Here is a 55,693-nt window from a genome sequence, read left to right as displayed (position 1 = left end):
TCAAGTGACCGACAGGGAACGCAACTTCGCCGAATTGACGCGGGAACCTCAACCATTGAATAAGTGGGGTTCCCTCAAGGCCGCCCCCGGCGAAGACTCCCCATCGTTTGAGAAGATCGATGCCGTGATGCAGTACCCGGACGACGACAACAAGTACTGCGTCTTCTCGGGAGAGAGCTTCCTTCGCCTCAACGTGGCCGATAAATGGCCCCATATGGATACCAGGATCGATGAGAATCCGAGTCCGTTGAGTGACTGGGGATCTCTCGACAAAACCTCTCCCCCATTCGAGAAGATCGACGCCGCGACAAGGGCATTGGACAGCAAAAACGAGTACTGGGTCTTCTCGGGTTCACATTTCCTTCGCCTCAGCGTGGGCAACGAACCAAACCATGACGCCAAGGTGGTGAAGAAGCCGAAATCGTTGAGCGACTGGGGCGGACTCGCCCGCTACCCGAGCTTCGCGTCGGGAATCGACGCCATCATGCAGATGCCGGACAACCCGAAGGAATACGTGGTCTTCTCGGGCCGACAATACCTCCGCACGGCATGGACGGGCTCGACGTGGTCGGTCAAATAGATCAAGCGCCGCATAACGAGCGCCTCGCCCGTGACACCGCCTCCGACACAGGCGTCACGACGATCTTTCACCGCACCCCGGCCAGGGCTTGATCAAGTTCCGGAGTCGTGTGGCTGGTCCGGACATGACCGGTCGGGGTGCATAGCAGAGCAGGCACGGGCTTCTGGATCATTGGGGTGTCGAAGCTCAACGATCATGAGGTGGCCCGTGCCTGCCGCTGTATCCTCCCCCATCCCCGCGGTGCGGGTGAAGCTGGGGCCGCTCGATCCAGGCCGGGTCGCCGACCTGCGTCCTTACCTGGATCTGGTACCTCATCCGCGTGGGCGGCGGGGCCGCTGGTACTCGCTGACCGCCGTCCTGCTCGTCTGTGCCTGCGCCGCTGTTTCGGGAGCCAGGAGTCTCGACGAACTCGCCGAGTGGGCGGAACGTGCCCCGGACACACTCCTGGCGGCCGTCGGCATCCGTCGTCACCCACTTCGTTGGCGGCGTACTCCCTCGCGGACCACGATCGGGCGGGTTCTGGGGGCCGTTGACGGTGACGCCCTGGACCGGGCGGTGGGCGCCTACCTCGCCGGTCTTCATGACGCTTTCCCGCGCGCCGCGTCCGGACAGCGGCGCGTGATCGCCATCGACGGCAAGGCGCTGAAGGGCTCCGCCCACCTGACCGCCGCCCGCCGGCACCTGCTCTCCGCGGTCACCCACCACCGGGCCGTGACCCTCGCCCAGGCGGAGGTCGGCGCGAAGACGAACGAGACCGCACACTTCCAGCCCCTGCTGGAGCCACTGGACCTGGACGGAGCCCTCGTCACCTTCGACGCGCTGCACTCGGTCCAGGCGAACGTCACCTGGCTGGTCGAGACCAAGAACGCCCACTACCTCGCGGTGATCAAAGCCAACCAGCCGACCGCACACCGCCAGCTCGCGGCCCTGCCCTGGCGGGACATCCCGATCCAGCACACCACGACCTCCACCGGCCACGGCCGCCGCGAGTCCCGCTCGATCAAGACCTGCGGCATCGCGGACGAACTCGGCGGGATCGCCTTCCCCTATGCCTGCCTGGCCATCCGCGTCCACCGTCGCCGCAGGCAGACCGGCCGACGCGAGAGCCGCGAGACCGTCTACGCCGTCACCAGCCTCGACGCCCACCAGACCACCCCCGCCGACCTGGCCACCGCGATCCGCGGCCACTGGACGGTGGAGACCCTGCACCATGTGAGAGACGTGACCTTCGCCGAGGACGCATCCACCGTCCACACCGGGACCGCACCCCGCGCGATGGCGACCCTCCGCAACCTCGCCATCGGCCTGCTGAAAACCCTCGGAGCCGACAACATCGCCAAGACCACCCGGGCGATCCGCGACCAACCGGAGCGAGCACTCCCGCTCCTGGGCATCACCAACAACCTCGACACCTACGGAACTTGATCAAGCCCTGCAGCACCTCTTCATCTGGTCTGACGTTTCCCACACTAGTGTTGGGTTCGCGTTGAGACGCGGCTGGCTTCCGGGCGACGCTCCGACGGTGCCGGACCACATCCACACCATCTGGCTGGGCAGCTTCTTTTCCTTGGAGAACGTCTACACGTGGCGTTGCGCAGAAGGATGGCGTGTGCACCGCGTTGCCGAGGTTGTTGATTCGGTGGAGCCACCGGTCTGATCCGGCCAGTTCCACGCAACCTTCGATCCTGTTGCCCCGTGGGCAGTCCGCACACGGTCCGCAGGACACCCGATCAGGACCGTCACATCCCATCGCTGACCAACGGCAAAAGGCCAGGTCAGCGGCCCGCAGAGAGAATCCCTGCAGGTCGCAGACCCGGCCCGTTACTTGGAGACCAAGAAGGCCTGATCTCCCCGGCCAAGCCGGAAGGGGTACGACCGCTCGCTCGTCGGTCGTACCCTTCCGGTGTTTTGGGAGCCGGGCGGGAGGTCAGCCGGGGCGCCGGGCGGTCGCCCGCAGGTGCTCACGGGAGTACGGATCGTCGAGGCGCGGGTCGGTGACTCGGTCGCGTACGTCGGTGAGGAGCCAGCCCAGCAGTTCGGGGGTGGCATGGTACTCCTCGTAGAAGCCCAGGTGCAGGTCGGTGATCTCGCCCTCGAACATCACGTCGTCGACGAGGTCGGCCAGCTGGGCGTCGGCGGCAGGGGTGCGGGTCGCGGCCCAGGTGTCCAGCCAGGGGCGCATGCTGCCGGTGGTCACGGTGATGAGACTCAGGGTGTCCCTGATGGACACGGGCCCGCCGGGGTGGGTGTCCAGCGTGCTTCGCCACCAGGTGACCCACACGTCCCGCAGGGCCTCGGTCAGGGGCGGCTCCCAGGTGGTCCACCCCGCCTGCACCAGCCGGGAGGCGATCAGCTCCTCGTCGACGTGGAGCCGGCCGGTGACGAGCAGGCGGACGATACGCGGGGCGAGACGGCGGTAGAGCCGGGGAAAGTCGTCCCAGTGGTCAGGCACCTCCGCGGCGACCGAGGCGACCAGGTCCTCGGATATGAGGCGCAGTGGCCCGGAGAGTTCGGCGAGGTCCTGCTCGGCGTAGCAGTACGTGCACCCTGTGACGGGGAAGGGGCTTTCCGCGGCGAAGGCACGGTCCAGGGCGTCGAGAGCCGTCATGAGCTGCTCGGAGCAAGACATGAAGTCCTACCGGGGGGACTCCGCCGGGGCGGCCGGCGAAGAGCGCAGGCTATCAAGGTGTCCGGAGCCGCTGAACGGCTGAGGGGGCGGCCCCCTGTCGGGACCGCCCCCTCCTGTCGTACGTCACTTCTGTAGGCGCTCCTTGAGGAAGACGCCGGTGAGTACGGCTCCGGCCAGGACCAGGGCCGAGTTGACCAGGACGGCGACGGACACCCCGGACAGGACGCCGGCCGGGCCGGTGTCGTCGAGCGCGGTCATCCGGGCGGTGGCGATCGCGCTCATGACCGGGATGCCGAGGGTGATACCGACCTGCTGGGTCATCGTGGCGAGGCCGGTGGCCAGGCCCTGTTCCTCGTCGGGGAGGCCGGAGGTGGCGGCGGCCATGAAGCCGACGATCATCAGCATGTTCCCGATGCCGCCGGCGAACGTGGCGGCCAGCAGGAGCCAGATCCAGGCGCCCGAGGTGCCGAGCGCCACCAGCGAGAGCGTGGCGAGGGACTGGACGACTCCCCCGGCGACGATGGTCGTCCGGTTGCCGTAGCGGCCCACTGCCCGGCCGCCGAGGGTGCCGCCGATCACGGTGCCGACGCCCAGGACGCCGAAGGCCAGTCCGGTGGCGAGGGGCGAGTAGCCAAGGACCTCCTGGAGGTAGAGCGTCAGCAGGAAGACCAGGGACGTCTCGGTGACGAAGGCGATGAGCGGCGGGGCGTGTACGGGGAGGGCCGGGGCGCCCGCCGAACCGGACCGCCGCGGCCTCAGTCCGCCAGGAGCGCCCGGAGCCGGACCGCCCACGGGTGGTCCGCGCCCTCGGTCAGGGTGATCGTCTCGGCCAGCCAGGCGCGTCCCTGGTCGTCGAGGACGGGCAGCGCCGCCTCGAAGTCCTGCTCGTCCTTGGGCCGCCGGGACCTGGACTTGTAGAGGAGCTGGACCTCGGGGGCGAGGTACGGGATACCCTCGCCGGAGACCCGGCCCAGCCGCTTCAGCGGGAGGCGGACCCGGGGGTCGCGGCGGAACACCCAGTCCTCGCCGTCCGCGTCGTCCAGCATGAACTGCAGGCGCCACGGCTCGCCCGCCCCCGGCCGGCACCAGATGTCGTGGACACCGGTGGGCAGGATCTCGCCGGCGCGCCAGGGCCGCAGCGTGCCCGGCGGATCGGCGGCCCACCACTCCCAGCGGGGCAGCACGCGCTGGGCCTCCAGCTGGTCGCGGCGCAGCAGGAGCACATCGATGTCGGCGTGCTCCCGGTGGACGCGGCCGTGGGCGCGGCCCACCGCCAGCTCGACCGCGTACCCGCCGGCGATCCACCACGGGGCGCGCAGCGGGGCGAGCAGGCGGACGGCCTCGGCGAGCGGCGGCGGGTCCCAGGGGACCCAGGGGGCCTCCGTCCGCACCGGGGTCAGCTCTGCTTCAGGAGGTGGTGGTAGCTGTCGGGGTGTGCGCGCAGGTAGCCGGCCAGGTCCATGGCGGGGCGGCCGGTCAGGGCCGGTACGGCGTCCGAGACGGTGGCCATCTCCCCGGCCGCGATGGCCTCGTACGAGGTGACCCAGCCGGCCACCTCCCAGTCCGCGGCACCGTACCCCGCCCGTGAGGCGTACGCCGCCTCGCGGCTCTCCGGCTCGTAGGTGACGGTCCGTCCGGTGACCCGGCTCAGCTCCTCGGCCGCCTGGGCGAGGGTGAACGCCTCGGGGCCGGTCAGGTCATAGGTGCGCCCGTCGTGCGAGGGGCCGGTCGCGTCGGTGTCCGCGAGGAGCACGGCGGTCGCCGCGTCGGCGATGTCCTCGTGCGCCACGGCCGCCACCCGGCCGTCCCCGGCGGGGCCACGCAGCACGCCGTCGGCACCGGTCATGGCCGGGAGCCCGGCGAGATACCAGCTGTCGCGCAGGAAGGTGTACCGGACGTCGGTGGTCCGGATGTGCGCCTCGGTGTGCCAGTGGTCGCGGGCGAAGGTGAACGTGGCGTCGGGGGCGGCGCCCAGGAAGGAGACGTAGACGATCCGTTCGACGCCGGCCGCGACCGCCGCGTCCACCGCCGTGGTGTGCTCGCGGACCCGGTCGGGGCTCTCGTGCGCCGAGACGAGGAACAGGGTGTGCGCCCCGGCCAGGGCGCGGCGCATGGCCTCACCGTCGCCGTAGGGGGCGGGCGGCGCGGGGTCGGCGCCGGGGAGATCGGGCAGCCGGGAGGGGTCGCGGCCCAGCAGCCGGACGGGGACGCCGGCCCGGGCCAGCCGGGTGGCGACCCGGCCGCCGAGCGCGCCGCTCGCACCGGTGACGGCGGTGACCGGTCCGCCGGTGACGGTCTCGGAGGCGGATGCGGGGTCGGTGGTGGGGCTCATGCGGGGGCACCTTCCTCGGTCGGCCAGGGGCGCACCTCGACGACGGCGTCGACCGGGAGCGGGCCGTAGATGTGCGGGAACTCCTCGCCGCCGGGCGCGACGGCCTCGTACCTCACGGGGGCGGGGAGCCGGCCGGTGTCGATGACGAGCACCACGAGGTCCTGGTCGGCGGCTCCGGCCCGGCTCCCGGCGCCGTACAGCATCTCGGCGACCCCGGCGAGCTGGTGGGGCAGCGAGCAGTGGATGAAGCCCTCTTCGTGCAGGGTGCGGCCGCGGGTGGACATCTCGTACGTCCCGATTCCGCGGGCCGCCTCCCAGAGCGGGCCTTCGGTGAGGTGCAGCAGTTCGGCCATGGGCCGAGGCTAACGCCGCGACGGGCCACAGGCCGGACCCTGTGGATAACCCCTCGCCGCGTCGGCGCGCCCCGCTCACTCCGCCAGCAGCTTCGCCTCCGTCTCCGGGGCGAGGCCCACGGTGGGGCGGTCGGGGCGCTGGGGAGCGGTGCCGCCCAGCTCGCGCAGCCAGGTCCAGGTGTCCGCGACGGTCTCCTCGACCGGGCGGCAGCGCAGCCCCGCCGCGTGCGCGAGGCCGACGTCTCCCTGGTGCAGGGTGTCGTACAGCTCCCCCGGCGGCAGCCACACCGGCAGGTCGGTCCACGGCTCGACGCCCGCCGCGAGGATCTTCTCCGCCGGGGTCCAGCGCGGTTCGGCGTCGGAACCGGTGGCGCGCACGCAGGCGTCGAGCAGCCCGCCCATGGTGGTGTGCCCCGGCCGGCTCACCAGGTTGTACGGGCCGTGCAGCCCGTGCTCCGCCGCGTGGAGCACCCAGTCGGCGAGGTCGCGCACGTCGATGTACTGGATGTCGGTGTCCGGGGTGCCGGGCGCGAGGACGGGGCCGCCACGCGCGATCCGGTTCAGCCACCAGGGCAGTCGGCCGATGTTCTCCCAGGGGCCGAGGATCAGGCCGGCCCGGGCCAGCAGGGCACGGTCCCCGAAGGCGTCCAGCGCGGCCAGTTCGCCGCCGCGCTTGGCCAGTGCGTACGACTGGTCGTCACCGGCGTCCGGCGAGGCGCCCGCCACCAGGGGACCGTCCTCGGTGAGGCCCGCCGGGGCCGGGTAGTCGTAGACGGAGCGGCTGGATATGTACGTGTAGCGGGCGGCCCGCTCGGACAGCAGCCGGGCCGCGTCGCGCACCGCGGAGGGCGCGCCGCTCCAGGTGTCGACGACGAGGTCCCAGGTGTGGCCGTCGGCGGCGGCGAGCGCGGCGAGGCCGCCTTCGGCGGTGCGGTCACCGATCAGTTCTGCCACGCCGGGCGGGGGCGCGTGGTGGCCCCGGTGGAAGACGGTGACCTCCCAGCCCCGGGCGAGGGCCGCCTCGGTGACGGCCCGGCCGACGAACTGCGTACCACCCAGCATCAGAAGCCTCATGACAGTGACTCTGCCCTGGGGCGCGCCGAAGGGAAACCGTCCACGCTCTCGGCTGAATCGGCCGGAACCGGGAACTCCTCCGGCGGCACGCCGGTGTCCGGAAGGGCGAGCGGGCTGCGGTGGCGCAGCAGCCACTGGTGGTATCCGGCCGCCCGCCGGGCCGCCTCCCGGTAGGCGGCCTCCAGTTCCCCGTAGACCGCGGTCGTGTCCGCGCCGGGCCGGGAGACCAGGAGCAGCCGGACGGCGAGGGGGTCGTCGCGCAGCGGGCGGATGGCCATGTCGTCGCGGGGGCCGGAGGTCGGCTGGCAGGGGGCGACCGCCTCGCCGAGGACGACGAGGGAGGCGGCGGTGAGGTAGTCGCCGTGCAGCACGGCGGGCGCCACACCGGCCTCGGCGAACACCCGCCGCAGCCCGTCCCATTCACCGTCCACCGTCGGGTCGACCATCCACCGGTCGGCGGCCAGGTCGGCGAGGTCGACGACGGGCAGCGCGGCGGCCGGGTGGTCGCGGGCCATGGAGATGAACTGCGGTTCGCGGTCCACGAGGACCCGCTGCTCCAGCCCGTCCGGGACGGCGAGCGGGCAGCCCTCCACCTCGTGCACGAAGGCGACGTCGAGCCCGCCCGCGTCGACGGCGCGGAGCAGGGCGTGGGCGGAGACGTCCACCCGGAGCGAGATGTCCGTCCCGGGCAGCCGGAGCCGCAGGCGGCGCAGCCAGCCGCCGATGACCCGGCTGGCGGTGCAGCCGATGCGCAGCCGGGACCCTCCGGCGCGGGCCGCTTCGGCCTCGGCTCTGGCCTCGCTGACGAGGGCGCTCATGCCGTCGACGAGGGGGCGGGCGCGGCTGAGGACGGCCCGGCCGAGGAGCGTGGGACGGCAGCCGGTGCGTCCGCGGCTGAACAGTTCGGCGCCGAGCGCGTTCTCGATCCGGCGCAGCTGGGTGGTGAGCGCGGGCTGGCTCACGCCGAGGGTGCGGGCCGCCCGGTGCAGGCTGCCGGTGTCGGCGATGGCGCACAGCGCCCTGAGGTGTCTCACCTCAAGCTCCATGCCGCCGAGGTTAGGGCGGCCCGCCCGGCCGCACCATGGGCCGTAACCCTGCCAAAGGCGGGCGATTCACCGGGCGTTGGGCGTGCGGACCGCAGGTGTGCACGGGATGTCCACACGAGGGCGATAGGGCCGCGTTATCACCGGCTGACATCATCCGCGCGGGCTCCGCTTCCTCCACACTCGCTGCGTATCTCGCCCGTCCGAGTCCGATCATCGGACGGGTTCCTCTGACAGGTGACTGGTAGGAGACCCCCCACATGAGACACCCCAGGACCGTGATGTCGGCCGTGCTCGGACTCGGCCTCTCGCTCGCCGCCGCGCTGGGCACCGCCCCCGCGATCGCCGCCCCCGAGGCCGCCGCACCGGCCCCGCACCTGGCGTACACCGCCGGTTCCGCTTCGCCCGAGAGCGCCGCCGGCAACAAGGCGTTCTTCGAGGCGGTCGCGAAGTCGGTGGCCGAGAAGCGGGCGGCCAACCCGGGCGCCCAGTCCGTCACCATCGTCTACAGCACCGCCAACGCCCCGAGCTTCCGCACCCAGATAGCCAACAGCGCGTCCATCTGGAACAGGTCGGTCTCCAACGTCCGGCTCCAGGAGGGCTCGAACGCCGACTTCGCGTACTACGAGGGCAACGACTCCCGCGGCTCGTACGCGAGCACCGACGGGCACGGCAACGGCTACATCCTCCTGGACTACGCGCAGAACCGGCAGTACAACTCGACCCGGGTCACCGCCCACGAGACCGGGCACGTGCTCGGCCTGCCGGACCACTACTCGGGTCCGTGCAGCGAGCTGATGTCGGGCGGCGGTCCCGGCACGTCCTGCACCAACCCGTACCCGAACGCCAGTGAGCGCAATCAGGTGAACTACCTCTGGCAGTACGGCTTCGCGGCCGCGCTGACGCACGCCGGTTCCTGACCGGCACCGCTTGCACCGGCGGGCCGCCTCGCAGGACGGGGCGGCCCTTCGCCGTATGCGGTACGCACGCCGTATGCGGTACGCACGCCGTATGCGGTACGCACGCCGTATGCGGTACGCACGCCGTCAGCCGGCGCCGTATTCGGTACGCACCAGGGCCAGGAGTTCGTCGCTCGTCAGGCCGAGCCCCCGGGCCTCGCCGACCGTCTCGCGGATCCGTTCGAGGAGGCGGGCGCGGTGCGGGGAGGCGCCGTCCGCGATGGCGGCGCCCCGGCCCCGGCGCAGTTCGATCAGGCCCTCCTCGCGCAGCCGCTGGTAGCCGCGCAGCACCGTGTGCACGTTGACGCCGAGCGATTCGGCCAGGACCCGGGCGGCTGGCAGCCGTTCGCCGGGGGCCGCCGCGCCGTCGGCCACGGCGCGGCGCACGCAGGCCGCGATCTGGTCGCCGAGCGGCACGGTGGAGGTCGGGTCGACCCGGAAGAGCATGGTCAGTGGTCCGTTCGGCGCTGGTCGATCAGGGTGTTGAGGAGCGCGGCACCGGTCGCCGAGTCGTCCACGGTCACCGCGAAGTCCCGGCCGCTCGCCAGCCGCGCCACGATGCCCTCACCGGAGCGAATCATGACACCGGTGCGCCCGGGCCGGATGCGGTAGCCCCAGCCGCCGTACTCGGTGAGGGGGCTGATGTCCCGGCTGGACGCGGCCTCGATCCGGTCCAGCGGGACCCGGACGCGCGGCCAGGGCAGCAGCCCGGAGACGGTGATCCCGCGCCGGTCCACGGTGACGTACGGGCGGGCGAAGGTCGCCATGAGGAGCCCGAGGACGAGGGCCGGCAGGGCGGCGGGCCAGGTCGCCGTGAACAGCAGGAGGACGCCGCCGCCGAGGACCAGGAGCGCGGTGAGCGGCAGCCACCAGGACCCGGCGCTGCGGGCCCATCCGGCGACCTCCCCGGCACGCAGCGAGATCCGCTCGCCCTTTCCGGCCGGCCCGTCGTCCTCGACCGGCTCGGGGGCGGGGCCCAGTGCGGCCGCCAGGTGCCCGAGGCCGTAGGCGACCGCGCCCACGCCGAGGGCCACGGCCATGTGCCACATGGGGAAGGAGACGTCCTGCCCCCGGCCCTGCGCGTCCTCGGGCGCGTCCACGTTGATGAGCAGCGTGACCGTCAGGAGGTAGCCGAGGAAGGCGGCGACGGCGTACCCGAAGGCGAGGGTCATGCGGTAGGCCCGGCCGGTGAACTTTCCGATCCACGCCATCACCGCCCACAGGAGGCCGGTGCCGAGCAGGACGACCGTGGTGACGACGAGGTACGAGCCCTGGCCGGCGTAGTCGTCGGCCCGGCCGTTGCCCACGAAGTGGCTGGCCACCTGGTCGGGCAGCCGGTCACGGCGGTCGGCGAAGAGCAGCAGGCAGACGGCGAGCGCGAGCAGGAACGGCAGGGCGGCGAGAGACGCGCGGGCGACGGATTTGCGGTTCATGAAAACCTCCATTGTTTGCATGCTAGTAGAACAATGGAGGTGACGGCAACGGTGGAGGCGGGTCGGGACAGGGTGGCGGGCCTGTCGGCGCCGGTTGAGGGCGGCCGGGCCGGTCAGGCCGTTTCGAGCGGGAACGCTCCCCGGTGGCCCGTGCCGGCGCCCTCCGTCGGCCGGGGCTCGAACTCCCGGCAGCTCCAGACCTCCTGGACGAATCCGGTCCGCCGCTCCCACAGCCCGAGCACGTCCCGCTCACCGGCCGTGCCCCGGTACTCCTCCTTGGCGCCCCGGAAGCAGGCGAGCCCGCCGGAGAGGCCGCGGCCGGGTGCCGGGTCGGGGGCCGGGAAGTAGTCGGAGAACGCGCAGGCTATGCAGGTCCGCAGGGTGACGCCGGGCGGCAGCTCCCGCTGGATCGTGGCCAGCGCGGACCCGAAGTCGCTCTCCGCCCGCTGCGAGCCGAAGGCCGCCCCGCCGAACCGCAGTTCCAGATAGAGATACGGGTCGGGTTTACGCAGGGCCAGCAGGCAGCTGAGGGTCGCCTGCCGCTCCACCCCCTCCGCCATGACGGGGAACGGCAGGTCCCACTCCAGGACGCAGTCGCCCAGCACGCCGTCCGCCAGCGCGAACATCCCGCTCTCCGCCGGACCGGACGCCACCGGACGCAGGGCGTCGAAGCTGCCACCCTCGAAGTCCACACCCCGCACGCGCAGGCGGAGTTGCTGCCCGTCGGTGGTGAGGACGACGGCGTCGGAGCCCTGCCGGTCCCGGTACCACCCTGCCCACGACTCATCTGTCATGAGCAGGGACTGTAGCTCCCGCCTCCGACAACGCCCCTACCGCCCTCCGCTTGGCCGATGCTCCTCTCCGATACCTCCTCCCACCTGGGGACTTGTCAGTGCGTGCGGCGCGTGACGAACTCCGCCAATGCGAGCAGATCGCCCGCCGCCGAGAGGTCCGGGACCGCCCGGGACAGATGGTGCACGGCACGCGCCATCCGGTCCCCGGCGCAGCTCTGCGCCCAGTCCCGGCCACCGGCCCTGTCCACCGCCTCCGAGGCCCGGACCACATCCGCGCGGGTGTTCATCGCGCCCCGGTAGAGGGCGGCGAGCTCCGCCGCGGCCGGGCCGCCCGCGGTGAGCGCGGCCACCACGGGCAGCGACTTCTTGTGGGCGCTGAGATCCGCGCCGACCGGTTTCCCGGTCTGGGCCGGGTCCCCCCAGATGCCGATCAGGTCGTCGATCAGCTGGAAGGCGAGCCCCGCCTCCCGGCCGAAGCCGTCCATGGCCCCGACGGCCCGCTCGTCGGCGCCCGCGTACAGCGCGCCCAACGCGCAGGCGCAGCCGAGCAGCGCGCCCGTCTTCGCCGTCGCCATGGTGAGGCACTCGTCGAGCGAGACCTGCTCCGGGTCGCGGTCCTCGAAGGCGCAGTCCGCCTGCTGGCCCGCGCACAGCTCGATGACGCACGTGGAGAGTCTGGCCGAGGCGCGCGGCGACATCGTTCTGCCGTCCTCGGCCAGCAGCCGCTGGGCGAGGGCCAGCATGGCGTCGCCGGCGATGACGGCGTCCGGGACGCCGAACACCGTCCAGGCGGTGGCCCGGTGGCGGCGGGTGTGGTCCTCGTCGATGACGTCGTCGTGCAGCAGGGTGAAGTTGTGGACGAGCTCCACGGCAACGGCCGCCCGCACGGCCTGTTCCGGGTCGCCGCCCAGCGCGCGGGCGGCCGCGAGGACGAGCGCCGGTCTGATCGCCTTGCCCGCGCCGCCCGCGGCCGGGCTGCCGTCGGCGTCCTGCCAGCCGAAGTGGTACATCGCGACGCGCCGGATCGAGCCGGGCAGGGAGGCGACCGCCGCCCGCAGGTGCGGGTCGACGAGGGTCCGGGTGTACTCAAGGAGCGCCGCGGCCTCGTTGCCCTCGGTCGCGGCGTCTGTTCGGGTCATGGTCAATCGGTCACCCCTGTCGTTGCCGTCCCGCCTCGGCCGCTGTCGCGCCGGGGGCCGGGGACGTGGGTGGTTGCTGTGGTTGCGCACGGGCGCGGCCGGGGGCCCGGACCCTCGCGGGTCCGGGCCCGGTGGCTCACCGCCAGCGGCTGACCTCGACGTTCTCCAGGACACCGAGGGCGTCCGGGACGAGGACCGCCGCGGAGTAGTAGGCCGTCACGAGGTAGGAGATGATCGCCTGCTCGTCGATGCCCATGAAGCGGACCGACAGGCTGGGCTCGATCTCGTCGGGGATGCCCGTCTGCTGGAGGCCGATGACGCCCTGCTCGGCCTCACCGGTCCTCATGCAGATGATCGACGTGGTGCGGGCGTCGCTGACCGGGATCTTGTTGGAGGGGAAGATCGGCACGCCGCGCCAGGCCGGCACGTGGTGGCCGCCGATGTCGACGCTCTCCGGCACGAGGCCGCGCCTGTTGCACTCGCGGCCGAAGGCGGCGATGGCGCGCGGGTGGGCGAGGAAGAGCTTGGATCCGCGCCGGCGCGAGAGCAGTTCGTCCATGTCGTCGGGGCTGGGCACGCCGTCGTGCGGCTGGAGCCGCTGGCCGTAGTCGCAGTTGTTGAGCAGGCCGAACTCCCGGTTGTTGATCAGCTCGTGCTCCTGGCGCTCGCGCAGCGCCTCGACCGTGAGCCGCAACTGCTGCTCGGTCTGGTTCATCGGCTGGTTGTAGAGGTCCGCAACACGGCTGTGGACCTTCAGGACGGTCTGGGCGACGCTCAGTTCGTACTCGCGGGGCGCGGCGTCGTAGTCCACGTACGTGTGTGGGACGACGGCCTCGCCGACGTGGCCCGCGGACAGGTCGATCTCCGCTTCGCCGTACTTGTTGGTGCGCTGCTGCGGGAGGGCCAGCAGCCCGGCGAGATGGCTGCGCAGCGAGTCGGCCCGCTCGGCGAGGTTGAGCACGTCGGCGCGCGAGAGCGCCAGCACCGTGCACGCGGTGACCGCGCGGGCGGTGTACTCCCAGACGGCGTCGCCCTCGACGAGGGAGTGGTCCCCGAAGTAGGCCCCGTCCGCGTGGACTCCGAGCACCGTCTCGTCCCCGTAGGGGCCGGTGCCGACCTTCTCGACCTTGCCGTGCGCCAGCAGGTAGACCCGGTCGGCCGCCTCGCCCTCCGTCGCCAGGAGCTGCCCGGCCGGGATGTCGCGCTGCTCGCACCTCCGGGCCAGCTCGGCGAGCACCTCCTCGTCCCCGAAGCCCCTCAGGGCGGGGAGCTCTCCCAGCTCCGCGGGGATGACCGTCACCCGGTCCCCGGTCTGGACGAACGTCACTCGGCCGTCGCCGACCGAGTAGCTCAGCCGGCGGTTCACCCGGTACGTACCGCCCTGCACCTGGACCCACGGCAGCATCTTCAGCAGCCACCGTGAGGTGATCTCCTGCATCTGCGGAGCGGACTTGGTGGTCGTCGCGAGGTTCCGCGCGGCCGCCGTGCCGAGACTCTGCTGCGGCGGCACCTGCACGTTCTGAACCTCTTCACCAACGGACATCTGTCGTCCTCTCGATCTATCGGCTGACCTGCGGGAAGAACACTTGCAGCACGAGGACGGGGCACGCCATTACACAAAAGAGTGTGACTATTCGGTCTTTGGGCGGGGCACAACGCTGCGCGATGGCCCGATCAGGCTTTAATTTGCATACAGGATGCCAATTAACCTAGCCTGGCCGTCATGCGGCTGACCAGATTCACCGACGTGGCGCTGCGCGTACTGATGCGCCTCGCCGTCGTGAAGCACGAGGACCCGCCGACCACCCGCGAGGTGGCGGCGACCATGGAGGTGCCGTACTCGCACGCCGCCAAGGTCGTGGCCCGCCTCCAGCACCTCGGCCTGGTCGAGGCGCGACGGGGCCGCGGCGGCGGGCTCACCCTCACCGAGGCCGGCCGCACCGCCTCGGTCGGCGGACTCGCCCGCGAGCTGGAGGAGTCCGGCGACGTCGTCGACTGCGAGGGCTCCACGCCCTGTCCGCTGCGGGCCGCCTGCCGGCTGCGCGGGGCACTGCGCGAGGCCCAGGAGGCGTTCTACGCCTCACTGGACGCGCTGACGATCGCCGAGCTGACCGCGGCACCCACCGGCCCCCTGCTGATCGGCATCAGCAGTGGCCCGCCGCCCCTGAACTGACCCCCGCCGCAACGGGCCGCCGGCCCTGTTCCTACACTGTCCTTAAATACGCATCTCAGATGCCAATTCAACATCCGAGGAGTCACCGATGCTCTCCGAGTCATCCACCGCCACCGTCCGCGCGACCCTCCCCGCCGTCGGCGCGGCCATCGGGGACATCGCCGATCTCTTCTACCGCAAGCTCTTCGACGCCCACCCGGAACTGCTGCGCGACCTGTTCAACCGCGGCAACCAGGCCTCCGGCGCCCAGCGCCAGGCGCTCGCCGGCTCCATCGCCGCGTTCGCGACCCAGCTGGTCGAGCAGCCCGACACCCGCCCGGACGTGATGCTCAGCCGCATCGCGCACAAGCACGCCTCGCTCGGCATCACCCCGGCCCAGTACCAGGTCGTCCACACCCACCTGTTCGCCGCGATAGCCGAGGTCCTCGGCGACGCGGTGACCCCCGAGGTCGCCGCCGCCTGGGACGAGGTCTACTGGCTGATGGCCAACGCCCTGATCGCCATCGAGGAGCGGCTGTACGCGGAGCAGGGCGTCGTCGCCGGTGACGTCTGGCGCGAGTGGGAGGTCGTCTCGCGCACCGAGGAGACCGACGACGTCGCCCGGTTCCGCATCCGCCCCGCCGACGGCTCCCCGGCCCCCGCCTTCCGCCCCGGCCAGTACGTCTCCGTACAGGTCGAACTCCCGGACGGCGCCCGCCAGATCCGCCAGTACAGCCTCTCCAGCGCCCCCGGCTCGGCACTCCGCTCGATCACCGTCAAGCGGGTGCACGGCGGCGGCACCCCGGACGGCGAGGTCTCCCGGCACCTGCACGCCCACGTCCGCGCCGGTGACCGGCTCCGGGTCTCCGCCCCGTACGGCGACCTCGTGCTCGCCTCCGATGAGGCGCCCCTGCTGCTGGCCTCCGCGGGCATCGGCTGCACCCCGATCCTGTCGATGCTGGAGCACCTCGCCGAGGCCGGGCACCGCGCCCCGGTCACCGTCGTGCACGGCGACCGATCCCCGGCCGACCACGCTCTGCGCACCGACCACACGGCGCTCACCGCCAAGCTCCCCGACGCGGCCGCCCACTTCTGGTACGAGAACCCGGCCGACGGCCACCCCGCCAACCGCGCCGGGCTCGTCGACCTGAGCGGTCTCGTCATCGCCTCGGGCACCCACGCCTACCTCTGCGGCCCGCTGCCCTTCATGCGGTCGGTGCGCACCCAGCTGCTCGCCAAGGGCGTCCCGGCCTCCGACATCCACTACGAGGTGTTCGGCCCCGACCTGTGGCTCGCCTCCTGACCGAGAAGCACACCGCGAGTTGACCGAATCCGCTCGCACAGCATCCGAACAGGGCCCCGCCGTCGCTCCGCGACCGGTCGGGGCCCTTCCGGCCGGGTAGAACCGCTCCCACACGCACAAAAGGAGCCGGCCATGTCCTCACCCATGTCCGCGAGCGCATTCCTCGCCGCACTCAAGAAGGAAGGGCTCACCGTCGTCGAGGTCGGCGACTGGCGCAGCCACAACCGGAACCACAAGGGCCACTGGGGCCCTGTCAACGGGGTGATGATCCATCACTCCGTCACCAAGGGGACCGATGCCACCGTGAAGATGTGCCGCGACGGCCACCCCGACCTGCCGGGCCCTCTGTGCCACGGCGTCATCGCCAAGGACGGCCGGGTCCACCTGGTCGGCTACGGGCGGACCAACCACGCGGGCATGGGCGACGACGACGTCCTGCGCGCCGTCGTCGCGGAGAAGAAGCACCTGCCCCACGACAACGAGACCAACACCGACGGCAACCGGCACTTCTACGGCTTCGAGTGCGAGAACCTCGGCGACGGCAAGGACCCCTGGCCGGACGCCCAGCTCGAAGCCGTCGAGAAGGTCTCGGCGGCCATCTGCCGCCACCACGGCTGGACCGCCCGTTCGGTCATCGGGCACCGCGAGTGGCAGCCCGGCAAGGTGGACCCGAAGGGCTTCGCGATGGGCGACATGCGCGACCGTATCCACGACCGCCTCAAATGAACCCGGGCGGCACCCGCCGCCACAATGGAGCACATGTCCGCCCCCTCTCCCGGATCCCGGCTGCGCCCGGTGCTCCCGTCGCCCGTGCAGCCGGCCGATGACGAGCGCTTCGCCCGGCACGGGGTGACGCTGCTGCTCAAGCGCGACGACCTGATCCACCCGGATCTGCCGGGCAACAAATGGCGCAAACTCGCGCCCAATCTGGCGGCCGCCGCCGGGCGCCCCGTGCTGACCTTCGGCGGCGCCTACTCCAACCACCTGCGCGCCACCGCCGCCGCGGGCCGCCTCCTCGGATTCCGCACCATCGGCGTCGTACGCGGCGACGAGCTGGCCCACCGGCCCCTCAACCCCTCGCTCGCCCGGTGCGCCGCCGACGGCATGCGGCTGCACTTCGTGGACCGGGCGACGTACCGCGCCAAGGCCGACCCGGCGGTCCTGGCCGGGCTGCTGGAGCTGTACGGGGACTGCGAGGTCGTCCCGGAGGGCGGCAGCAACGCCCTCGCGGCCCGGGGCTGCGCCGCGCTCGGCCGGGAACTGCGGGGCGTGGCCGGCGTGGCGGCGGTGGCCTGCGGCACCGGCGGCACGCTGGCCGGGCTGGCCGCCGGGCTCGGGCCCGGACAGCGCGCCCTCGGCGTCCCGGTCCTGCGCGGCGGCTTCCTGGGCGAGGCGGTACGGGAGCTCCAGCGCGAGGCGTTCGGCGGCCCGGCGGGCGACTGGTGGCTGGACGAGCGGTTCCACTTCGGCGGGTACGCCCGTACGACACCCGCCCTGCACGCCTTCGCAAGGGATTTCGAGGACCGCCACGGGCTGCCCGTGGAGCGACTGTATGTGGCCAAAATGCTGCACGCCCTCACGGTGCTGGCCGAGGAGGGCGCCTTCCCCGCCGGGACCGCGGTCGCGGCCGTGATCACCGGCCGCCCCGACGAGACGGACGACGTCTAGGACGACTCCTCCCGGTAGGCCGCCGCTTCCTCCAGGTCCAGCCGGCGCAGCAGGGTCCGCATCATCTCGTCGTCGATCCTGCGCTCGTCCCGGAGCCGTACGAAGACCTCGCGCTCGGTCTCGATCATCTCGCCGGCCAGCCGCCGGTAGGTGTCGTCCGCCGACTCGCCGGTGACCGGATTGGCCGCGCCGAGCCGTTCCCACACGGCGTTGCGGCGGCGTTCCAGGACGGTGCGCAGGCGGTCGGCGAGCGGCTGGGGCAGCCGGTTGCGCTCGTCGGTGAGCAGGTCGTTCAGGCGGGCATCGGCGGCCGTGGACGCCTCGTTCTGGGCCTGCGCCTCGGCCAGGGTCTCGGCCTGCCGGTCCCGGCCCGGGAGCTTCAGCACGCGCACCAGGAGCGGCAGCGTGAGCCCCTGGACCACCAGCGTGCCGATGACGGTGGTGAACGTCAGGAACAGCACCAGGTTGCGGGCCGGGAACGCCGCGCCGTCGGCCGTGACGAGCGGGACGGAGAACGCGACGGCGAGCGAGACGACCCCGCGCATCCCGGCCCAGCCGACGATGAGCGGCGAGGTCCAGTCCGTACCGGTTTCCCGCTCCCTGATGCGCCGCGACAGCCACCGGGGCAGGTAGGTCGCCGGGTAGACCCAGACGAAGCGCACCACCACGACCGCGAGGAAGACCAGCACCGCGTAACCGAAGGCGTCCGCCACGGAGTACGTGCCGAGCCCCTTGAGCACGAACGGCAGCTGGAGGCCGATCAGCGCGAACACCGCGGACTCCAGGACGAAGGCGACCATCTTCCAGACGGCGGCCTCCTGGAGCCGGGTGGCGAAGTCGACCTGCCAGGAGCGGTGGCCCAGGTACAGCGCGACGACGACCACGGCGAGCACCCCGGAGGCGTGCACGCGCTCGGCCGCCGCGTACGCCACGAACGGGATCAGCAGGGAAAGGGTGTTCTGGAGGAGCGGCTCCCTGAGACGGGTGCGCAGCCAGTGCAGCGGGACCATCAGCAGCAGGCCGGCCCCCACACCACCGACCGAGGCCAGCAGGAATTCCCGGACCCCCGCGCCCCAGCTGATGCCCTCGCCCACCGCGGCGGCGAGCGCCACCTTGTACGCGGTGATCGCGGTGGCGTCGTTGACCAGGGACTCGCCCTGCAGGATCGTCGTGACGCGCGCGGGCAGCCCCACCCGGCGGGCGATGGCCGCGGCGGTGACGGCGTCCGGCGGGGCGATCACGGCTCCCAGCACCAGCGCGGCGGTCAGCGGCAGGTCGGGCACCAGCAGATGCGCCAGCCACCCCACCGCGACCGTCGCGAACAGCACGTACCCCACCGAGAGCAGCGCCACGGGCCGCAGGTTGGCCCGCAGATCGAGGTAGGAGCTGTCCACGGCGGCCGTGTGGAGCAGGGGCGGCAGCAGCAGCGGGAGCACGATGTGCGCGTCCAGGGTGTACGTCGGCACCCCGGGCACGTACGAGGCGATCAGGCCGACGGCCACCAGCAGAAGGGGGGCCGGCACCGGTGCGCGGCGGGCGAGGCCGGCCGTCGCGGCGCTGCCGGCGACCAGCGCCACCAGGGGCAATGCGTCCATCTCATGATCCTCGCATCCGTCGTAACCTGGCCATCATGAGTGTGTGCACGCATGTACCGGACCTGCCGCGCCCCGAACCCGCGCCCCTCGGGGAGACCTGCCCCGAGTGCCTGGCGGCCGGCACCCACCCCGTACAGCTGCGCCTGTGCCTGAGCTGCGGCCATGTCGGCTGCTGCGACTCCTCGCCCGGACGGCACGCCACGGGACACTTCGAGCAGACCGGCCACCCGGTGATGCGGAGCTTCGAACCGGGCGAGAACTGGCGTTGGTGCTTTGTCGACGGTTCGATCGTCTGACGCACGGGTACGTCAAACCGGCGCCCGTTGTTCGTAATTGACCGACGCAGACCCCTAGCCACTGTGCGTACGCATGGGCCTACCATGAGTGACAGCCACGGGAAGGGGTTCCGGCGACACGGCATCATGGATCGCGATAGCGTCGCCGGACCGAGAACCGAAGACGTACCGCATGGCTCCGGGCGTTCTTCCCGGAACCTCGAATGAGTTTGTGCCACCTTGGAGGTGAGGGTGTCCCAGATCGCAGGCGAGCCCGGGAATCAGGACTTCGTAGAGGTCCGGCTGCCCGCTGCGGGTGCCTACCTGTCGGTGCTGCGCACGGCCACGGCCGGTCTCGCAGCACGCTTGGACTTCACTCTCGACGAGATCGAGGACCTTCGCATCGCGGTCGACGAGGCCTGCGCGATCCTGCTCCAGCAGGCCGTGCCCGGCTCCGTCCTCAGCTGCGTGTTCCGTCTCATCGACGATTCACTCGAGGTGACGGTCGCGGCCCCGACCACCGACGGCCGCGCCCCGGAGCGCGACACCTTCGCCTGGACGGTGCTCTCCGCGCTGGCCGGGAAGGTCGACTCCTCGGTCGCCGACGACCGTACGGTCAGCATCAGCCTGTACAAACAGCGCGGCGCGGGACCCGGGCCGGCGTGAGCAACGGGAACGGGGACGGTCCTGTGCGGGACGAGACGATCCGACCGGGGGCGGTGCGCGCGGCAGGCGTCCCGGAGCAGCAGGCCCTGCCTCATCCGGTGGACGGGGCCGACCTGCCCCGTGCGGTGGACGGGGCGAACGGGCCTGCCGGCATTACGGTCGCGGTGGAGCAGTCGCAGGCGGAGCGGGCAGGCCAGATGAGCGAGCACGGACACCACGATCCAAACGACCGCAGCGGGGCGCGGGCACTCTTCATCGAGCTGCGCGAGCTCCCCGACGGGTCGCCGGAGCGCGCCGAGCTGCGCAACCGGCTGGTGCGGATGCATCTGCCGCTGGTCGAGCACCTGGCCCGGCGCTTCCGCAACCGCGGGGAGCCGCTGGACGACCTGACCCAGGTCGCCACGATCGGGCTGATCAAGTCCGTCGACCGGTTCGACCCGGACCGCGGCGTCGAGTTCTCGACGTACGCGACGCCGACGGTCGTCGGGGAGATCAAGCGGCACTTCCGCGACAAGGGCTGGGCGGTGCGGGTGCCGCGCCGCCTCCAGGAGCTGCGGCTCTCGCTGACCTCGGCGACCGCGGAGCTCTCCCAGCTGCACGGCCGCTCGCCGACGGTGCACGAGCTGGCGGAGCGGCTGGGGATCTCCGAGGAGGAGGTCCTGGAGGGCCTGGAGTCGGCCAACGCGTACAGCACGCTCTCGCTGGACGTGCCGGACACCGACGACGAGTCGCCGGCCGTCGCGGACACGCTGGGCTCCGAGGACGAGGCGCTGGAGGGCGTCGAGTACCGGGAGTCGCTGAAGCCGCTCCTGGAGGACCTGCCGCCGAGGGAGAAGCGGATTCTGCTGCTGCGGTTCTTCGGCAACATGACCCAGTCGCAGATCGCGCAGGAGGTCGGCATCTCGCAGATGCACGTCTCGCGGCTGCTGGCCCGCACGCTGGCGCAGCTGCGCGAGCGGCTGCTCGTCGAGGAGTAGGCGCCGCGGTACGCGAGGAGGCCGCCGGGGACGTCCCCGGCGGCCTCCTCGCGCGTCGGCGGGCGGTCAGGCGTCGCCGGTGTCCGCGTCGGGCGCCGCGCCCGGCCCCCGGATGCCCAGGGCCTCGATGGTGGCGGGCCTGACCAGCTGGCAGAGCGCGGTCAGCGCCACCGCCGCGAGCACGATCCCGGCCGGGATGAGCACGCCGTGGGAGCGCAGCAGCGTCCAGGCCACCGGCAGCGCGATGATCTGGGTGATGAGCGCGGGGCCGCGGCTCCAGCTGCGGCGGCGCAGCAGGCCGCGGGCGGCGAAGAGCGGGATGAGGCCGAGCGCGATCACCGTCAGACCGCCCATCTCGGCCTGCTCGGGGCTGTCGGGGCGGCCCAGCAGCCCCATCACCAGCATGTAGATCCCGCCGATGACGAGGGCGGCGCCTTCGAGGGCGTTCAGCCCGGCCACCAGGGTGATCCTGGCGGGCTTCGCCGGGCCGGCCGAGGGGGCCGGCGAGGGCGCGTTCTGCTGAGTACTCACCCTTGCAGGTTGGCATCCCGGCCGCCGGAATGGAAAGCCGGGGTCGACGCGCCGCCTCCCGCCGCCGTCTCGTCACCGAGCGTGAGGGCCGGCGGGCAGGACTTCAGGCCGGTACCCCGTGGTAGGTAGGCTGGCAGACATGCGCGCACTTCTTGTGGTCAATCCAGCCGCCACCACCACCAGTGCGCGGACCCGTGACGTGCTGATCCACGCGCTGGCCAGCGAGATGAAGCTGGAGGCCGTCACCACGGAGTACCGCGGGCACGCCCGCGACCTGGCCCGGCGGGCCGCCGACGGCGACGACATCGACCTCGTGGTGGCGCTCGGCGGCGACGGCACGGTCAACGAGGTCGTGAACGGGCTGCTGCACCGGGGCCCGGACCTCGACAGCCTGCCGAAGCTGGCCGTGGTGCCCGGCGGCTCCACCAACGTCTTCGCGCGCGCCCTCGGTCTGCCGAACGACGCGGTGGAGGCGACCGGCGCCATTCTGGACGCGCTGGCGAACCGGACCGAACGCACGGTGGGCCTGGGCCTCGCGGCCGGGACGCCGGGCACGGAGGACGAGGCGGTGCCGGAGCGCTGGTTCACCTTCTGCGCCGGCCTCGGATTCGACGCCGGGGTGGTCGGCCGGGTCGAACAGCAGCGGGAGCGCGGCAAGCGTTCGACCCATGCCCTGTACGTGCGCCAGGTGCTCCGGCAGTTCCTGGACGAGCCGCACCGGAGGCAGGGTGTGATAACGCTCGACGTGCCCGGCGAGGAGCCGGTCACCGATCTCGCGCTCTCCATAATCTGCAACACGGCGCCCTGGACGTACCTGGGGAACCGGCCGGTGTACGCGGCCCCGAAGGCCTCATTCGACACCGCCCTGGACGTGCTGGGCCTGCGGAAACTGTCGACGGCGGCGGTCGGCCGGTATGCCACCCAGCTGCTCATGTCGAGCCCGGACAAGGGCCCCCGGGGCAAGCACGCGGTTTCACGGCACGACCTCACGGACTTCACCTTGCATTCAAAGGTTCCACTGCCCTTCCAGATGGACGGTGACCACCTCGGGGTGCGTACGAGTGTGACGTTCACAGGCGTACGCCGTGCACTGCGTGTGATTGTGTGAGTGGAAGGGACCAAAGTCCTTTAACTCGAACGTTTGGACTGGCTTCCACCCTCTAGAAGTACGGCTGTGACCTAGCCGACACCGAGGAATCAAAAAAAACTTTCCGGAAGGGGTTGTATCCGTCGCCGAGGTTTGCGAATCTCTACATGGCGATCGGGACGGCCCGCAACAACGGCCTCCACTGAGAGCCAGAACCCCTCCTCACTTCACAGGACCACAACCAGTTCATCTGGGCGTCGGGCCTACACCTGCGGGGGGATTCGTGAAAGCGTTCACATTCACAAGCCACAGTACGTAACACCAAGGAGAGGTAGCAGCCATGGACTGGCGTCACAACGCCGTTTGTCGTGAGGAAGACCCGGAGCTGTTCTTCCCCATCGGCAACACCGGTCCTGCGCTGCTGCAGATCGAGGAAGCCAAGGCCGTCTGCCGTCGCTGCCCCGTCATGGAGCAGTGCCTGCAGTGGGCGCTCGAGTCCGGCCAGGACTCCGGCGTCTGGGGTGGCCTCAGCGAGGACGAGCGCCGCGCAATGAAGCGCCGCGCCGCTCGCAACCGGGCGCGCAACGCCAGCGCCTGACCGACGCCACCGCTACGAACCTGAGCCAGGCGGCGCGTACAGCGCGTACGTACCACCCCGCCCCCCGAGTCGCAGCGCGCAGTACCCCCGAAGCGCATGTCTGACCAGAGAGCCCGGACCGTTCACCAACGGTCCGGGCTCTCTGCCGTGCACGGGCCCCGCTACTTCTCGTTGCTGACCGGGATGTCGAGGACGACCTGCGTCCCGCGCTCCGGCGCCGGGACCATGCCGAAGGTGCCGCCGAGCTCCCCCTCGACCAGCGTGCGGACGATCTGGAGGCCGAGGTTGCCGGCCTTCTGCGGGTCGAAGCCCTCGGGCAGACCGCAGCCGTCGTCCTGGACCGTGATGAGCAGCCGCCCCTCGGCGGGCGAGCCGCCCCGGACGGCGGAGACCTCGACCGTGCCCGACTCGGCGACGGAGAAGGCGTGTTCCAGTGCGTTCTGCAGCACCTCGGTGAGGACCATCGCGAGCGGGGTGGCCACCTCAGCGTCGAGCACACCGAAGCGTCCCGTACGACGGCAGGTGACCTTGCCCGGCGAGATCTCGGCCACCATCGCGATCACCCGGTCCGCGATGTCGTCGAACTCCACCCGCTCGTCCAGGTTCTGGGACAGCGTCTCATGCACGATGGCGATCGAACCGACGCGCCGGACCGCCTCGTTGAGCGCCTCCCGGCCCTGCGGGGAGTCCATCCGGCGGGCCTGGAGCCGCAACAGGGCGGCGACCGTCTGGAGGTTGTTCTTCACCCGGTGGTGGATCTCCCGGATGGTGGCGTCCTTGGTGATCAACTCGCGCTCGCGGCGGCGCAGTTCCGTCACGTCGCGCAGGAGGACCAGGGAGCCGATACGGACGCCCTTGGGCTTGAGCGGGATCGCGCGCAGCTGGATCACCCCGCCCGCGCACTCGACCTCGAACTCCCGGGGCGCGTAGCCGCTGGCCAGTTTGACCAGGGCCTCGTCCACCGGGCCCCGGGACGGGGCGAGTTCGGCGGTGATCTGGCCGAGGTGCTGGCCGACGAGGTCGGAGGCGAGGCCGAGGCGGTGGTAGGCGGAGAGGCCGTTGGGGCTGGCGTACTGGACGACCCCGTCGGCGTCGAGCCGGACCAGGCCGTCGCCGACGCGCGGGGACGCGTCCATGTCGACCTGCTGGCCGGGGAAGGGGAAGGAGCCGGCGGCGATCATCTGCGCGAGGTCGGAGGCGGACTGGAGGTAGGTCAGCTCCAGCCGCGAGGGGGTGCGCACGGTGAGGAGGTTGGTGTTGCGCGCGATGACGCCGAGCACCCGGCCCTCCCGGCGTACGGGGATCGACTCGACCCGTACGGGGACCTCCTCGCGCCACTCCGGGTCGCCCTCGCGCACGATCCGGCCCTCGTCCAGGGCGGCGTCCAGCAGCGGGCGGCGGCCGCGCGGGACCAGGTGGCCGACCATGTCGTCCTGGTAGGAGGTGGGGCCGGTGTTGGGCCGCATCTGGGCGACGGAGACGTAGCGGGTGCCGTCGCGGGTGGGGACCCACAGCACGAGGTCGGCGAAGGAGAGGTCGGAGAGCAACTGCCACTCCGAGACCAGCAGGTGGAGCCACTCGAGGTCGGTGTCACTCAGGGCGGTGTGCTGGCGTACGAGGTCGTTCATGGAGGGCACGTGTGCGAGCGTACCCGTGGATGCGTGCCGGTCCGAACCGGAAGCCCTGCCCGTACGTGCGGGGAGGAAGGGACTGGATTGACGTGTCGCACGGATGGACAGGGACTAATGGTCTAGTCCACAATGCTTGATGTAGGAGCCTCCGCTCTCCCCGCACAGGAGGGCGGACGAGGTGCCCGCGCTCTCTGCCCTGACTGCGCAGGTGCCTCTCCCCGGCCGGGGGCACCGCACACCGCCGGCCGAGCCGGCCGCCCGCGAGGGCGGCCCTACTCCGGGCTGCGGTGCTGGTCGGGCTGAGGGTCCCGGCCCGGCGCCGCGGCCCGCGGGTTTTTCCAGGCCCTGCCTTCCCCGCCTCAGCGGGTCTCGGTGACCTTCGCGAGCGCGCGCGGCGCGTCCGGGTCCTGGCCCCGGGCGATCGTCACCTCGTACGCCAGCATCTGGAGCGGCAGGATCTCCAGCACCGGCTGGACCTCCTCCTCGACCCCGGCCGTCGGCAGCACGAACCCCGCGGACGCCGCCGCCACCTGGGCCTTCGGCCCGACGACGAAGAGATCGGCGCCCCGGCCGCGCAGCCGGTCCAGGACGGGCCGCAGGGCCTCGCCGCCCCGGCCGTCGGGCACCACTGCGATCACCGGCGAGATGTTGTCGACCATCGCGAGCGGGCCGTGCAGCAGGTCTGCGCCGGAGTACGAGAGGGCGGGGATGTAGCTCGTCTCCATGAGCTTCAGGGCCGCCTCCTTGGCCGTGGGGTAGCCGTAGCCGCGCGAGGTGATGACCATGCGTTCGGCGAAGCGGTAGCGCGCGGCCAGGGTCCGCACCTCGTCCTTGCGTGCGAGCACCGTCTCGGCGAGGTCGGGCAGGACGGCGGCCGCCGAGCCGTCGCCGCCGCGCAACCCCTGGACGAACAGGTACAGCGAGAGCAGGGACGCGGTGTACGTCTTGGTGGCGGGCAGCGCCTTCTCCGGGCCGGCCAGGATGTCGATGTGGTATTCGGAGACGGCCGCGAGCGGCGAGTCCGGGTTGTTGGTCACGGCCAGCGTCACCGCGCCCGCCTCCCGGGCGGCCCTGGTCGACGCCACCAGGTCGGGCGAGCCGCCGGACTGGCTGACGGTGACGACCAGGACGTCGCGGAGGTCCGGCTTCGCGCCGTACGCCGTGGTCGTGGACATCGAGGCCAGCCCGCAGGGCAGCCCCATCGTGATCTCCAGCAGGTACTTGGCGTAGAGCGCGGCGTTGTCGGAGGTGCCGCGGGCGGTGAGCAGGACGAAGCGCGGGTTCCTGGCGGCGATCCGCTCGGCGGTCTCCCGGACGACGGGCGCGCCGCGTTCCAGGATGCGGGCGAGCATCCCGGGCTGCTCGGCCATCTCGCCGGACATGATGCGGCCGGGCCACTCGCCGCCGGCCGGGTCGTTGGCGGACATGTCTGATGCCTCCCGGGGTGTCGCGATGCGTCGGACCAGTCGAACACGGGGCGCACAGGGGTCGCCAGCGGACGGCGGCCGGCGGGATGGCGGGGCGGGGCCCGGTGAGGCGTCCGGGTGCCGGTACGGGCCGTGTGGGGGCGGGCCGGATCTGCTAGATTAGGAGCTTGATTGGTCTATACCACATAGTCATCCTTTGTCATTCTTCGATCGGATCGGCAGGCCCCGCGTGGAAGTTGTCATCGTCCCGGACGCCAAGGCAGGCGGCGAACTGATCGCGGGGGCCATCGGCGCCCTGCTGAGCCGCAAGCCCGACGCCCTTCTCGGCGTAGCCACCGGCTCCACCCCGCTGCCCATCTACCAGGCCCTCGCGGAGAAGGTCCGCTCCGGCGCCGTGGACGCCTCACGCGCCCGTGTCTGCCAGCTCGACGAGTACGTGGGACTGCCGGCGGGCCACCCGGAGTCGTACCGCTCCGTGGTACTGCGCGAGGTCGTCGAGCCCCTCGGTCTCTCCGAGGCCGCGTTCATGGGCCCCGACGGCTCCGCCGAGGACGTCCAGGCAGCCTGCGAGGCGTACGACAAGGCGCTCGCCGAGGCCGGCGGCGTCGACCTCCAGCTGCTGGGCATCGGCACCGACGGGCACATCGGCTTCAACGAGCCGTGCTCCTCGCTCGCCTCCCGCACCCGGATCAAGACGCTCACCGAGCAGACCCGGGTCGACAACGCGCGCTTCTTCGACAACGACATCGACCAGGTGCCGCACCACGTCATCACCCAGGGCATCGGCACGATCCTGGAGGCCCGCCACCCGATCCTGCTCGCGACGGGCGAGGGCAAGGCGGACGCGGTGGCGGCGACGGTCGAGGGACCGGTCGCCTCGATCGTGCCCGCCTCGGCGCTCCAGCTGCACCCGCACGCGACGGTGGTGGTCGACGAGGCCGCCGCGTCGAAGCTGAAGCTGGCGGACTACTTCCGCGCGACGTACGCGGCGAAGCCGGCCTGGCAGGGGCTGTAGCTCGTCGCGTTTCCGCCGTACGCGAGAGGGCCGGGACACCGCGCTGGTGTCCCGGCCCTCTCACGTGTGTCCGGGTTACGCGGAGGCCGCGATGATCTCCGCCGCCGCCTGGCCGCAGACGCGGGCGGCGCCGTGGGTGGCGATGTGCAGGGCTCCCCGGGGCTCGGCCTGGGGGACGCCCATCTCGACCACGATCGTGTCCGGGCGCGCCGCGAGCAGCGCGTCCAGGGCCTCGCCCATCCACGCGTGACGGTGCGCGTCGCGGACCACGGCGACGATGCGCCGCTCCCCCGCGGCCCGCAGCGCGGCCTCGGCCGGGGCCTCGGACGCGCCGTCGTACGTGTCGGTCTCCGTGCCGGGGACCAGCCGGGTCAGCTCGGCCGCGAGGCCCCACGGGGTCTCGTCGCCGACCGCGATGTTCGCGACCGGAGTGAGGGCGGCCACGTACGCCGGACCGGTGAGCGGCTCGGCCGTGCCGGTCACCTTCACCGCGCGGCGGGCGGCGACCAGGCCGATGTCCGACGCGACGCCGGTGCTCCGTGCGGTGCCGGGCGCGGTCCCCTCCTGCACTGCCGCGCCCGGCTCCCGTACGGCCCCCCGGGCCTCCCGCGTCCAGGACGCGAGGGCGCGGACCCGGGCAGCGGCGTCGGCGAGCCGCTCCTCGGGGAGTTCGCCGGAGCGCACCGCCGCGACGAGCGCGTCGCGCAGCCGCAGCACGGTGCTGTCGTCATCGAGCCCGCCGCCGACGCAGAGCGCGTCGGCACCGGCCGCGACGGCGAGGACGGAGCCGCGTTCGATCCCGTACGTCGAGGCGATGGCCTGCATCTCCACGGCGTCGGTCACGATGAGGCCCTCGTACCCCAGCTCCTGGCGCAGCAGACCCGTCAGGATCTGGGGGCTGAGGGTCGCCGGGCGGTGCGGGTCGAGCGCGGGCAGCAGGATGTGCGCGCTCATCACCGACTTGGAGCCGGCCGCGATGGCCGCCCGGAACGGCACGAGCTCCCGGGCGTGCAGGGTCGCCAGGTCGACGTCGATGCGCGGCAGCGCGTGGTGCGAGTCGACCGCGGTGTCGCCGTGCCCCGGGAAGTGCTTGGTGCAGGCGGCGACGCCGGCGGCCTGGAGGCCCTCGACGTACGCGGCGGTGTGCCGGGCGACCAGGTGCGGGTCGGCGCCGAAGGAGCGGACGCCGATGACGGGGTTGCCCGGGTTGGAGTTGACGTCCGCGGACGGGGCCCAGTTGAGGTTGACCCCGCACTCGGCGAGCCGGCGGCCCAGCTCGTGGGCGACGGCCCGGGTCAGCTCGGCGTCGTCCACAGCGCCGAGCGCCAGGTTGCCGGGGAAGGACGAGCCGTGCCGCACCTCAAGGCGGGTGACGTCGCCGCCCTCCTCGTCGATGGCGACGAGCACGTCGTCCCGCTCGGCCCTGAGCTGGGCGGTGAGCGCGGCGAGCTGCTCGGGCGTCTCGATGTTGCGGCCGAACAGGCCGACGGAGGACAGTCCTTCGCCGACCCGGCGCAGCAGCCACTCAGGCGCCGTGGTGCCCGTGAAGCCGGGCTGCAGGACGGCGAGGGCGTCGCGGGTGACGGTGTCCGTGGCGGATGTGAGGGTGGTCATGGGGCGGCGTTATCCCTTCACGGCGCCGGAGGTGAGGCCCGCGGCCATCTTCTTCTGCACGAACATGAAGAAGATGACGACCGGGAGGGCGATCATGGTCGACGCCGCCATCAGGGCACCGTAGTCCGTACCGCGCTCGCTGGTGAAGGTCATCAGCCAGACGTTGAGCGTGTACTTGGAGTTGTCGTTGATCAGGATGTAGGCGAAGAGGTACTCGTTCCAGGCGTTCACCAGCGCGAAGATCGACGCGGCGGCGAGGCCGGGGGCGAGCAGCGGGAGGATCACGCGGCGGAAGGCGCCGAAGCGGGTGCAGCCGTCCACCATGGCGGACTCCTCCAGCTCCACCGGGATGTTCACCACGAAGCCGCGGATCATGATCGTCGCGAACGGCAGCGTGGAGACCAGGTAGACGACGATCAGGCTCCAGTACTCGTCGATGCCGCCCATGGCGTTGAGCTGGGCGTAGATCGGGATGAGCATCGCCGTGGGCGGCAGCATCTGGACCAGGATCATGATCAGGAGCAGGGGCTTGCGGCCGAAGAAGCGGAACCGGCCGATGGCCAGGGCCGCCAGGGTGGCGATGATCATGCCGCCGACGACGGCGGTGATCGAGACGATCAGGCTGGACTGGATCGCGGTGCCGAAGTTCGGCTGCTCCGTGGCCTTGACGAAGTTGTCGAAGGTGATCGACGAGGGCCACAGGGTCTGGTCGTACGAGCGGATCTCGCGGCTGGGCCGCAGGGCGCTGACGACCAGCCAGTAGACCGGGAAGACCATGACCAGCGAGATACCGAGGCCGAGGATGTTCAGGCCGACCCGGGTGTTCTTGCGGTCCGGGCGCAGGACCTGTGGTGTGTCGGTCGTGGTGCTCATTCGACCTCTCCCGTCTTCATGAGCTGGCGCAGGTAGTACACGGCCACCGCGGACAGCAGGATCACCGTGATCAGGGCGATCGCGGTGCCCTGGCTGAAGGAGGTGGAGTCGAAGGCCTTCGAGTAGGAGTAGAGGCCGAGGGTCTCGTACTCGGGCTCCGGCTTGCTGCCGCGCAGCAGCCAGATCTGGCCGAAGACGTTGAAGTCCCAGATCACCGACAGCGTGGCGACCATGCTGAAGACCGGCTTGATGACCGGCCAGGTCACGTAGCGGAAGATGCCGAAGCCGGTGGCGCCGTCGAGCGAGGCGGCTTCCTCCAGTTCCTGGGGGACCTGGGTGAGGGCTGCGTACAGAGTGACGACGACGAAGGGGATGGCGCCCCAGACGACCAGCAGCGTGATGATCGCGAAGCCCTGGATCGGGTCGAGGTACCAGTTGTGGCCGAGCCAGTCCTCGCCGACGACCTTCGCGATGAGGGTGTTGATGAGGCCGTAGTCGGAGTCGGCCATGAACCGGAAGATGGAGGCGGCGACCATCAGCGGCATCGACCAGGCGGCGATCAGGCAGAAGGTCAGGATGAGCCGCACCCAGTTGGACAGCCGGCGCATCAGCAGGGAGATCAGCAGGCCGATGCCCATGGTCAGCGTCACGCAGACGGCCATGAAGACGACGGTGCGGAAGGTCACCCACCAGAACTCGGAGTCGCCGAGGATGTTGGTGAACTGGTCGAAGCCGACCCAGGGTGCGGGGTCGCCGGTCCACAGCTCGCGCCGGCCCATGTCCTGGAAGGACATGATGACGGTCTTGGCGAGCGGGTAGAGGTAGACGGCGGCGATCGCCACGATCGCCGGGAGGATCAGGAAGTAGGGCAGCAGTTCGCCCTTCTTCCGCTTCCTCTTCGGTGCACGGGGGCCCTTGCCGCCCTCGATGGGCAGCGGGCTCACGGCCGATTTGGGATCACGTGGTACGGGGACCGGTGGCCCGGCGGCCTTGGTATCGGCGGCAGTCACGTGGCTGACCTTCCATCGCGGGTCCGAGGCAGCCCCCGGAAGTCACGGCGTTGCTGGTGAAGGAGCGGGGGCCCGGCGTAGTGCCGGGCCCCCGCCTGGCGATCAGAAGGCTCAGGCCTTCTTGTTGATCAGTGCGTCGATCTCGCTGTCGGCCTTCTTGGTGGCGTCGGCGACGGACGTGCCCTTGAGGATCTTCAGGAGCATGTTCTCCAGAATCTCCTCCTTCTCGATGGAGGCCCAGCCCGGAGCGATCGGCGTGAACCAGGCGTCCGGCACCGCGTTGGCGATGGCGGCCGTCTCGGGCTTGGCCTTCAGCGGCTCAAGCTGCTTCTCGTTGTTCGGGAGGATGTTCTTCGACGCGAGGACGTCCATGGACTTCGCGTTGGTGAAGAGGGAGATCCACTCCTCGCCGAGGTCCTGGACCTTGGACTTGGAGATGGTGGCGAGGTCGGAGCCGCCGATGAAGGACGGGAGCGCCTTGCCGTTCGGGCCGGGCATGCCGGCCGTGGCGATCTTGCCCTCGAGCTTCGGGTTGCCGTTCTCACCCGTGGTGACGCTGCCGGCCTCCCAGGCCTGGCCGTAGATGACCGCGGCCTTCTCGTTGGCCATGACGTTGGCGTGGTCCTGCTCGTCCTTCGTCTGGTCGGCCTTGTTGTACTTCTTGACCAGGTCGATGAAGTGCTGGATGCCCTTCTGCGCCTCGGGGGTGGAGAGGCTGGCCTTCCACTCCTTCGAGCCCTCGTCGTACTTGGCGATCTGGCCGCCCTCGGCCGCGACGTAGGACATGGCGGCGTACCAGTAACGACCCGGGTAGTACAGGGACGAGGCGCGCTTGTCCTTCTTCGCGAGCTTGGCCTGGACCTTGTCCATGGCCTTGAGGAAGTCGTCCTCGTTCTGCGGGAGGGCGTCGCTGCCGGTGCCGGCCTTCAGCATGTCCTTGTTGTAGACCGCGAGGCGGGCGGAGGCGTAGTAAGGAACGCAGTAGATCTTGCCCTCGTAGGAGCAGGTGTCCTTCAGGCCCTTGATCCAGGTGTCCGAGTTCTCGTACTTCGAGGTGTCGATCTCGCCGAGCGCACCGTTGAGGATGTACTGCATGGTCTCGGTGTTGCCGAGCTCGACAACGTCCGGGAACTTGTCGCCACCGAGGGAGGTGTCGAGCTTCTTGACCTTGTCAGCCCAGCCCTGGTACTGGATCTTGACGTTGACCTTCGGGTACTTCTTCTTGAACTGGGCGTTGACGTCCTTGACCAGTTCGGGCCAGGTCGACTGGGCCTCGCCCATGAGCCAGACAGTCAGGTCTTCCTTGCGGTCCTTCGGGTCCTTCGAGGACGTCTTGTCGTCCGAACCACACGCCGCGATGGAAACCAACATGCCCGCGACGCCGATCGCCGCGATGAGCTTGCGCTTCACGCCACCCTCCTCAGGGATGCTGCAACCCCTCCCCCACCGCGCGAAAACGTCGACGAGTACCTCTGGGGCTGGGACCTGGTCTTTAATGGTTTAGACCAGTACCGGGAGCTTGGCCTAGACCTTTAGGGGTGTCAAGGGTGTATAAGAAGTGCACTCGCGTCCGTTATAGGACCGACACCTGAGGGAGGGCGACGAGCCGTGACCGGACCGTGCCACCATGTGAGCCGCGACAGACGGAGGAGCCGGTGACGGCAGCAACGCAGCAGTCGGGAAGGCGGGCCATGGGTGCCGACGGGGGCAGTTCGGAGAACGAGACGGGCGCGGGCGCCGGTACGCGCACCGCGCGCGTACCGAAGTACTACCGGCTGAAGCGACATCTCCTCGACATGACGGACACCATGCCGCCGGGGACCCCCGTGCCCCCGGAACGGACCCTGGCCGCCGAGTTCGACACCTCGCGCACCACCGTGCGCCAGGCTCTCCAGGAACTGGTCGTCGAGGGCCGGCTGGAACGCATCCAGGGCAAGGGCACCTTCGTCGCCAAGCCGAAGGTCTCGCAGGCCCTGCAACTCACCTCGTACACCGAGGACATGAGGGCCCAGGGGCTCGAACCGACCTCGCAGCTCCTGGACATCGGCTACGTCACCGCCGACGACACCCTCGCCGAGCTGCTCGACATCAGCGCCGGCGGACGCGTCCTGCGCATCGAGCGCCTGCGCCTGGCGAGCGGCGAGCCGATGGCCATCGAGACCACGCACCTCTCGGCCAAGCGCTTCCCGGCGCTGCGCCGTTCACTGGTCAAGTACACCTCGCTCTACACCGCGCTCGCCGAGGTGTACGACGTCCGGCTGGCGGAGGCCGAGGAGACCATCGAGACCTCCCTGGCCACCCCGCGCGAGGCCGGGCTGCTCGGCACCGACGTGGGACTGCCGATGCTGATGCTCTCCCGGCACTCGCTGGACGAGCAGGGCGAACCGGTCGAGTGGGTGCGCTCGGTCTACCGCGGCGACCGCTACAAGTTCGTCGCACGCCTGAAGCGTCCGCTGGACTGACCCACCGCACACACGTGCTCCCCGAACGGCCCCCGGACCCGCCCCCGGGGGCCGTTCGGCGTTCCCGGGAACCGGGTTGGCCTGGACCAACCACCGGATGTTTGCCGTCATTCCGGTCATCCGGCCGGCCGGTGACGACCGTTGCCGGACCGCAATGCGGACAGGGGGTGACGGTGGCCGGATCCCTCGCCTAGATTTCCTGCGCATCACAGGTGATCAGCGAGGGGACGGAGTCGCCGCCATGCCGGAAGAACCAGAAGGAAAGCCACCCACCGTCACACCGATGCGGGTGGTCATCGCCCTGTGCCTCGTCGCGCCGTTCGTGGCGATGCTCTGGGTGAGTTCGTACGCGAAGACCGACCCGACCTTCATCGGCATCCCGTTCTTCTACTGGTACCAGATGCTCTGGGTGCTGATCTCCACCGTGCTCACCATGGTCGCGTACAAGCTGTGGCAGCGTGACCAGCGCGCCCGCAAGGGGGGTGCGTCGGCATGAACGACGGCGTGAACGGCGTCGCGCTCGGCGTCTTCGTCTTCTTCTTCCTGGCCGTCACGGTCATGGGCTTCCTGGCCGCCCGCTGGCGCAAGGCCGACAACGAGGCCAGCCTCGACGAATGGGGCCTGGGCGGACGGTCGTTCGGCACCTGGGTCACCTGGTTCCTGCTCGGCGGCGACCTCTACACCGCGTACACCTTCGTCGCCGTCCCCGCGGCGATCTACGCGGCGGGCGCGGCCGGATTCTTCGCGGTGCCCTACACCATCCTGGTGTACCCGCTGATCTTCACCTTCCTGCCGCGCCTGTGGTCGGTCTCGCACAAGCACGGCTACGTCACCACCTCGGACTTCGTCCGCGGGCGGTTCGGCTCCAAGGGGCTCTCGCTGGCCGTCGCGGTCACCGGCATCCTCGCCACCATGCCGTACATCGCGCTCCAACTCGTCGGCATCCAGGCGGTGCTGGACGTGATGGGCGTCGGCGGCGGCGAGAACACCAACTGGTTCGTCAAGGACCTGCCGCTGCTCATCGCGTTCGCGGTGCTCGCCGCGTACACGTACTCCTCGGGCCTGCGGGCGCCGGCGCTGATCGCGTTCGTCAAGGACGGGCTGATCTACCTGGTCATCGCCGTGGCGATCATCTACATCCCGATCAAGCTCGGCGGCTTCGACGACATCTTCGCCTCCGCCCAGGACAAGTTCACCAAGGCGGGCGCGGGCGGCCTCGCACCCGCCGCGGCCGGTCAGTGGGGATACGCGACCCTGGCGCTCGGGTCCGCACTGGCGCTGTTCATGTACCCGCACTCGATCACGGCGACGCTCTCCAGCCGCAGCCGTGAGGTGATCCGCCGCAACACCACGATCCTGCCGCTGTACTCGCTGATGCTGGGCCTGCTCGCGCTGCTCGGCTTCATGGCGATCGCCGCCGGCGTCAAGGTGGACAACGGCCAGCTCGCCATCCCGCAGCTGTTCGAGAACATGTTCCCCGACTGGTTCGCGGGTGTGGCGTTCGCCGCGATCGGCATCGGCGCGCTGGTGCCGGCCGCGATCATGTCGATCGCCGCGGCGAACCTGTTCACGCGCAACATCTACAAGGACTTCCTGAAGCCGGACGCGACCCCCGCGCAGGAGACCAAGGTCTCCAAGCTGGTCTCGCTGCTGGTAAAGGTCGGCGCGCTCGCCTTCGTCCTCACCATGGACAAGACCGTCGCGATCAACTTCCAGCTGCTCGGCGGGATCTGGATCCTCCAGACGATGCCGGCCCTGGTCGGCGGCCTGTTCACCCGGTGGTTCCACCGCTGGGCGCTGCTCGCCGGCTGGGCGGTCGGCATGATCTACGGAACGGCCGCCGCGTACGGGGTCGCGAGCCCGACGCAGAAGCACTTCGGCGGGTCCTCCAAGGAGATCCCTGGCCTCGGCGAGATCGGCTACATCGGCCTCACGGCCTTCGTGCTGAACGTCGTGGTCACCGTGGTCCTGACCTTCGTCCTGAACGCCGTGAAGGCGCCCGCAGGGGTCGACGAGACCTCCCCGGGCGACTACACCGGGGACGCGGGCGACCCGGGCGTCCAGGAGAAGCTGCCGCCGGCCACGGCGGGGGCGCCGGGCGGCCACTGACCACACACATTCACGCACGCGACACAAGATGTGGGGGCTGCCCGATGGGGCGGCCCCCACATGTATGCTCATGCTCGCTGTCGCCGCAGGGGAATCCGGTGCGAATCCGGAACTGTCCCGCAACGGTGTATTCGGTGTGCTTTCGCGCACCCGTGAGTCCGAGGACCTGCCGACAGCGCATCCGGCTCGACCGAACCGGATGCCCAGACGTCCGGGCCTCGTGGATGGGCCGGTGGACGCCGCACGGAGTGCCGCCCCGCCGGGGACCGCTCCTGCCCGGCTGCCCCCTCTCCCCCCGCCGGCCCAGAGCCGAGCGAGGGAGAGCACCACGTGACCATCGCGCCAGCCGATCCGGCCTCAGCGCCGAAGACGGCCGAGTCCGAAACCACCGGACCCGCGGGCGACGGGCCCGGCACCGCACTGCTGCGGACCCTGACCGACCTCACCGCCGACCTGCCCGACACCGACCCGGGCCGGGTCGCCGCCGCAGCCCTGCGCGGCCGCAACGCCCGCTCGGACGAGGCGGAGCTGCGCTCGCTGGCCACCGAGGCCGCCGCGGGCCTCATCTCCGAGGACCCCGCCTACTCCCGGCTCGCCGCCCGCCTGCTCACCCGGACCATCGCGGACGAGGCCGCCGGCCAGGGCGCCACCTCGTTCTCCGCCTCCGTCGCCGTGGGCCACCGCGAGGGCCTGATCGCGGACCGCACCGCCGCGTTCGTGACGCTGCACGCGGCCGCGCTGGACGCCCTGGTGGAGCGGTCGCTCGCGGACGGGGCCGACGACCGCTTCGGGTACTTCGGGCTGCGCACCCTGCACAGCCGCTACCTGCTGCGCCACCCGCTCACCCGCCAGGTCATCGAGACGCCCCAGCACTTCATGCTCCGGGTCGCCGCCGGGCTCGCCGAGGACGACTCCGAGCGCGCGCTGGACGAGGTCGCCGCGCTGTACGGGCTGATGAGCCGGCTGGACTACCTGCCCTCCTCGCCGACGCTCTTCAACTCCGGCACCCGCCACCCGCAGATGTCCTCCTGCTACCTGCTGGACTCGCCGCTGGACGAGCTGGACTCGATCTACGACCGCTACCACCAGGTGGCGCGCCTGTCGAAGCACGCGGGCGGCATCGGCCTCTCGTACTCCCGCGTCCGCGCCCGGGGTTCGCTGATCCGGGGCACCAACGGGCACTCCAACGGCATCGTGCCGTTCCTGAAGACGCTGGACGCCTCCGTGGCCGCCGTGAACCAGGGCGGCCGGCGCAAGGGTGCCGCCGCCGTCTACCTGGAGACGTGGCACGCGGACATCGAGGAGTTCCTGGAGCTCCGCGACAACACGGGCGAGGACCAGCGGCGCACGCACAACCTGAACCTGGCGCACTGGATCCCGGACGAGTTCATGCGCCGGGTCGACGCGGACTCCGCCTGGTCGCTGTTCTCCCCGGCGGACGTGCCCGAGCTGACCGACCTGTGGGGCGACGACTTCGACGCCGCGTACCGGGCGGCCGAGGCGAAGGGCCTGGCCCGCAAGACCATGCCGGCCCGCGAGCTGTACGGCCGGATGATGCGCACCCTGGCGCAGACCGGACAGGGCTGGATGACGTTCAAGGACGCCTCCAACCGCACCGCGAACCAGACCGCCGAGCCCGGCAGGGTCGTGCACTCCTCGAACCTGTGCACCGAGATCCTGGAGGTCACCGACGACGGCGAGACGGCAGTCTGCAACCTCGGCTCGGTCAACCTCGGGGCGTTCGTCGTCGGCGGCTCGATCGACTGGGAGCGGCTGGACGCCACCGTGCGGACCGCGGTGACCTTCCTCGACCGGGTCGTCGACATCAACTTCTACCCGACCGAGCAGGCCGGCCGGTCCAACGCCCGCTGGCGGCCGGTGGGCCTGGGCGCCATGGGCCTCCAGGACGTCTTCTTCCAGCTGCGGCTGCCCTTCGACTCCCCCGAGGCCCGGGCGCTCTCCACGAAGATCGCCGAGCGCGTCATGCTCGCCGCGTACGAGGCCTCCTGCGACCTCGCGGAACGGTCGGGTCCGCTGCCCGCCTGGTCGGAGACCCGGGCCGCGCGCGGGGTGCTGCACCCGGACCACTACGACACCGAGCCGGCCTGGCCGGAGCGCTGGGACGCGCTGCGGGCCCGGATCGCGAAGACCGGGATGCGCAACTCGCTGCTGCTGGCCATCGCCCCGACCGCGACGATCGCCTCGATCGCGGGCGTCTACGAGTGCATCGAGCCCCAGGTCTCCAACCTCTTCAAGCGCGAGACGCTGAGCGGTGAGTTCCTCCAGGTCAACGGCTATCTGGTGGACGAGCTGAAGCGGCTCGGCGTGTGGGACGCGCGGACGCGTGAGGCGCTGCGCGAGTCGAACGGCTCGGTGCAGGGCTTCGCCTGGATCCCGGCGGACGTGCGGGCGCTGTACCGCACCGCGTGGGAGATCCCGCAGCGCGGCCTGATCGACATGGCGGCGGCCCGTACGCCGTTCCTCGACCAGAGCCAGTCGCTGAACCTGTTCCTGGAGACGCCGACGATCGGGAAGCTCTCCTCGATGTACGCGTACGCCTGGAAGCAGGGCCTGAAGACGACGTACTACCTGCGGTCCCGCCCCGCGACCCGGATCGCCCGTGCCGCGTCCGGCAGCGCGCCGGCCGCCGCCCCCATCCCCGTACAGCAGGCGCAGGGTCCCGACGCGGACGCCGTCGCCTGCTCCCTGGAAAACCCCGAGTCCTGCGAGGCCTGCCAGTAATGAGCTCCCACAACGAGAAGAACCTGCTGGACCCGGGCTTCGAACTGACCCTGCGGCCCATGCGCTACCCGGACTTCTACGAGCGCTACCGGGACGCGATCAAGAACACCTGGCACGTGGAGGAGGTCGACCTCCACTCCGACGTGGCGGACCTCGCGAAGATGACGCCCGCCGAGCAGCACCTGATCGGCCGGCTGGTGGCGTTCTTCGCGACCGGCGACTCGATCGTCGCGAACAACCTGGTGCTGACGCTGTACAAGCACATCAACTCCCCGGAGGCGCGGCTGTACCTGTCGCGGCAGCTGTTCGAGGAGGCCGTGCACGTCCAGTTCTATCTGACGCTGCTCGACACCTATCTGCCCGACCCGGACGACCGCGCGGCGGCGTTCGCGGCGGTGGAGAACATCCCCTCGATCCGCGAGAAGGCGCAGTTCTGCTTCCGGTGGATGGACTCGGTGGAGAAGATCGACCGGCTGGAGTCGAAGTCCGACCGCCGCCGCTTCCTGCTGAACCTGATCTGCTTCGCGGCGTGCATCGAGGGGCTGTTCTTCTACGGCGCCTTCGCGTACGTGTACTGGTTCCGCTCGCGCGGGCTGCTGCACGGCCTCGCCACGGGGACCAACTGGGTCTTCCGCGACGAGACCATGCACATGAACTTCGCGTTCGAGGTCGTGGACACGGTCCGCAAGGAGGAGCCGGAGCTCTTCGACGACGCGCTCCGGCAGCAGGTCACCGACATGCTCAAGGAGGCCGTCGAGGCGGAGCTGCAGTTCGGCCGCGACCTGTGCGGCGACGGGCTGCCCGGCATGAACACCGAGTCCATGCGCGAGTACCTGGAGTGCGTCGCCGACCAGCGGCTCACCCGCCTGGGCTTCCCGGCGGTGTACGGATCGCAGAACCCGTTCTCGTTCATGGAGCTCCAGGGGGTCCAGGAGCTCACGAACTTCTTCGAACGGCGGCCGTCCGCCTACCAGGTGGCCGTCGAGGGCACGGTCGGCTTCGACGACGACTTCTAGATCCTCGCCCAGCTCCTGACGTACGGACGCCGTGCGGCCCCCACCGGCCGTGCGGCGTCCGCCGTTCGCGGTGGACGGGTGCTGCGGTCCTGTTCCGCTTCGCGCAGCTCGCGGTCGATGCGGCGCTCGCGGGCGGCACCGAGCAGCGCGGGGAGCAGGACGAGGGCGAAAAGAGCGGAAATGCCGAGGAAGTTCAGGAATGTGTTCATGCCTCTACTGTGCTCGTTCCGGAGAAGAAGCGGCAGTGGCAGGACTGTCACACAGCATCGAATTACTGCCACACTGGTTCCATGCTGAACAATGTCGCCGCCCTGATGCTCGACGATGTCCACCCCTTCGAACTCGGCGTGCTCTGCGAGGTGTTCGGCCTCGACCGCAGCGACGAGGGCCTGCCGGTGCACGATTTCGCCGTGGTCTCCGCCGAGGGGCCCCGGCTGAGGACACACGCCGGCTTCACCATCAGCACCCCGTACGGCCTGGACCGCCTGGAGGAGGCCGACCTCGTCGCCGTACCGGCCGGCAGCCGCTTCGGGGAGCGCGAGTTCCCCGAGGAGGTCCTGGTCGCCCTGCGCCGGGCCGTGGAGCGGGGAGCCAGGGTGCTCAGCGTCTGCTCGGGGGCGTATCTGCTCGGCGCGGCCGGGCTGCTGGACGGCCGCCGCTGCACCACGCACTGGCGGCACGCCGACGACCTGGCCCGCCGCTTCCCGGAGGCCGTCGTCGAGCCGGACGTGCTGTACGTGGAGGACGGGCCGGTCACCACGTCGGCGGGGACGGCGGCGGGGATCGACGCCTGCCTGCACCTGGTCCGCCAGGCGTACGGGCCGGCCGCCGCCAACACCATCGCCCGCCGGATGGTGGTGCCGCCGCACCGGGACGGCGGGCAGGCGCAGTACATCCAGCGGCCGCTGCCGCGCACCCGGTGCGACACGGTGGGCGACACGCTGTCCTGGATGGAGCGCCACCTCGACCGCGAGATGACCGTCGAACAGCTCGCCGACCGGGCGCACATGTCGCCGCGCACCTTCGCCCGCCGCTTCCAGCAGGAGACCGGCACCACGCCGTACCGCTGGCTGCTGCGCCAGCGCGTCCTGCTGGCCCAGCACCTGCTGGAGACATCCGACGAAACCATCGACGCCATCGCCGACCGGACCGGCTTCGGGACCGCCGCCGCGCTGCGCCACCAGTTCGTACGGGCGCTGGACACCACACCGCAGGCGTACCGGCGCACCTTCCGAGGGCCGTCCGCCGTCGTCGAGGCGGCCTGACGCCACGGGGGCTCATCCGATCATTCGTCCAACCGATCGCGCGACCTGTCCATGGACCGGGCCCTCGCCCGCGCGTCAGGGTCGGTGCCATGGACATGCGGAAGGCAAGACGAAGGACCATCGGGGCCGTGGTGGCCGCGCTCGCCGCCACCCTGCTGCCCTGGCAGACCGCGTCGGCCGACGAGGCCCCCGCCCCGGCCGCGCCACCGGAGGTGCTGCCCACGCTGCGCCAATGGCAGGCCGGTGACGGGGAGTTCGTCCTCACCGACCGGGCCCGGATCGTGCTGGACGGCGTGCGCGAGCGGCGTACGGCGGACGACGCGGCCCGGTTCGCGGGTGAGCTGGAGGGCAGGGCGCAGGTCTCCCGGGGCCGGGCGCGCGCCGGGGACATCGTGCTGCGCCAGGACGCCTCGCTGAAGGGTGCGCTCGGGGCGGAGGGCTACCGGCTGGAGGTGGGCGACCGGGTCACGGTGACGGCGGCCACCTCGGCGGGCGTGTTCTACGGTTCGCGCACGGTGCTGCAACTGCTGAACGACGACGGGCGGGCCGCGCGCGGCTCGGCGACCGACGTGCCCGCGTACCGGGAGCGCGGGGTCGGGGTCTGCGCCTGCTACATCAACGTCTCGCTGCCCTGGTTCGAGCGGCTGATGAAGGACATGGCGTCCCAGAAGCTCAACCAGCTGTGGATCGAGGCGAAGGTCAGGAGCGACACCGACCCGGAGTCGGCGTTCTGGGGCTACTACACCAAGCCGCAGATCCGTTCCCTGGCCGCGATGGCGAAGAAGTACCACATCGACCTGGTGCCGGAGATCAACTCCCCCGGCCACATGGACACCTACCTGGAGAACCACCCCGAGCTCCAGCTCAGGGACAAGGACGGCGTCCCGTCCCCGCCCCGGCTGGACATCTCGCGGCCCGAGGCGCTGACGTACTACACCTCGATGGTCGACGAGGCCCTGAAGGTGTGGGACACCCGTACCTGGCACATGGGTGCCGACGAGTACATGATCGGCTCCTCCTACCCGGACTACCCGCAGCTCCAGGCGGCGGCGACCGAGAAGTTCGGCGCATCGGCCACCCCCGACGACCTGTTCGTGGACTTCATCAACCAGGTCAACGCGCATGTGAAGGCCCAGGGCCGTTCGCTGCGGATCTGGAACGACGGGCTGATGGGCCGCAACGCGCTCGTCCCGCTGGACCGTGACATCACCGTCGAGCACTGGCTCGGCGGCGGCGCCATCCAGCAGCCGTCCGCCCTCCTCGCCGAGGGCCGCCCGGTGATGAACTCCGCCTACGCGCTCTACCTGGTGCGCGGCGGCTACACCACCCAGACCCAGAAGCTGTACGAGAGCGACTGGACGCCCCTGCGCTTCGAGGGCCAGACGCTGCCCGCCACGGCGGCCAACCTGACCGGCGCGAAGATCAGCCTGTGGCCGGACAGCGCGGCGGCGGAGACCGAGAACGAGGTCGAGGCCAAGACGTTCATGCCGCTCCGCTTCATCGCCCAGGCCACCTGGGGCGGTCCGAAGCCCAGCGAGTCGTACGCCGGCTTCGAGGCCCTGGCCCGCCGCATCGGGCACGCCCCCGGCTGGGCGAACACCGACCGCGCCCCGCTGCCCGACGGCACCTACCGGCTGACGTCCGGCCCGAAGGCGCTGGCGCCCGCCGCGGACGCCGGGGTCGCCCTGGTCCGGGGCTCGAAGGCGGCCTGGACGCTCACCGCGACCGCCGACGGCTACTACACGGTCCGCGCGGCGGACGGGCTGTGCCTGGACGCGGTGCGCGGCAAGAAGTACCTGGGCGCCCCGCTGGAGGTGGGCGCGGAGCTGTCGCTCGGGGCCTGCGCGGCGAACTCGCGCACCCAGCGCTGGCAGCTGGACACCGGCCACGGGGCGCTCGTCCTGCGCAACGCGATCTCGCAGCTGCGCCTGACCGAGCGGTCGTCGGACGGCTCCGCGGTGCAGACGACGGGCGGGACGCCGCTGCGCGCTGTGGCGTAGGCACACAGGTGGGGCCCGCCCGGACAACCGGCGGGCCCCACCCCGTATGTCAGATACCGCAGTTGGGCGCCGACCAGTAGTGGCTGGGGCCCTGGTTCACGTGGACGTGGTCGTTGTGGTCCGGGTAGCCCGGGCCGAGAATCCCGTTGAACCCGTGGTTGCGGGCCTCCTTGGCGAGGGTGCAGAACGCGATCCCGCCGAGGTCGGCCGCGTCCCCGTACAGATGGCGGCTGTTCGACGCGCCGCCGACCGCGCTGTTGCAGGACTTCGAGCGGAACCCGCTGTTGATGTTGATCGGCCGGTCACCGAGCGCGTGGCGCAGGGCCTCCAGCTTCCACATGGTCCTCAGCGCGTTGGCCTTCGCCGTGGCCGCCGAGACCGCGCCGCCGGACCAGGTGCTGTTGCAGCGGTTCAACTCGGCGTACGTGAAGTGCGCCGGGGTGCAGTCGTTGTCCTGGAGGGCGTAGATCTTGGCCTGCGTGGCGGGGCCCGCGACGCCGTCGGCGGCCAGCCCGTAGGCGGCCTGGAAGCGCTTGACGGCGGCGGTGGTGGCGGGGCCGTACGAGCCGTCGATGGCCAGGACCGAGTTGTAGCCGGGGTATCCGGCGACCCGGATCTGGAGCTGTTTCACGTCGTTGCCGGTGGCGCCGCTCTTCAGGGTGCGGGTCCAGGTGTAGCAGCCGTCGGCGTGCGCGGTGCCGGCGGTGACCACGGCACCGCCCCACGCGAACGCCATGGCCATGACAAGGCTGAGCAGGAGTCGTGCGGAACGTCTGATCACTGGGGCTCCCTACCGCTGCCGAAGGTGTGGTGCACGAGCCTGTCGGACGCGTCGGCGCGCGTCAACTACGCGTGTAGAAATAGCAGTTGACTTTCCGGAGAACGCGGCGCGGGACCGCCCGGTGTGCCGGGGCGGGCCCGCGCCGTCGCGCACGGCGCCGGATCAGTCGTTGGGGACGACCTCGTAGCGCGGGGTGTTCTCCGCCATCTGCCGCAGCGCGTCCTTGCGGTCGCGCTTCGAGAGGCGGTCGATGTACAGGTAGCCGTACAGGTGGTCCGTCTCGTGCTGGAGGCAGCGCGCGAAGTAGCCGGTGCCGCGCACCCGCACCGGGTTGCCCTTCGCGTCCTGGCCGCGCACCACCGCGTAGTCCGGGCGGGCCAGCGAGGCGTACGCCGTCGGGACGGAGAGGCAGCCCTCGTTGGAGTCGTCCAGGACCCGCGCCTCGGGCGGCAGCTCCTCGAGGACCGGGTTGCAGATGGCGCCCACGTGCCGCACGCCGTCGTCGTCCGGGCAGTCGTAGACGAAGACCTTGAGGTCCACGCCGATCTGGTTGGCGGCCAGGCCGACGCCCTCCGCCGTCCGCTGGCTCGCGAACATGTCGTCGATCAGCGCGGCCAGCTCGCCGTCGAACGCCGTGACGTCCTTGCACTCCTTGTGCAGGACCGGGTTGCCGACGACCGTGATCGGGCGGGAGGTGCCGCGCTCGCGGTGTGCGGTCTCGCGCGCCTCACAGTCCTCGGTGTCGATGAGGAAGCCCTCCTCGTCGACGCTGACCTGCTCGTCCGTCTCCTGCTGCGCCATGTCCGCCGTACGCCTTCCTCAAAACCCGAAATCGATGCGTACACAGACTAAGGCCCTGATCCGCCGGACAGGCCCTGTGGGCAGCTGTCAGCAGACTTCTTCGAGATCCCGCCACTCGCGGCTGTCCGGGCTGTCCGCCACCCAGCCGTCCAGCAGCCCGCGCACCAGGCCCGCCGGTGCCGCGAGGCCGCACTCGCGCTCCGGCACCCACAGCTCACCGGCCGTGCGGTGGCCCAGCGGGCCCGGGTGGCCCGGCTCGCTGTGGTCGTGCGGGTCCAGGTGCTCGCCGTCGCCCTCGTCGCTCTCCATCCGGCTCTCCGAACAGGAACGGCACAGCAGCCGCACCGACGAGGACCAGTCCTCGGCGGCGAACCCCGCGTCGGATGCCAGCTGCTCCAGCGCGTCCCGGTCCGCCTCGGTGGCCGCCTCCAGGAGGACCACCCAGGTGGGCACGGGCGACGGGGCCCACAGCTCGATCTCGTCGAACACCGGGTAGGAGGGGCCCGCCGCGGTGATCCGCTCGCCGTTCGGCACGCCGTCGTGCAGCACGACCTCGCCCCAGCGGCGCCCGGAGGACGGCAGCGGGATCGACAGCACCTCTATGCGGGCCGGGTCGAGCCGGCGGCCCCAGACGACCTCGGCCTCGCCCTCGGGCGACAGCCGTACCGCCGCGCTGCCCAGCTCCATGCCGACCGGCTCGCTGCCCGCGGCCGGGGTCTGCCGGCCGCCTCCGGGCACCTTGAGCCCGTACGCCTGCCAGGCGCGGCGCGCGAGCGGCCAGTCCTGCAGCGCGGTCGCGGCGATGCCCACGTTCCACCAGTCCGGGGCGCCGGACTCCTTGTCGAGCAGCGCGACGGCCCGCAGTCCGGCGGCCCTCGCCTGCTCCCAGTCGTGCCGGAACTTGTGCAGCAGCGCCAGGTTGAACCACGACTCGGAGAGCCAGGGCTCCAGGTCCGCCGCACGTGTCAGCAGCGCGCCCGCGTCCTCGTACCGGCCGTCGCCGATCAGCGTGAACGCGCGGTCCGTGGCCTGCCGCCAAGAGGCGGACGGCCGATGCCGTACCTTCCCGAAGATCCTCACGATTCCCGCCTGTCCCGACTGGACACCCTCGTTCTACCGCTCTCTTCGCATCCAACCATGCCGGGCCGGACGCCCGCTCATTACCCATCGGTTACCCAAGGGGGACGGGGGTCAGACCGCCCCTGGCCAGAACCCGGGCGAGCGATTCCACCACCTGCGGCTGGTAGTCGTGCCCGGTTCCGAGCCTGAGCTGTTCCAGTGCCCCCAGCGGCCCCGAGAGGCTTTCCCCGCACAGGTCGTCGTATGCGTTCACGGCCCGGACGATCCTGGCGGACAACGGCTGCTCGCGGTAGGGGTCGGCCTGCCGCTCCACCACGACGGCCACCTCGGCGTCCACCCCGGTCTGGCGGACCACCGCCCCGCCCAGCAGCGCGATCCGGCGCTGCTCGGCGGCCGGCAGCAGGGCCGTCGCCCCGTCCGGTACCGGGTCGACCAGCGAGAGCTGGCCGATGTCGTGCATCAGCGCCGCGTACTCCAGGACGGTGAGCTCGGGCCCGGTCAGCCCCATCTCGCGCCCGACGGCCGTGCACAGCCCGGCCACCCGGCGGGCGTGGCCGTGCGGGGTGTACCCGGCGATCTCGGTGGACCGGGCGAGCGAGGCGATGGTCTGCCGGTACGTGGTGCGCACGGCGGCGAACCGGCGGAACGAGAGCTGGGTGAGCAGCAGAGGTACGCAGAGCACGGGCAGCGCCCACAGCCCGGCGGCGGCCACCCCGAGCGCCATGACCGCGCCGGTCGCGCAGACGGCCGAGCCGATGCCGGTCAGCGCCCGCAGCTCGTCGCGCAGGAGCGGGCCGTACGGGGCGGGCGCGGCGCGGGAGCCGCGGGGCAGGGTGCGGGCGCGCAGCAGCAGGGCGGCGAGGACGGCGTCGCACAGGGCGGTCAGCCCGAGCAGCAGGAGCAGGAAGGCCGCGTAGTACGGACCGTCGCCGAACCACCGCTCGCAGAGTCCGGCGTTGTACAGCGGCTGGAAGCAGACCGCCGCGAAGGTCACCGTGAGCAGCCGCCGGGCCACCTGGTCGGCGCCCGGTCCGTCACCGCGCGCCAGCTGCGGCACCGAGGCGACGAGCTGGGCGGCGGCCAGTACGGCGACCACCTGGAGCACCCCGTGGCTGGTCGGCTCCCCGCCGCTGCGCCCCAGCAGGGCGTACGCGAGAGCCCCGGCGGCCCCGAGCGGCGCGGGCTCCCGCTCCCCCGGCAGGGCGCCCCAGCGGGCCAGCTCGCCGATGGTGACGAGGGCGCCGAAGGCGAGGGCGTGCCCGGGGTCGTGGACGCCGCGCCAGAGGGTGTGCGCGAGTCCGGCGGCGGCGAGCACGAGGGCGGCGCCGCGCACGCCCAGGACCGCGGGCCCCGGCCGCGCCCACCTGGGGGTCACCGGGGCCCCTCCCCCGCGGAGCCGTCCGGCCGGGGGCTCAGCGGCGCGGGGACGGGCCCGGCACTGTCCTCGTCCCGGGGTGGCGGCAGCCGCGGGTCGTCCGCGGTCACGGCCCCGAACCAGCCGTACCGCTCCAGACCGCGCGCCAGGGCCCGCACCATCTGGGGGTCGAACTGCGTGCCCGCGCACCGCTTCAGCTCCTCCACGGCGACCGGGACCGGCCGTCCCCGCCGGTAGGACCGGGTCGAGGTCATGGCGTCGAAGGCGTCGGCGACGGCGACGACCCGGGCGCACTCGGGGATGCCCCGGCCGGAGAGCCCGTAGGGGTAGCCGCTGCCGTCGAGGCGTTCGTGGTGGTGCAGGATCGCGGCCCTGGCCTCGCCGAGGAAGCCGATGCCCCGGACGATCTCGTGCCCGTACTCGGGGTGCAGCTCGATCACCCGCCGTTCCTCGGGGGTCAGCGGGCCGTCCTTGCGCAGGACGCGGGTGGGGACGCCGAGCTTGCCGACGTCGTGCAGGATGCCGGCGAACCGGAGGACCTCGACGCGTTCCCGGTCCATGCCCAGTTCCTGGGCGATGAGGACGGAGGCGCGGCCGACCCGCTCGCTGTGGCCGCGGGTGTAGGTGTCCTTGATGTCGACGGCCTGGACGAGGGCCCTGATGGTGGCCCGGTGCGCGGCGTGCTCGCGGTGGTACTGGGCGAAGACCCAGCCCGAGATGTACATGGGCAGCAGCACGACGAGCGCGGCCGGCGGCCCGTACGAGCTGTTCCACAGGACGGCCATCATCAGCCCGGCGAGGCCGTGCACCAGGTGGGGACCGAGGGAGCGGGGCAGCAGTCCGCGCCAGGCGCGGCGCGCGGGCAGTTGTTCCGCGACGAGCAGGATCGACCCGTCGAGGAGGGCGAGCACGGCGCTGAAGGCGAGGGCGGCCGCGCAGACCGGAAGCAGGGCGTACGGGAGGTCGGGCGGGCTGCCGGGGACGGGGCCGCCGAGCGCGGCGGGCCCGCCGAGGAGTGTGTGGACGCGGGCGGCCGCCCAGACGGCGAGGGCGAGTTCGGCGGCGCGCCAGAACCGGCGGGCGGCGGCGGGCGGCTTGTCGACCCGGCCCACGAGCGAGCCGGGGACCGCGACGAGCGCCGCCGCCGGGGGCGGGAGCAGGAGCGCGGCGGTGAGCAGCAGCGGGAAGAACGATCCGGCACCGAGCCCGGAGCCGCCCGAGAACGGGAAGCGGCCGGGGAGTTCACAGGCGAGGTAGAGGCCGGCGAGCAGTCCGAGGGTCGCCCAGGGCGTCCCGGTGCCGGGGCTCAGGGCGGGTGCGGCGCACAGGGCCGCGCCGAGGGCGACGGCGCCGATATGAGCCCGCACCGCACCGCGTGTGGCTTTCACCTCGCCCCCCAGCTCCGCTCGTCAAGGCGCCACGCTAACGAGCGGGGCGTCCCGGCAGGGGGCCGATGGGGGCGATTAGCACGTTCGGGTGAAGGCGCGGGGTGCCGGCCCTAGGGCAGAGCAATCCCGGGGGTGGGTCATTCCTTGGCGGCGGTCGGCACCTCGGTGCCGGAGACCGTGACGTCCTGGTCCGGCACCGCCTGTCCCGAGCGGATGAGATCGATGCGGCCCATCACCTTGGAGCGCAGGTCGGCCGGCACGTCGTCCTGACCGCAGCAGCGCTTCACCAGCTTCTTCACGGCCTGCTCCAGGCCGTACTTCTCCAGGCAGGGGGAGCACTCGACGAAATGCTCCTCGAACTTCGTGCAGTCACTGTCGGGCATCTCCCGGTCCAGAAACTCGTAGAGGTGATCGAGGACCTCTGCGCACTCCGTCTCGTGCGGCTCTCCGCAGCTCATGAGCCCGAGCCTTTCCGATCGTCCGACTCACCGGCGCCGGCGGGGACGAGCCCGCGGTCACGGGCGTAGTCCTCCAGCATGCCGCGCAGTTGACGGCGGCCCCGGTGCAGTCGGGACATCACCGTACCGATGGGAGTCCCCATGATGTCCGCGATCTCCTTGTAGGCAAAGCCCTCGACATCGGCGAGATAGACCGCGATGCGGAACTCCTCCGGGATCGCCTGCAGCGCCGACTTCACGTCCGAGTCGGGCAGGTGGTCGAGGGCCTGCGACTCGGCGGAGCGCAGCCCGGTCGACATGTGCGACTCGGCGCGGGCCAGCTGCCAGTCCTCGATCTCCTCGGCGGCGCTGCGCTGGGGTTCGCGCTGCTTCTTGCGGTACGAGTTGATGAAGGTGTTCGTGAGGATGCGGTACATCCACGCCTTGAGGTTGGTGCCCTCACGGAACTGGTGGAAGGAGCCGTACGCCTTGGCATACGTCTCCTGGACCAGGTCCTCGGCATCCGCGGGATTGCGCGTCATGCGCAGGGCGGCCGAGTACATCTGGTCGAGGAAACCGAGGGCGTCGCGCTCGAAACGCGCGTTGCGCTCGGCCGTCGTCTCCTTCGGGCGGCCGTCGTCGGTCCCTGTGTCGGTCCCTGTGACCGGACCCACCTCCTCCAACGCTGGGGCGGAGCCGAAACCGGACCCGCTCGAATCGGAGAATAGTCGACCTTGGTCCGGCGCGGGCTGTCGATCCGAGCCGCCGAGTGACCGCTCCGGGGTGGTCTTGGCCGCGTGAAGGACCGTCCACTCCAGGTCAGCGGTGTTCGAGCGACGCGGGCAGATGGTCGAACCCATGCGACGGACTCCCTCTCCACTTACGACGTTGGCTTACCGATGTCCCTCACAACAGCGGCCCCCCGCCGGGCATTCCCGGGTGTGCGAGGTGCGCGTGCCCAGGGTCCCGAACGGCCCCCGGTCCGGGGCGGTTCCGCCGATGTCACGCCAGATCCACGAGCCACCCGGTGACCGACGCGGTGAGGATCTCCATCGCCCGCTCCTCGGTCAGCCCGGACTTCTTCGGTACGGCGAAGCCGTGGTCGCCGTACGGCACCTCGGTGATCCGGTAGTCGCCGGGCGGGAATTCGGCGGGCTTCCCGAACGGGTCGTTGCCGCCCTGGACGACGAGCGCGTCCACCCCGCAGCCCAGCAGCTCGTCGGCGCGGGTCTTCTCGGGGCGGCCCGGCGGGTGCAGCGGGAAGCTGAGCGCGAGGACCGCCCGGGCGCCGAGCAGCGCGGCGGTGCGGCAGGCCACCCGGGCCCCGGCGCTGCGTCCGCCGGCGACGACGGGGAGCCCAAGGGCGGTGAGGGCCGGCCAGAGCCCGCGCCAGCCGGTGTCCAGCGTCTTCGGGGCGGGCGCGAGCTTCTTGCCGGCCACCCGCCAGGGCTGCTCCACGAGGGCGACGCTCACGCCGTGCGCGGGCAGGGCGGCCCCGAGGGCCTTGAGGTCGCGGGCCTCGATGCCGCCGCCGGCGCCGTGGCCGAGGGCAACCAGGAGGCGCGGGGCGGGGGAGTCCAGCCAGGTGATGCGGGCGGTGCCGGTCTCGGTCTCGACCGTCTCGGTGCGGGGTGTCACGGCGTCGGTGTTCACGGCCCCATCCAACCAACAGGCGGTGTGCCGTACGGGGATGGCGCGTGGGCCTGCGCGCTCGGCTCAGAAGAGGGTGCTCACCTCGGGCTCGGCGAGCTCGTCCTTCAGCTCGGGGCCGTTGTTGCGGACGTTGCTGACGGCGGTCGCGACCGGGTAGGCGCGCATCAGGCCGGGCGGCGGCGGTGCGAGCAGGGCGCGCAGCTCCTCCGGGTCGGTGCGGGAGGGGTCCAGCCAGTCGTCCCAGCGGTCCGGGGTGAGCATCAGCGGCATCCGGGGGTGGATGTCGGCGAGCGAGGCCGGTCCTTCGGCGGGGGCGACGGCGAGCGGGGTGGTCTCCGCCTCGGTGGTGATCACGGAGCAGGTGACCCACCAGGCCTGCGGGTGGTCGTCGGGCAGGGTCCGGTCGCGCCAGAACTCGTACAGACCGGCCATGGCGAAGACCGAGCCGTCGGCGGGCGTCACGAAGTAGGGCTGCTTGCGGGGGCGCTTGCGGCGGCCCTTCTCCTCCAGCTGCCGCTCCTCGGCGCCGGTCACCCACTCGTAATAGCCGTCGGCGGGCAGGATGCAGCGCCGGGAGACGAAGGGGCGGCGGAAGGACGGCTTCTCGTGGACGGTCTCGGCCCGGGCGTTGATCATCCGGGCGGCGCCCTCGGGGTTCTTGGCCCAGGACGGGACGAGGCCCCATTTCAGTGCGCGCAGCTGGCGAACCGGGCGCTGGTCGTCCGCGTCTTTCACAGGACGCTCCAGTACGGCGTAGACCTCCTTGGTCGGCGCCACGTTGTAATCGGCCTCCAGCGTCTCGGCCGGTTCCCACTTCTCCACCTGGAAGAGTCCGGTCAGGTCCTCGGGCCGCCGACTCGCTGCATACCGTCCGCACATAAGTGCCAGACTGCCACGACCGCCGTCCCGAACGGACCCCACTCCCGTAAGGAGCCGCCCGCCCCATGGACAGCACCGACCTCGGCAACCTGTGGGACCGGGTCACCGGCACCCAGCCGGCCCCCGAGCAGTGGCTGGTGGTGGTGACCGCGACGGCGGCGCTGATCGCGGTCGTCCCCAACCTCCTGTGGCGGCTGTCCCGGAACACGATCACCATCGCCCACGAGGGCGGCCACGGGCTGGTCGCCCTGCTCACCGGCCGGCAGCTCTCGGGCATCCGGCTCCACTCGGACACCAGCGGGCTGACCGTGAGCCGGGGCAAGCCGACCGGCATCGGCATGGTCCTGACCGCCGCGGCGGGCTACACCGCGCCCTCGCTGCTCGGACTCGGCGGCGCCTGGCTGCTGGTGGACGGCCGGATCACCCTGCTGCTGTGGGTGGCCACGGCCCTGCTCGCGGTGATGCTGGTGATGATCCGCAATGTGTACGGGGCGCTGACGGTGATCCTCACCGGTTCCCTCTTCCTGCTGGTGTCCTGGCTGGCCTCGCCGGCCTGGCAGTCGCTGTTCGCGTACAGCGTGGTCTGGTTCCTGCTGCTGGGCGGCGTACGTCCGGTGTTCGAGCTCCAGTCGAAGCGGCGGCACGGCGGGGCTCCGGACTCGGACGCGGACCAGCTGTCCCGCCTGACCGATGTCCCGGCGGTGCTGTGGCTGTTCCTCTTCCACGCGGTCTCGCTGTGCTCCCTGATCGGCGGCGGGCGCTGGCTGCTGGAGCTCTGACCGGGCTCACCCCGGGCCAAACCTCTAAAGTGAGCGCATGACCGAAAGCGCCGTGCACCCCGCCCTCTGGCCCGCCCCCTCCGCTAGCGGGGCCGTCGACGCGACCGTCACCGTGCCCGGTTCCAAGTCGGTCACCAACCGCGCGCTGGTGCTCGCCGCGCTCTCCTCGGAGCCGGGCTGGCTGCGCCGCCCGCTGCGCTCCCGCGACACCCTGCTGATGGCGGACGCGCTGCGCGCGATGGGCGTACGCATCGAGGAGACGGTGTCCTCCAGCTCCGCGGCGACGGGCGCGGCCGCCGGTCCGGAGTCCTCGGGCGAGGCGTGGCGGGTCATCCCGGCCCCCCTGCACGGCCCGGTCACCGTCGACGTCGGCAACGCCGGTACGGTCATGCGCTTCCTCCCCCCGGTGGCCACGCTCGCCGACGGCCCCGTCCGCTTCGACGGCGACCCCCGGTCGTACGAGCGCCCGCTGACCGGGGTGATCGACGCGCTGCGGGTCCTGGGCGCCCGGATCGACGACGACTCCCGGGGTTCGCTGCCGATGACCGTGCACGGCGGCGGAGCGCTGGACGGCGGCCCGGTCGCGATCGACGCCTCCTCGTCCTCCCAGTTCGTCTCGGCGCTGCTGCTGTCCGCGCCGCGCTTCAACCAGGGCGTGGAGGTCCGGCACACCGGCGACCGGCTCCCCTCGATGCCGCACATCCGGATGACCGTCGACATGCTCCGGGCCGTCGGCGCGCAGGTGGACGAGCCGGAGACCGGCGGCGAGCCGAACGTGTGGCGGGTCTCCCCCTCCGCGCTCCTCGGCCGCGACCTGACCATCGAGCCGGACCTGTCCAACGCCCAGCCGTTCCTGGCGGCGGCGCTGGTCACCGGCGGCCGGGTGACGATCCCGGACTGGCCGCTGCGCACCACGCAGCCCGGTGACGCGCTGCGCGAGATCTTCACCGCGATGGGCGGCAGCTGCGAGCTGACCGAGCACGGCCTGACCTTCACGGGCTCGGGCCGCGTCCACGGCATCGAGGTGGACCTCGGCGAGGTCGGCGAACTGACCCCGGGCATCGCCGCCGTAGCGGCCCTGGCCGACTCCCCCTCCACGCTGAGCGGCGTCGCCCATCTGCGGCTGCACGAGACGGACCGGCTCGCCGCGCTCACCAAGGAGATCAACGAGCTCGGCGGCGACGTCACCGAGACGGCGGACGGCCTGCACATCCGCCCGCGACCGCTGCACGGCGGTATTTTCCATACGTACGACGACCACCGGATGGCCACCGCGGGGTCGATCATCGGCCTTGCCGTCCCCGGAGTGGAGATCGAGAACGTGGCGACGACCGCCAAGACCCTGCCCGACTTCCCGCAGATGTGGACCGGAATGCTCGGGGCCTGAGACATGCGCCGCTACGGCAAGAACCCCGACGAGGACGACATCCGCGTCCGCCCCAACCGCAAGGGCAACCGTCCGCGCACCCACATCCGGCCCAAGCACGAGGACGCCGAGGACGGCATGGTCCTCACCGTGGACCGGGGCCGCCTCACCGTCCTCGTCGGCGACCGCACGATCGTCGCGATGAAGGCCCGCGAACTGGGCCGCAAGGCCGCGGTGGTGGGCGACACCGTCTCGCTCGTCGGCGACCTGTCCGGCGACAAGGACACCCTCGCCCGGATCGTCCGCATCGGCGAGCGCCGCTCGGTGCTGCGCCGCACGGCGGACGACGACGACCCGTTCGAGCGGGTGGTCGTGGCCAACGCGGACCAGCTGGCGATCGTCACCGCACTGGCCGATCCGGAACCCCGTCCGCGCATGATCGACCGGTGCCTGGTCGCCGCGTACGACGGCGGGCTCTCCCCGCTCCTGGTGCTGACCAAGTCCGACCTGGCGTCCCCGGACAAGCTGCTGGGCGCGTACACCCCGCTGGGTGTGCCGTTCGTCGTGACCAGCCGCGAGGAGCTGGAGAACGGGGACGCGGCGGACCGGGTCCGCGAGCAGCTCGACGGCCGGGTGACCGCGTTCGTCGGGCACTCGGGCGTCGGCAAGACCACGCTGGTCAACGCGTTGGTCCCGAAGGAGAAGCGGCGTACCACCGGGGTCGTCAACGCGGTCACCGGACGGGGCCGGCACACCACCACCTCGGCCCTGGCGCTGCCGCTGCCGGGCTACCGGGGCTGGGTGATCGACACCCCCGGGGTGCGCTCGTTCGGGCTGAACCACATCGACCCTTCGCGCGTCATCAACGCCTTCCCGGACCTCCAGCCGGGTACCGAGGAGTGCCCGCGCGGCTGCACCCACGACAGCCACGAACCGGAATGCGCGCTGGACGCCTGGGTGGCGGCGGGGCACGCGGACCCGGCGCGCCTCGACTCGCTGCGCCGGCTGCTGTCCACCCGCAACCGACGCGAGGACGACTGATCTCCGGCCGGGCCGGGCACGTTTGCGATCACTCGCTTCCGGTAAGTGCATAATCACGCCCAGCGGCACCGGCTCCCGCCGGGCGGTCACCGATGCGGAGGGTGCGGACGATGGCGTGGCTGCTGGTCGTGGTCGCGGGACTTCTGGAGACCGGTTTCGCGGTCTGCCTGAAGCTGTCGCACGGCTTCTCCCGGCTGTGGCCGACCGTCGCGTTCTGCATCTTCGCGCTCGGCAGCTTCGGCCTGCTGACCCTCTCGCTGAAGAAGCTCGACGTGGGGCCCGCGTACGCCGTGTGGACCGGCATCGGCGCGGCGGGGACGGCCATCTACGGCATGGTGTTCCTCGGTGACATCGTCTCCACGCTCAAGCTGGTGTCGATCTCGCTGGTGATCCTCGGCGTGATCGGTCTCCAGCTCTCCGGCTCCGCGCAGTAACCGCCCGTCGGGCCCGTGTGGCCCGGGTCTCCGACGGGTCGATACTGTGACGGCATGCCCGATTACCACGATGATCTGCGCCTGGCCCATGTACTGGCGGACGCCGCCGACGCGGTGACGATGGAGCGGTTCAAGGCTCTGGACCTCAAGGTCGAGACCAAGCCGGACATGACGCCGGTGAGCGAGGCCGACAAGGCCGCCGAGGAGCTGATCCGGGGTCACCTCCAGCGGGCACGCCCGCGCGACGCGGTCCTGGGCGAGGAATACGGGATCGAGGGCTCGGGGCCGCGGCGCTGGGTGATCGACCCGATCGACGGCACCAAGAACTACGTGCGGGGCGTGCCGGTCTGGGCGACGCTGATCTCACTGATGGAGGCCGGCGAGGGTGGCTTCCATCCGGTCATGGGCGTCGTCTCGGCGCCCGCGCTGAACCGGCGCTGGTGGGCGGCGAAGGGCGCGGGCGCGTACACCGGCCGCAGCCTGACCTCGGCGACCCGGCTCCGGGTCTCCGAGGTGGAGCGGATCGCGGACTCCTCGTTCGCGTACTCCTCGCTGACCGGCTGGGAGGAGCAGGGCCGGCTCGACGGTTTCCTGGACCTGACCCGGGCCTGCTGGCGCACCCGGGGTTACGGGGACTTCTGGCCGTACATGATGGTCGCCGAGGGGTCCGTGGACATCTGCGCGGAGCCGGAGCTCTCGCTGTGGGACATGGCGGCGAACGCGATCATCGTCCAGGAGGCGGGCGGCAGGTTCACCAGTCTGGACGGTGTGGACGGGCCGGGCGGCGGGAACGCGGCGGCGTCGAACGGCACACTCCACCGCGAGCTGCTGGGGTATCTGAACCAGCGTTACTGAGTGCGCTCCGCCGGTCGGGCGGCGTAACAGCATTCGAGGGGCGTGCGGCGGGTCCGCGCGCCCCTCGAGTGATCTCCGCGACCCCTTGTCGGGGTGCCGCATCGGTGCAACTCTGAGACCTCCCCCACTTGTGAACTTGTGAATCGGCTCACGCGGCCGCTTCACCGAGGAGGTGGCTCTCTTCATGCTCGTCCGTGACGCCATGAGCACGGTGGTCCTGACCATCGGCCCCGACCACACCCTGCGCCAGGCCGCCCGGCTGATGTCGGCCCGCCGGATCGGAGCGGCCGTCGTCCACGACCCGGACACCTGCGGGCTCGGCATCCTCACCGAGCGCGACATCCTCAACGCCGTCGGATCGGGCCAGGACCCCGACACCGAGACCGCCTCCGCCCACACCACCACCGACGTGGTCTTCGCCGCGCCCGCCTGGACGCTCGAAGAGGCCGCGGCGGTCATGACGCACGGCGGC

At 71.5% G+C, this 55,693-nt stretch carries 55 protein-coding genes, 1 pseudogene and 1 riboswitch (2 of these 57 cut by a window edge); of the genes and pseudogenes, 26 read left to right on the top strand and 30 right to left on the bottom strand.

All coding sequences use genetic code 11. The features are described 5' to 3' along the window. Together OG242_RS22355 and OG242_RS22350 are read left to right on the top strand one after the other, a co-directional pair. A protein-coding gene (locus OG242_RS22355) for a hypothetical protein (protein ID WP_405899841.1) crosses the window boundary here: on the top strand, positions 1-580 show its 3' portion. The gene continues 401 nt to the left of window position 1, outside the view; only the last 580 of its 981 coding nucleotides appear in the window; the start codon falls outside the window, past its left edge; the stop codon is at positions 578-580. A gap of 207 nt (positions 581-787) precedes the next feature. Beyond that, positions 788-2,005 carry an ISAs1 family transposase gene (locus OG242_RS22350; RefSeq protein ID WP_405899840.1) on the top strand — a complete coding sequence of 406 codons (1,218 nt, stop codon included), beginning with the start codon at positions 788-790 and terminating at the stop codon, positions 2,003-2,005. Positions 2,006-2,507: 502 nt separating this feature from the next. On the opposite strand, the gene OG242_RS22345 is transcribed toward OG242_RS22350, so the two are convergent. From OG242_RS22345 to OG242_RS22315, 7 genes and pseudogenes are all read right to left on the bottom strand, one after another. After that, positions 2,508-3,209: a hypothetical protein gene (locus tag OG242_RS22345; protein WP_405899839.1), complete on the bottom strand. Its 702-nt coding sequence runs from the start codon at positions 3,207-3,209 to the stop codon at positions 2,508-2,510. Between the two features lie 123 nt (positions 3,210-3,332). After that, positions 3,333-3,944: pseudogene (locus OG242_RS22340) on the bottom strand (MFS transporter); the annotation flags it as partial. A 20-nt stretch (positions 3,945-3,964) separates the two neighbouring features. Next, positions 3,965-4,600, bottom strand: coding sequence for a nucleotidyltransferase domain-containing protein (locus OG242_RS22335; RefSeq protein ID WP_405899838.1), 636 nt, complete (start codon positions 4,598-4,600; stop codon positions 3,965-3,967). Positions 4,601-4,605: 5 nt separating this feature from the next. Continuing rightward, positions 4,606-5,541: an NAD(P)H-binding protein gene (locus OG242_RS22330; RefSeq protein WP_405899837.1), complete on the bottom strand. Its 936-nt coding sequence runs from the start codon at positions 5,539-5,541 to the stop codon at positions 4,606-4,608. After that, entirely contained in the window at positions 5,538-5,894 is a 357-nt protein-coding gene (locus OG242_RS22325; RefSeq protein ID WP_405899836.1) for a DUF952 domain-containing protein, read from the bottom strand. The genes OG242_RS22330 and OG242_RS22325 overlap by 4 nt, the downstream gene beginning before the upstream one ends. 75 nt (positions 5,895-5,969) lie before the next feature. After that, entirely contained in the window at positions 5,970-6,956 is a 987-nt protein-coding gene (locus tag OG242_RS22320) for an NAD-dependent epimerase/dehydratase family protein (RefSeq protein WP_405901698.1), read from the bottom strand. Between the two features lie 8 nt (positions 6,957-6,964). Continuing rightward, on the bottom strand, positions 6,965-8,014 hold the full coding sequence (locus OG242_RS22315) for a LysR family transcriptional regulator (protein ID WP_405899835.1): 1,050 nt from the start codon (positions 8,012-8,014) through the stop codon (positions 6,965-6,967). A gap of 278 nt (positions 8,015-8,292) precedes the next feature. Between OG242_RS22315 and snpA the strand changes: the two genes are divergently transcribed. After that, a complete protein-coding gene (snpA, locus tag OG242_RS22310) occupies positions 8,293-8,931 on the top strand; it encodes a snapalysin (RefSeq protein ID WP_405901697.1) in 639 nt (212 codons plus the stop codon). A gap of 126 nt (positions 8,932-9,057) precedes the next feature. Here the strand turns inward: snpA and OG242_RS22305 are convergent, their stop codons facing one another. The 5 genes from OG242_RS22305 to OG242_RS22285 form a co-directional block, all read right to left on the bottom strand. Continuing rightward, positions 9,058-9,417, bottom strand: a complete 360-nt coding sequence (locus tag OG242_RS22305) for a GntR family transcriptional regulator (RefSeq protein WP_018521052.1) — start codon at positions 9,415-9,417, stop codon at positions 9,058-9,060. 2 nt (positions 9,418-9,419) lie between these two features. After that, on the bottom strand, positions 9,420-10,403 hold the full coding sequence (locus OG242_RS22300; RefSeq protein ID WP_405899834.1) for a DUF1648 domain-containing protein: 984 nt from the start codon (positions 10,401-10,403) through the stop codon (positions 9,420-9,422). Positions 10,404-10,516: 113 nt separating this feature from the next. Further along, complete coding sequence (locus OG242_RS22295; protein WP_405899833.1) at positions 10,517-11,197, bottom strand: DUF6304 family protein; 681 nt, start codon at positions 11,195-11,197, stop codon at positions 10,517-10,519. Between the two features lie 95 nt (positions 11,198-11,292). After that, positions 11,293-12,336, bottom strand: a complete 1,044-nt coding sequence (locus tag OG242_RS22290) for a family 2 encapsulin nanocompartment cargo protein polyprenyl transferase (RefSeq protein ID WP_405899832.1) — start codon at positions 12,334-12,336, stop codon at positions 11,293-11,295. Positions 12,337-12,472: 136 nt separating this feature from the next. Beyond that, entirely contained in the window at positions 12,473-13,879 is a 1,407-nt protein-coding gene (locus OG242_RS22285) for a family 2B encapsulin nanocompartment shell protein (RefSeq protein WP_405899831.1), read from the bottom strand. A 180-nt stretch (positions 13,880-14,059) separates the two neighbouring features. Here OG242_RS22285 and OG242_RS22280 point away from each other — a divergent pair, with 180 nt between their 5' ends. The 4 genes from OG242_RS22280 (at position 14,060) to OG242_RS22265 (ending at position 17,459) form a co-directional block, all read left to right on the top strand. Continuing rightward, entirely contained in the window at positions 14,060-14,509 is a 450-nt protein-coding gene (locus OG242_RS22280; RefSeq protein WP_405899830.1) for an RrF2 family transcriptional regulator, read from the top strand. Positions 14,510-14,597: 88 nt separating this feature from the next. Continuing rightward, positions 14,598-15,791 carry a globin domain-containing protein gene (locus OG242_RS22275; protein ID WP_405899829.1) on the top strand — a complete coding sequence of 398 codons (1,194 nt, stop codon included), beginning with the start codon at positions 14,598-14,600 and terminating at the stop codon, positions 15,789-15,791. Positions 15,792-15,923: 132 nt separating this feature from the next. Then, positions 15,924-16,517: an N-acetylmuramoyl-L-alanine amidase gene (locus OG242_RS22270; RefSeq protein ID WP_405899828.1), complete on the top strand. Its 594-nt coding sequence runs from the start codon at positions 15,924-15,926 to the stop codon at positions 16,515-16,517. A gap of 33 nt (positions 16,518-16,550) precedes the next feature. After that, positions 16,551-17,459, top strand: a complete 909-nt coding sequence (locus OG242_RS22265) for a 1-aminocyclopropane-1-carboxylate deaminase/D-cysteine desulfhydrase (RefSeq protein WP_405899827.1) — start codon at positions 16,551-16,553, stop codon at positions 17,457-17,459. On the opposite strand, the gene OG242_RS22260 is transcribed toward OG242_RS22265, so the two are convergent. Beyond that, positions 17,456-19,054, bottom strand: a complete 1,599-nt coding sequence (locus OG242_RS22260; RefSeq protein WP_405899826.1) for a Na+/H+ antiporter — start codon at positions 19,052-19,054, stop codon at positions 17,456-17,458. The two genes, OG242_RS22265 and OG242_RS22260, sit on opposite strands and share 4 nt — an antisense overlap. A gap of 35 nt (positions 19,055-19,089) precedes the next feature. Here OG242_RS22260 and OG242_RS22255 point away from each other — a divergent pair, with 35 nt between their 5' ends. The 3 genes from OG242_RS22255 (at position 19,090) to OG242_RS22245 (ending at position 20,972) form a co-directional block, all read left to right on the top strand. Beyond that, a complete protein-coding gene (locus OG242_RS22255) occupies positions 19,090-19,350 on the top strand; it encodes a UBP-type zinc finger domain-containing protein (RefSeq protein ID WP_164640064.1) in 261 nt (86 codons plus the stop codon). A gap of 231 nt (positions 19,351-19,581) precedes the next feature. Then, on the top strand, positions 19,582-19,995 hold the full coding sequence (locus tag OG242_RS22250) for an anti-sigma regulatory factor (protein ID WP_018105584.1): 414 nt from the start codon (positions 19,582-19,584) through the stop codon (positions 19,993-19,995). Beyond that, positions 19,992-20,972 (top strand): RNA polymerase sigma factor SigF, encoded by a 981-nt coding sequence (locus tag OG242_RS22245; protein ID WP_405899825.1) that lies wholly within the window; start codon positions 19,992-19,994, stop codon positions 20,970-20,972. The genes OG242_RS22250 and OG242_RS22245 overlap by 4 nt, the downstream gene beginning before the upstream one ends. Before the next feature lie 66 nt (positions 20,973-21,038). Here OG242_RS22245 and OG242_RS22240 read toward each other — a convergent pair whose 3' ends face one another. Then, the gene (locus OG242_RS22240; RefSeq protein WP_405901696.1) at positions 21,039-21,431 is read right to left on the bottom strand and encodes a hypothetical protein; all 393 of its coding nucleotides are present in this window, start codon (positions 21,429-21,431) and stop codon (positions 21,039-21,041) included. A gap of 211 nt (positions 21,432-21,642) precedes the next feature. Here OG242_RS22240 and OG242_RS22235 point away from each other — a divergent pair, with 211 nt between their 5' ends. Together OG242_RS22235 and OG242_RS22230 are read left to right on the top strand one after the other, a co-directional pair. Further along, positions 21,643-22,611, top strand: coding sequence for a diacylglycerol/lipid kinase family protein (locus OG242_RS22235; RefSeq protein ID WP_405899824.1), 969 nt, complete (start codon positions 21,643-21,645; stop codon positions 22,609-22,611). Between the two features lie 319 nt (positions 22,612-22,930). Then, positions 22,931-23,188: a WhiB family transcriptional regulator gene (locus OG242_RS22230; RefSeq protein WP_003953983.1), complete on the top strand. Its 258-nt coding sequence runs from the start codon at positions 22,931-22,933 to the stop codon at positions 23,186-23,188. A gap of 161 nt (positions 23,189-23,349) precedes the next feature. Here OG242_RS22230 and OG242_RS22225 read toward each other — a convergent pair whose 3' ends face one another. Next, positions 23,350-24,816, bottom strand: coding sequence for a histidine kinase N-terminal domain-containing protein (locus tag OG242_RS22225; protein ID WP_374783802.1), 1,467 nt, complete (start codon positions 24,814-24,816; stop codon positions 23,350-23,352). Between the two features lie 362 nt (positions 24,817-25,178). Next, entirely contained in the window at positions 25,179-26,246 is a 1,068-nt protein-coding gene (locus OG242_RS22220; RefSeq protein ID WP_405899823.1) for an SIS domain-containing protein, read from the bottom strand. Positions 26,247-26,475: 229 nt separating this feature from the next. Between OG242_RS22220 and nagB the strand changes: the two genes are divergently transcribed. Then, on the top strand, positions 26,476-27,261 hold the full coding sequence (nagB, locus tag OG242_RS22215) for a glucosamine-6-phosphate deaminase (protein ID WP_405899822.1): 786 nt from the start codon (positions 26,476-26,478) through the stop codon (positions 27,259-27,261). A gap of 75 nt (positions 27,262-27,336) precedes the next feature. On the opposite strand, the gene OG242_RS22210 is transcribed toward nagB, so the two are convergent. From OG242_RS22210 to OG242_RS22195, 4 genes are all read right to left on the bottom strand, one after another. Then, positions 27,337-28,875: a glycoside hydrolase family 3 protein gene (locus tag OG242_RS22210; RefSeq protein WP_405899821.1), complete on the bottom strand. Its 1,539-nt coding sequence runs from the start codon at positions 28,873-28,875 to the stop codon at positions 27,337-27,339. A 9-nt stretch (positions 28,876-28,884) separates the two neighbouring features. Continuing rightward, the gene (locus tag OG242_RS22205) at positions 28,885-29,748 is read right to left on the bottom strand and encodes a carbohydrate ABC transporter permease (RefSeq protein ID WP_405899820.1); all 864 of its coding nucleotides are present in this window, start codon (positions 29,746-29,748) and stop codon (positions 28,885-28,887) included. Further along, complete coding sequence (locus OG242_RS22200; protein WP_405899819.1) at positions 29,745-30,758, bottom strand: carbohydrate ABC transporter permease; 1,014 nt, start codon at positions 30,756-30,758, stop codon at positions 29,745-29,747. The genes OG242_RS22205 and OG242_RS22200 overlap by 4 nt, the downstream gene beginning before the upstream one ends. A 111-nt stretch (positions 30,759-30,869) precedes the next feature. Continuing rightward, positions 30,870-32,168 (bottom strand): extracellular solute-binding protein, encoded by a 1,299-nt coding sequence (locus OG242_RS22195; protein ID WP_405899818.1) that lies wholly within the window; start codon positions 32,166-32,168, stop codon positions 30,870-30,872. A gap of 281 nt (positions 32,169-32,449) precedes the next feature. Between OG242_RS22195 and OG242_RS22190 the strand changes: the two genes are divergently transcribed. The 5 genes from OG242_RS22190 (at position 32,450) to OG242_RS22170 (ending at position 39,087) form a co-directional block, all read left to right on the top strand. Next, entirely contained in the window at positions 32,450-33,220 is a 771-nt protein-coding gene (locus OG242_RS22190; protein WP_405901695.1) for a GntR family transcriptional regulator, read from the top strand. A 241-nt stretch (positions 33,221-33,461) separates the two neighbouring features. Continuing rightward, a complete protein-coding gene (locus OG242_RS22185; protein WP_405899817.1) occupies positions 33,462-33,716 on the top strand; it encodes a DUF3311 domain-containing protein in 255 nt (84 codons plus the stop codon). After that, the gene (gene mctP / locus OG242_RS22180) at positions 33,713-35,329 is read left to right on the top strand and encodes a monocarboxylate uptake permease MctP (protein ID WP_405899816.1); all 1,617 of its coding nucleotides are present in this window, start codon (positions 33,713-33,715) and stop codon (positions 35,327-35,329) included. The genes OG242_RS22185 and mctP overlap by 4 nt, the downstream gene beginning before the upstream one ends. Positions 35,330-35,386: 57 nt before the next feature. Next, positions 35,387-35,518: riboswitch (cobalamin riboswitch) on the top strand. A 141-nt stretch (positions 35,519-35,659) separates the two neighbouring features. After that, positions 35,660-38,071 (top strand): ribonucleoside-diphosphate reductase subunit alpha, encoded by a 2,412-nt coding sequence (locus OG242_RS22175; RefSeq protein ID WP_405899815.1) that lies wholly within the window; start codon positions 35,660-35,662, stop codon positions 38,069-38,071. Further along, positions 38,071-39,087, top strand: a complete 1,017-nt coding sequence (locus OG242_RS22170) for a ribonucleotide-diphosphate reductase subunit beta (protein WP_405899814.1) — start codon at positions 38,071-38,073, stop codon at positions 39,085-39,087. The genes OG242_RS22175 and OG242_RS22170 overlap by 1 nt, the downstream gene beginning before the upstream one ends. Here the strand turns inward: OG242_RS22170 and OG242_RS22165 are convergent. After that, entirely contained in the window at positions 39,084-39,296 is a 213-nt protein-coding gene (locus tag OG242_RS22165; protein ID WP_164635925.1) for a hypothetical protein, read from the bottom strand. The two genes, OG242_RS22170 and OG242_RS22165, sit on opposite strands and share 4 nt — an antisense overlap. Positions 39,297-39,377: 81 nt before the next feature. Between OG242_RS22165 and OG242_RS22160 the strand changes: the two genes are divergently transcribed. Both OG242_RS22160 and OG242_RS22155 read left to right on the top strand, forming a co-directional pair. Beyond that, positions 39,378-40,352, top strand: a complete 975-nt coding sequence (locus OG242_RS22160; RefSeq protein ID WP_405899813.1) for a GlxA family transcriptional regulator — start codon at positions 39,378-39,380, stop codon at positions 40,350-40,352. 95 nt (positions 40,353-40,447) lie between these two features. Beyond that, positions 40,448-42,352: a family 20 glycosylhydrolase gene (locus OG242_RS22155; RefSeq protein ID WP_405901694.1), complete on the top strand. Its 1,905-nt coding sequence runs from the start codon at positions 40,448-40,450 to the stop codon at positions 42,350-42,352. Between the two features lie 49 nt (positions 42,353-42,401). Here OG242_RS22155 and OG242_RS22150 read toward each other — a convergent pair whose 3' ends face one another. From OG242_RS22150 to OG242_RS22110, 9 genes are all read right to left on the bottom strand, one after another. After that, positions 42,402-43,133, bottom strand: coding sequence for a D-Ala-D-Ala carboxypeptidase family metallohydrolase (locus tag OG242_RS22150; protein ID WP_405899812.1), 732 nt, complete (start codon positions 43,131-43,133; stop codon positions 42,402-42,404). A gap of 162 nt (positions 43,134-43,295) precedes the next feature. Further along, the gene (gene def, locus OG242_RS22145) at positions 43,296-43,934 is read right to left on the bottom strand and encodes a peptide deformylase (RefSeq protein WP_405899811.1); all 639 of its coding nucleotides are present in this window, start codon (positions 43,932-43,934) and stop codon (positions 43,296-43,298) included. A gap of 87 nt (positions 43,935-44,021) precedes the next feature. Next, positions 44,022-45,014 carry a tetratricopeptide repeat protein gene (locus OG242_RS22140; protein ID WP_405899810.1) on the bottom strand — a complete coding sequence of 331 codons (993 nt, stop codon included), beginning with the start codon at positions 45,012-45,014 and terminating at the stop codon, positions 44,022-44,024. 91 nt (positions 45,015-45,105) lie between these two features. Next, a complete protein-coding gene (locus tag OG242_RS22135) occupies positions 45,106-46,389 on the bottom strand; it encodes an HD-GYP domain-containing protein (protein ID WP_405899809.1) in 1,284 nt (427 codons plus the stop codon). After that, positions 46,386-47,777, bottom strand: a complete 1,392-nt coding sequence (locus OG242_RS22130) for an HD-GYP domain-containing protein (protein WP_405899808.1) — start codon at positions 47,775-47,777, stop codon at positions 46,386-46,388. The genes OG242_RS22135 and OG242_RS22130 overlap by 4 nt, the downstream gene beginning before the upstream one ends. A gap of 137 nt (positions 47,778-47,914) precedes the next feature. Beyond that, positions 47,915-48,235, bottom strand: coding sequence for a mycothiol system anti-sigma-R factor (gene rsrA / locus OG242_RS22125; RefSeq protein ID WP_405899807.1), 321 nt, complete (start codon positions 48,233-48,235; stop codon positions 47,915-47,917). Next, on the bottom strand, positions 48,232-48,888 hold the full coding sequence (locus tag OG242_RS22120; protein WP_405899806.1) for a sigma-70 family RNA polymerase sigma factor: 657 nt from the start codon (positions 48,886-48,888) through the stop codon (positions 48,232-48,234). Before OG242_RS22120 ends, rsrA begins: the two co-directional genes overlap by 4 nt. Positions 48,889-49,216: 328 nt before the next feature. Beyond that, positions 49,217-49,867, bottom strand: coding sequence for an alpha/beta family hydrolase (locus OG242_RS22115; protein ID WP_405899805.1), 651 nt, complete (start codon positions 49,865-49,867; stop codon positions 49,217-49,219). A gap of 63 nt (positions 49,868-49,930) precedes the next feature. Next, positions 49,931-50,746, bottom strand: coding sequence for an SOS response-associated peptidase (locus OG242_RS22110; protein ID WP_405899804.1), 816 nt, complete (start codon positions 50,744-50,746; stop codon positions 49,931-49,933). A 65-nt stretch (positions 50,747-50,811) separates the two neighbouring features. Between OG242_RS22110 and OG242_RS22105 the strand changes: the two genes are divergently transcribed. The 6 genes from OG242_RS22105 to OG242_RS22080 form a co-directional block, all read left to right on the top strand. Next, positions 50,812-51,525 (top strand): M50 family metallopeptidase, encoded by a 714-nt coding sequence (locus OG242_RS22105; protein WP_405899803.1) that lies wholly within the window; start codon positions 50,812-50,814, stop codon positions 51,523-51,525. 37 nt (positions 51,526-51,562) lie between these two features. Further along, a complete protein-coding gene (gene aroA, locus OG242_RS22100) occupies positions 51,563-52,912 on the top strand; it encodes a 3-phosphoshikimate 1-carboxyvinyltransferase (RefSeq protein ID WP_405899802.1) in 1,350 nt (449 codons plus the stop codon). 3 nt (positions 52,913-52,915) lie between these two features. Next, complete coding sequence (gene rsgA / locus OG242_RS22095; protein ID WP_405899801.1) at positions 52,916-53,932, top strand: ribosome small subunit-dependent GTPase A; 1,017 nt, start codon at positions 52,916-52,918, stop codon at positions 53,930-53,932. 110 nt (positions 53,933-54,042) lie between these two features. Then, complete coding sequence (locus OG242_RS22090; protein ID WP_405899800.1) at positions 54,043-54,366, top strand: DMT family transporter; 324 nt, start codon at positions 54,043-54,045, stop codon at positions 54,364-54,366. A 54-nt stretch (positions 54,367-54,420) separates the two neighbouring features. Continuing rightward, the gene (hisN, locus tag OG242_RS22085) at positions 54,421-55,221 is read left to right on the top strand and encodes a histidinol-phosphatase (protein ID WP_405899799.1); all 801 of its coding nucleotides are present in this window, start codon (positions 54,421-54,423) and stop codon (positions 55,219-55,221) included. 184 nt (positions 55,222-55,405) lie between these two features. Further along, a protein-coding gene (locus OG242_RS22080; RefSeq protein WP_405899798.1) for a cyclic nucleotide-binding/CBS domain-containing protein crosses the window boundary here: on the top strand, positions 55,406-55,693 show its 5' portion. Its footprint extends 114 nt past the window's final position; the window shows 288 of its 402 coding nt (coding positions 1-288); the start codon lies at positions 55,406-55,408; its stop codon lies off the right edge, out of view.

This window comes from Streptomyces sp. NBC_00727 (assembly GCF_045161745.1).
Classification (GTDB): domain Bacteria; phylum Actinomycetota; class Actinomycetes; order Streptomycetales; family Streptomycetaceae; genus Streptomyces.
This window is presented reverse-complemented; position numbering and strand designations above follow the sequence as displayed.

What these genes read in the sequence shown, in the direction of transcription:
- OG242_RS22345 (WP_405899839.1), bottom strand. Translation starts at nt 3,209, where the DNA reads ATGTCTTGCTCCGAGCAGCTCATGACGGCTCTCGACGCCCTGGACCGT.
- OG242_RS22330 (WP_405899837.1), bottom strand. Translation starts at nt 5,541, where the DNA reads ATGAGCCCCACCACCGACCCCGCATCCGCCTCCGAGACCGTCACCGGC.
- OG242_RS22325 (WP_405899836.1), bottom strand. Translation starts at nt 5,894, where the DNA reads ATGGCCGAACTGCTGCACCTCACCGAAGGCCCGCTCTGGGAGGCGGCC.
- OG242_RS22320 (WP_405901698.1), bottom strand. Translation starts at nt 6,956, where the DNA reads ATGCTGGGTGGTACGCAGTTCGTCGGCCGGGCCGTCACCGAGGCGGCC.
- OG242_RS22315 (WP_405899835.1), bottom strand. Translation starts at nt 8,014, where the DNA reads ATGGAGCTTGAGGTGAGACACCTCAGGGCGCTGTGCGCCATCGCCGAC.
- snpA (WP_405901697.1), top strand. Translation starts at nt 8,293, where the DNA reads ATGTCGGCCGTGCTCGGACTCGGCCTCTCGCTCGCCGCCGCGCTGGGC.
- OG242_RS22305 (WP_018521052.1), bottom strand. Translation starts at nt 9,417, where the DNA reads ATGCTCTTCCGGGTCGACCCGACCTCCACCGTGCCGCTCGGCGACCAG.
- OG242_RS22300 (WP_405899834.1), bottom strand. Translation starts at nt 10,403, where the DNA reads ATGAACCGCAAATCCGTCGCCCGCGCGTCTCTCGCCGCCCTGCCGTTC.
- OG242_RS22295 (WP_405899833.1), bottom strand. Translation starts at nt 11,197, where the DNA reads ATGACAGATGAGTCGTGGGCAGGGTGGTACCGGGACCGGCAGGGCTCC.
- OG242_RS22290 (WP_405899832.1), bottom strand. Translation starts at nt 12,336, where the DNA reads ATGACCCGAACAGACGCCGCGACCGAGGGCAACGAGGCCGCGGCGCTC.
- OG242_RS22285 (WP_405899831.1), bottom strand. Translation starts at nt 13,879, where the DNA reads ATGTCCGTTGGTGAAGAGGTTCAGAACGTGCAGGTGCCGCCGCAGCAG.
- OG242_RS22280 (WP_405899830.1), top strand. Translation starts at nt 14,060, where the DNA reads ATGCGGCTGACCAGATTCACCGACGTGGCGCTGCGCGTACTGATGCGC.
- OG242_RS22275 (WP_405899829.1), top strand. Translation starts at nt 14,598, where the DNA reads ATGCTCTCCGAGTCATCCACCGCCACCGTCCGCGCGACCCTCCCCGCC.
- OG242_RS22270 (WP_405899828.1), top strand. Translation starts at nt 15,924, where the DNA reads ATGTCCTCACCCATGTCCGCGAGCGCATTCCTCGCCGCACTCAAGAAG.
- OG242_RS22265 (WP_405899827.1), top strand. Translation starts at nt 16,551, where the DNA reads ATGTCCGCCCCCTCTCCCGGATCCCGGCTGCGCCCGGTGCTCCCGTCG.
- OG242_RS22260 (WP_405899826.1), bottom strand. Translation starts at nt 19,054, where the DNA reads ATGGACGCATTGCCCCTGGTGGCGCTGGTCGCCGGCAGCGCCGCGACG.
- OG242_RS22255 (WP_164640064.1), top strand. Translation starts at nt 19,090, where the DNA reads ATGAGTGTGTGCACGCATGTACCGGACCTGCCGCGCCCCGAACCCGCG.
- OG242_RS22235 (WP_405899824.1), top strand. Translation starts at nt 21,643, where the DNA reads ATGCGCGCACTTCTTGTGGTCAATCCAGCCGCCACCACCACCAGTGCG.
- OG242_RS22230 (WP_003953983.1), top strand. Translation starts at nt 22,931, where the DNA reads ATGGACTGGCGTCACAACGCCGTTTGTCGTGAGGAAGACCCGGAGCTG.
- OG242_RS22225 (WP_374783802.1), bottom strand. Translation starts at nt 24,816, where the DNA reads ATGAACGACCTCGTACGCCAGCACACCGCCCTGAGTGACACCGACCTC.
- OG242_RS22220 (WP_405899823.1), bottom strand. Translation starts at nt 26,246, where the DNA reads ATGTCCGCCAACGACCCGGCCGGCGGCGAGTGGCCCGGCCGCATCATG.
- OG242_RS22210 (WP_405899821.1), bottom strand. Translation starts at nt 28,875, where the DNA reads ATGACCACCCTCACATCCGCCACGGACACCGTCACCCGCGACGCCCTC.
- OG242_RS22205 (WP_405899820.1), bottom strand. Translation starts at nt 29,748, where the DNA reads ATGAGCACCACGACCGACACACCACAGGTCCTGCGCCCGGACCGCAAG.
- OG242_RS22190 (WP_405901695.1), top strand. Translation starts at nt 32,450, where the DNA reads ATGGGTGCCGACGGGGGCAGTTCGGAGAACGAGACGGGCGCGGGCGCC.
- OG242_RS22185 (WP_405899817.1), top strand. Translation starts at nt 33,462, where the DNA reads ATGCCGGAAGAACCAGAAGGAAAGCCACCCACCGTCACACCGATGCGG.
- mctP (WP_405899816.1), top strand. Translation starts at nt 33,713, where the DNA reads ATGAACGACGGCGTGAACGGCGTCGCGCTCGGCGTCTTCGTCTTCTTC.
- OG242_RS22170 (WP_405899814.1), top strand. Translation starts at nt 38,071, where the DNA reads ATGAGCTCCCACAACGAGAAGAACCTGCTGGACCCGGGCTTCGAACTG.
- OG242_RS22165 (WP_164635925.1), bottom strand. Translation starts at nt 39,296, where the DNA reads ATGAACACATTCCTGAACTTCCTCGGCATTTCCGCTCTTTTCGCCCTC.
- OG242_RS22160 (WP_405899813.1), top strand. Translation starts at nt 39,378, where the DNA reads ATGCTGAACAATGTCGCCGCCCTGATGCTCGACGATGTCCACCCCTTC.
- OG242_RS22155 (WP_405901694.1), top strand. Translation starts at nt 40,448, where the DNA reads ATGCGGAAGGCAAGACGAAGGACCATCGGGGCCGTGGTGGCCGCGCTC.
- def (WP_405899811.1), bottom strand. Translation starts at nt 43,934, where the DNA reads ATGGCGCAGCAGGAGACGGACGAGCAGGTCAGCGTCGACGAGGAGGGC.
- rsrA (WP_405899807.1), bottom strand. Translation starts at nt 48,235, where the DNA reads ATGAGCTGCGGAGAGCCGCACGAGACGGAGTGCGCAGAGGTCCTCGAT.
- OG242_RS22110 (WP_405899804.1), bottom strand. Translation starts at nt 50,746, where the DNA reads ATGTGCGGACGGTATGCAGCGAGTCGGCGGCCCGAGGACCTGACCGGA.
- OG242_RS22105 (WP_405899803.1), top strand. Translation starts at nt 50,812, where the DNA reads ATGGACAGCACCGACCTCGGCAACCTGTGGGACCGGGTCACCGGCACC.
- aroA (WP_405899802.1), top strand. Translation starts at nt 51,563, where the DNA reads ATGACCGAAAGCGCCGTGCACCCCGCCCTCTGGCCCGCCCCCTCCGCT.
- rsgA (WP_405899801.1), top strand. Translation starts at nt 52,916, where the DNA reads ATGCGCCGCTACGGCAAGAACCCCGACGAGGACGACATCCGCGTCCGC.
- OG242_RS22090 (WP_405899800.1), top strand. Translation starts at nt 54,043, where the DNA reads ATGGCGTGGCTGCTGGTCGTGGTCGCGGGACTTCTGGAGACCGGTTTC.
- hisN (WP_405899799.1), top strand. Translation starts at nt 54,421, where the DNA reads ATGCCCGATTACCACGATGATCTGCGCCTGGCCCATGTACTGGCGGAC.